The organism is Agitococcus lubricus (assembly GCF_003051055.1).
In the GTDB taxonomy this organism is placed as follows: domain Bacteria; phylum Pseudomonadota; class Gammaproteobacteria; order Pseudomonadales; family Moraxellaceae; genus Agitococcus; species Agitococcus lubricus.
In genome coordinates this window covers 1-57,671 of sequence record NZ_QAON01000016.1, presented here as the reverse complement: position 1 = coordinate 57,671, position 57,671 = coordinate 1, and the positions used below count along the sequence as shown (strand labels likewise).

The 57,671-nt window shown below is 44.3% G+C and carries 51 protein-coding genes, 1 other RNA gene and 2 pseudogenes (1 of these 54 running past the window's edge); 27 read left to right on the top strand and 27 right to left on the bottom strand.

Annotated elements, in window-relative coordinates:
• The 7 genes from C8N29_RS13785 to C8N29_RS13755 all read right to left on the bottom strand — a co-directional run.
• A protein-coding gene (locus tag C8N29_RS13785; protein WP_107866654.1) for an ABC transporter ATP-binding protein crosses the window boundary here: on the bottom strand, positions 1-591 show its 5' portion. The gene continues 201 nt to the left of window position 1, outside the view; 591 of the gene's 792 nt are visible here — the first part of the coding sequence; the start codon lies at positions 589-591; its stop codon lies off the left edge, out of view.
• A gap of 109 nt (positions 592-700) precedes the next feature.
• Positions 701-1,555, bottom strand: a complete 855-nt coding sequence (gene ntrB / locus C8N29_RS13780) for a nitrate ABC transporter permease (protein ID WP_107866653.1) — start codon at positions 1,553-1,555, stop codon at positions 701-703.
• Between the two features lie 11 nt (positions 1,556-1,566).
• Positions 1,567-2,865, bottom strand: a complete 1,299-nt coding sequence (locus C8N29_RS13775) for a CmpA/NrtA family ABC transporter substrate-binding protein (RefSeq protein ID WP_107866652.1) — start codon at positions 2,863-2,865, stop codon at positions 1,567-1,569.
• Between the two features lie 505 nt (positions 2,866-3,370).
• Entirely contained in the window at positions 3,371-3,946 is a 576-nt protein-coding gene (locus C8N29_RS13770; RefSeq protein ID WP_107866651.1) for an ANTAR domain-containing response regulator, read from the bottom strand.
• 153 nt (positions 3,947-4,099) lie between these two features.
• Positions 4,100-5,416 carry a serine/threonine protein kinase gene (locus tag C8N29_RS13765; protein ID WP_107866650.1) on the bottom strand — a complete coding sequence of 439 codons (1,317 nt, stop codon included), beginning with the start codon at positions 5,414-5,416 and terminating at the stop codon, positions 4,100-4,102.
• A 30-nt stretch (positions 5,417-5,446) separates the two neighbouring features.
• Positions 5,447-6,976 (bottom strand): DUF3336 domain-containing protein, encoded by a 1,530-nt coding sequence (locus C8N29_RS13760; RefSeq protein WP_107866649.1) that lies wholly within the window; start codon positions 6,974-6,976, stop codon positions 5,447-5,449.
• 334 nt (positions 6,977-7,310) lie between these two features.
• The gene (locus C8N29_RS13755) at positions 7,311-7,988 is read right to left on the bottom strand and encodes a tetratricopeptide repeat protein (protein WP_107866648.1); all 678 of its coding nucleotides are present in this window, start codon (positions 7,986-7,988) and stop codon (positions 7,311-7,313) included.
• A 68-nt stretch (positions 7,989-8,056) separates the two neighbouring features.
• Between C8N29_RS13755 and C8N29_RS13750 the strand changes: the two genes are divergently transcribed.
• Positions 8,057-8,929 (top strand): ATP-binding protein, encoded by an 873-nt coding sequence (locus tag C8N29_RS13750; RefSeq protein WP_107866647.1) that lies wholly within the window; start codon positions 8,057-8,059, stop codon positions 8,927-8,929.
• A gap of 174 nt (positions 8,930-9,103) precedes the next feature.
• On the opposite strand, the gene cheB is transcribed toward C8N29_RS13750, so the two are convergent.
• From cheB to C8N29_RS17330, 7 genes are all read right to left on the bottom strand, one after another.
• Positions 9,104-10,108, bottom strand: coding sequence for a chemotaxis response regulator protein-glutamate methylesterase (gene cheB / locus C8N29_RS13745; protein WP_107866646.1), 1,005 nt, complete (start codon positions 10,106-10,108; stop codon positions 9,104-9,106).
• Positions 10,105-12,372 carry a hybrid sensor histidine kinase/response regulator gene (locus tag C8N29_RS13740; protein ID WP_107866645.1) on the bottom strand — a complete coding sequence of 756 codons (2,268 nt, stop codon included), beginning with the start codon at positions 12,370-12,372 and terminating at the stop codon, positions 10,105-10,107. Before C8N29_RS13740 ends, cheB begins: the two co-directional genes overlap by 4 nt.
• The gene (locus C8N29_RS13735) at positions 12,369-13,034 is read right to left on the bottom strand and encodes a chemotaxis protein CheW (protein ID WP_107866644.1); all 666 of its coding nucleotides are present in this window, start codon (positions 13,032-13,034) and stop codon (positions 12,369-12,371) included. The genes C8N29_RS13740 and C8N29_RS13735 overlap by 4 nt, the downstream gene beginning before the upstream one ends.
• Complete coding sequence (locus C8N29_RS13730; protein WP_107866643.1) at positions 13,027-14,280, bottom strand: CheR family methyltransferase; 1,254 nt, start codon at positions 14,278-14,280, stop codon at positions 13,027-13,029. The genes C8N29_RS13735 and C8N29_RS13730 overlap by 8 nt, the downstream gene beginning before the upstream one ends.
• Positions 14,277-14,792, bottom strand: coding sequence for a chemotaxis protein CheW (locus C8N29_RS13725; protein WP_107866642.1), 516 nt, complete (start codon positions 14,790-14,792; stop codon positions 14,277-14,279). The genes C8N29_RS13730 and C8N29_RS13725 overlap by 4 nt, the downstream gene beginning before the upstream one ends.
• Positions 14,767-16,386 (bottom strand): methyl-accepting chemotaxis protein, encoded by a 1,620-nt coding sequence (locus C8N29_RS13720; RefSeq protein WP_107866641.1) that lies wholly within the window; start codon positions 16,384-16,386, stop codon positions 14,767-14,769. The genes C8N29_RS13725 and C8N29_RS13720 overlap by 26 nt, the downstream gene beginning before the upstream one ends.
• Before the next feature lie 107 nt (positions 16,387-16,493).
• Positions 16,494-18,002: an ATP-binding response regulator gene (locus tag C8N29_RS17330; protein ID WP_107866640.1), complete on the bottom strand. Its 1,509-nt coding sequence runs from the start codon at positions 18,000-18,002 to the stop codon at positions 16,494-16,496.
• 443 nt (positions 18,003-18,445) lie between these two features.
• On the opposite strand from C8N29_RS17330, the gene C8N29_RS13710 reads away from it, so the two are divergent.
• Entirely contained in the window at positions 18,446-19,897 is a 1,452-nt protein-coding gene (locus tag C8N29_RS13710; RefSeq protein WP_107866639.1) for a flavin-containing monooxygenase, read from the top strand.
• A 74-nt stretch (positions 19,898-19,971) separates the two neighbouring features.
• Here C8N29_RS13710 and C8N29_RS13705 read toward each other — a convergent pair whose 3' ends face one another.
• Both C8N29_RS13705 and C8N29_RS13700 read right to left on the bottom strand, forming a co-directional pair.
• On the bottom strand, positions 19,972-20,877 hold the full coding sequence (locus C8N29_RS13705; protein ID WP_107866638.1) for an alpha/beta fold hydrolase: 906 nt from the start codon (positions 20,875-20,877) through the stop codon (positions 19,972-19,974).
• Positions 20,878-20,958: 81 nt separating this feature from the next.
• Positions 20,959-22,452, bottom strand: coding sequence for an amidase (locus tag C8N29_RS13700; RefSeq protein WP_146164474.1), 1,494 nt, complete (start codon positions 22,450-22,452; stop codon positions 20,959-20,961).
• A 363-nt stretch (positions 22,453-22,815) separates the two neighbouring features.
• Here C8N29_RS13700 and rsxA point away from each other — a divergent pair, with 363 nt between their 5' ends.
• From rsxA to nth, 7 genes and pseudogenes are all read left to right on the top strand, one after another.
• Positions 22,816-23,400: an electron transport complex subunit RsxA gene (rsxA, locus tag C8N29_RS13695; RefSeq protein WP_107866636.1), complete on the top strand. Its 585-nt coding sequence runs from the start codon at positions 22,816-22,818 to the stop codon at positions 23,398-23,400.
• 1 nt (position 23,401) lies between these two features.
• Positions 23,402-23,893, top strand: a pseudogene (rsxB, locus tag C8N29_RS13690) (electron transport complex subunit RsxB); the annotation flags it as partial.
• 89 nt (positions 23,894-23,982) lie between these two features.
• On the top strand, positions 23,983-25,638 hold the full coding sequence (rsxC, locus tag C8N29_RS13685) for an electron transport complex subunit RsxC (RefSeq protein WP_107866634.1): 1,656 nt from the start codon (positions 23,983-23,985) through the stop codon (positions 25,636-25,638).
• 10 nt (positions 25,639-25,648) lie between these two features.
• Positions 25,649-26,665 carry an RnfABCDGE type electron transport complex subunit D gene (locus tag C8N29_RS13680; protein WP_107866633.1) on the top strand — a complete coding sequence of 339 codons (1,017 nt, stop codon included), beginning with the start codon at positions 25,649-25,651 and terminating at the stop codon, positions 26,663-26,665.
• The gene (gene rsxG, locus C8N29_RS13675; RefSeq protein WP_107866632.1) at positions 26,662-27,270 is read left to right on the top strand and encodes an electron transport complex subunit RsxG; all 609 of its coding nucleotides are present in this window, start codon (positions 26,662-26,664) and stop codon (positions 27,268-27,270) included. Before C8N29_RS13680 ends, rsxG begins: the two co-directional genes overlap by 4 nt.
• Positions 27,271-27,337: 67 nt before the next feature.
• The gene (locus C8N29_RS13670) at positions 27,338-28,042 is read left to right on the top strand and encodes an electron transport complex subunit E (RefSeq protein WP_107866631.1); all 705 of its coding nucleotides are present in this window, start codon (positions 27,338-27,340) and stop codon (positions 28,040-28,042) included.
• 86 nt (positions 28,043-28,128) lie between these two features.
• Positions 28,129-28,767: an endonuclease III gene (gene nth / locus C8N29_RS13665; RefSeq protein ID WP_107866630.1), complete on the top strand. Its 639-nt coding sequence runs from the start codon at positions 28,129-28,131 to the stop codon at positions 28,765-28,767.
• A gap of 29 nt (positions 28,768-28,796) precedes the next feature.
• On the opposite strand, the gene C8N29_RS13660 is transcribed toward nth, so the two are convergent.
• The 10 genes from C8N29_RS13660 to C8N29_RS13615 form a co-directional block, all read right to left on the bottom strand.
• Positions 28,797-29,807 (bottom strand): porin, encoded by a 1,011-nt coding sequence (locus tag C8N29_RS13660; protein ID WP_107866629.1) that lies wholly within the window; start codon positions 29,805-29,807, stop codon positions 28,797-28,799.
• A gap of 585 nt (positions 29,808-30,392) precedes the next feature.
• Positions 30,393-31,628: a molybdopterin molybdotransferase MoeA gene (locus tag C8N29_RS13655; protein ID WP_107866628.1), complete on the bottom strand. Its 1,236-nt coding sequence runs from the start codon at positions 31,626-31,628 to the stop codon at positions 30,393-30,395.
• Entirely contained in the window at positions 31,625-32,167 is a 543-nt protein-coding gene (gene moaB / locus C8N29_RS13650; protein WP_107866627.1) for a molybdenum cofactor biosynthesis protein B, read from the bottom strand. Before moaB ends, C8N29_RS13655 begins: the two co-directional genes overlap by 4 nt.
• Before the next feature lie 25 nt (positions 32,168-32,192).
• Entirely contained in the window at positions 32,193-33,179 is a 987-nt protein-coding gene (gene moaA / locus C8N29_RS13645; RefSeq protein ID WP_107866626.1) for a GTP 3',8-cyclase MoaA, read from the bottom strand.
• A complete protein-coding gene (gene mazG, locus C8N29_RS13640) occupies positions 33,166-33,963 on the bottom strand; it encodes a nucleoside triphosphate pyrophosphohydrolase (protein ID WP_239987172.1) in 798 nt (265 codons plus the stop codon). The genes moaA and mazG overlap by 14 nt, the downstream gene beginning before the upstream one ends.
• A gap of 340 nt (positions 33,964-34,303) precedes the next feature.
• Positions 34,304-34,612: a hypothetical protein gene (locus C8N29_RS13635; protein ID WP_107866625.1), complete on the bottom strand. Its 309-nt coding sequence runs from the start codon at positions 34,610-34,612 to the stop codon at positions 34,304-34,306.
• Between the two features lie 187 nt (positions 34,613-34,799).
• Positions 34,800-36,002 (bottom strand): UbiH/UbiF/VisC/COQ6 family ubiquinone biosynthesis hydroxylase, encoded by a 1,203-nt coding sequence (locus tag C8N29_RS13630; RefSeq protein WP_107866624.1) that lies wholly within the window; start codon positions 36,000-36,002, stop codon positions 34,800-34,802.
• Positions 35,999-37,204 (bottom strand): 2-octaprenyl-6-methoxyphenyl hydroxylase, encoded by a 1,206-nt coding sequence (gene ubiH, locus C8N29_RS13625; protein ID WP_107866623.1) that lies wholly within the window; start codon positions 37,202-37,204, stop codon positions 35,999-36,001. Before ubiH ends, C8N29_RS13630 begins: the two co-directional genes overlap by 4 nt.
• A gap of 3 nt (positions 37,205-37,207) precedes the next feature.
• The gene (gene pepP / locus C8N29_RS13620) at positions 37,208-38,527 is read right to left on the bottom strand and encodes a Xaa-Pro aminopeptidase (protein ID WP_107866622.1); all 1,320 of its coding nucleotides are present in this window, start codon (positions 38,525-38,527) and stop codon (positions 37,208-37,210) included.
• 21 nt (positions 38,528-38,548) lie between these two features.
• Positions 38,549-39,127, bottom strand: coding sequence for a UPF0149 family protein (locus tag C8N29_RS13615; protein WP_107866621.1), 579 nt, complete (start codon positions 39,125-39,127; stop codon positions 38,549-38,551).
• A 77-nt stretch (positions 39,128-39,204) separates the two neighbouring features.
• Here C8N29_RS13615 and C8N29_RS17205 point away from each other — a divergent pair, with 77 nt between their 5' ends.
• The 18 genes and pseudogenes from C8N29_RS17205 to panD all read left to right on the top strand — a co-directional run bounded on the left by C8N29_RS17205 (position 39,205) and on the right by panD (position 56,428).
• The gene (locus C8N29_RS17205) at positions 39,205-39,489 is read left to right on the top strand and encodes a hypothetical protein (RefSeq protein ID WP_107866620.1); all 285 of its coding nucleotides are present in this window, start codon (positions 39,205-39,207) and stop codon (positions 39,487-39,489) included.
• A gap of 176 nt (positions 39,490-39,665) precedes the next feature.
• Positions 39,666-39,953, top strand: a complete 288-nt coding sequence (locus tag C8N29_RS13605) for a cell division protein ZapA (RefSeq protein ID WP_107866619.1) — start codon at positions 39,666-39,668, stop codon at positions 39,951-39,953.
• Positions 39,954-40,056: 103 nt separating this feature from the next.
• Positions 40,057-40,253: non-coding RNA, 6S RNA (gene ssrS / locus C8N29_RS13600), on the top strand.
• A 373-nt stretch (positions 40,254-40,626) separates the two neighbouring features.
• Positions 40,627-41,358, top strand: a complete 732-nt coding sequence (locus C8N29_RS13595; protein ID WP_107866618.1) for an SRPBCC family protein — start codon at positions 40,627-40,629, stop codon at positions 41,356-41,358.
• A 232-nt stretch (positions 41,359-41,590) separates the two neighbouring features.
• Positions 41,591-42,895, top strand: coding sequence for a TolC family protein (locus C8N29_RS13590; protein ID WP_107866617.1), 1,305 nt, complete (start codon positions 41,591-41,593; stop codon positions 42,893-42,895).
• On the top strand, positions 42,892-44,127 hold the full coding sequence (locus C8N29_RS13585) for a multicopper oxidase family protein (protein ID WP_107866616.1): 1,236 nt from the start codon (positions 42,892-42,894) through the stop codon (positions 44,125-44,127). The genes C8N29_RS13590 and C8N29_RS13585 overlap by 4 nt, the downstream gene beginning before the upstream one ends.
• Before the next feature lie 228 nt (positions 44,128-44,355).
• A pseudogene (locus C8N29_RS13580) lies at positions 44,356-45,369 on the top strand (adenosine kinase).
• Between the two features lie 177 nt (positions 45,370-45,546).
• Positions 45,547-45,864, top strand: a complete 318-nt coding sequence (locus C8N29_RS13575) for a Rieske (2Fe-2S) protein (RefSeq protein ID WP_107866615.1) — start codon at positions 45,547-45,549, stop codon at positions 45,862-45,864.
• A 123-nt stretch (positions 45,865-45,987) separates the two neighbouring features.
• Complete coding sequence (dksA, locus tag C8N29_RS13570; protein ID WP_107866614.1) at positions 45,988-46,440, top strand: RNA polymerase-binding protein DksA; 453 nt, start codon at positions 45,988-45,990, stop codon at positions 46,438-46,440.
• Between the two features lie 82 nt (positions 46,441-46,522).
• The gene (gene gluQRS / locus C8N29_RS13565) at positions 46,523-47,395 is read left to right on the top strand and encodes a tRNA glutamyl-Q(34) synthetase GluQRS (protein ID WP_107866613.1); all 873 of its coding nucleotides are present in this window, start codon (positions 46,523-46,525) and stop codon (positions 47,393-47,395) included.
• A gap of 10 nt (positions 47,396-47,405) precedes the next feature.
• Entirely contained in the window at positions 47,406-47,582 is a 177-nt protein-coding gene (locus C8N29_RS16775; protein WP_170106996.1) for a hypothetical protein, read from the top strand.
• On the top strand, positions 47,572-50,535 hold the full coding sequence (locus tag C8N29_RS13560) for an ATP-binding protein (protein ID WP_107866612.1): 2,964 nt from the start codon (positions 47,572-47,574) through the stop codon (positions 50,533-50,535). Before C8N29_RS16775 ends, C8N29_RS13560 begins: the two co-directional genes overlap by 11 nt.
• Positions 50,532-51,962 carry a sigma-54-dependent transcriptional regulator gene (locus tag C8N29_RS13555; RefSeq protein WP_107866611.1) on the top strand — a complete coding sequence of 477 codons (1,431 nt, stop codon included), beginning with the start codon at positions 50,532-50,534 and terminating at the stop codon, positions 51,960-51,962. The genes C8N29_RS13560 and C8N29_RS13555 overlap by 4 nt, the downstream gene beginning before the upstream one ends.
• Before the next feature lie 271 nt (positions 51,963-52,233).
• On the top strand, positions 52,234-53,601 hold the full coding sequence (gene pcnB / locus C8N29_RS13550; protein ID WP_107866610.1) for a polynucleotide adenylyltransferase PcnB: 1,368 nt from the start codon (positions 52,234-52,236) through the stop codon (positions 53,599-53,601).
• 3 nt (positions 53,602-53,604) lie between these two features.
• Complete coding sequence (gene folK, locus C8N29_RS13545) at positions 53,605-54,102, top strand: 2-amino-4-hydroxy-6-hydroxymethyldihydropteridine diphosphokinase (protein ID WP_107866609.1); 498 nt, start codon at positions 53,605-53,607, stop codon at positions 54,100-54,102.
• 152 nt (positions 54,103-54,254) lie between these two features.
• A complete protein-coding gene (gene panB, locus C8N29_RS13540) occupies positions 54,255-55,046 on the top strand; it encodes a 3-methyl-2-oxobutanoate hydroxymethyltransferase (protein WP_107866608.1) in 792 nt (263 codons plus the stop codon).
• A 2-nt stretch (positions 55,047-55,048) separates the two neighbouring features.
• Entirely contained in the window at positions 55,049-55,909 is an 861-nt protein-coding gene (panC, locus tag C8N29_RS13535; RefSeq protein WP_107866672.1) for a pantoate--beta-alanine ligase, read from the top strand.
• A gap of 138 nt (positions 55,910-56,047) precedes the next feature.
• Entirely contained in the window at positions 56,048-56,428 is a 381-nt protein-coding gene (gene panD / locus C8N29_RS13530) for an aspartate 1-decarboxylase (protein ID WP_107866607.1), read from the top strand.
• A 276-nt stretch (positions 56,429-56,704) separates the two neighbouring features.
• Here the strand turns inward: panD and C8N29_RS13525 are convergent, their stop codons facing one another.
• The gene (locus C8N29_RS13525; protein ID WP_420836673.1) at positions 56,705-57,556 is read right to left on the bottom strand and encodes an IS3 family transposase; all 852 of its coding nucleotides are present in this window, start codon (positions 57,554-57,556) and stop codon (positions 56,705-56,707) included.
• Positions 57,557-57,671: the final 115 nt, after the last annotated feature.

Here is a 57,671-nt window from a genome sequence, read left to right as displayed (position 1 = left end):
ATGGGTGACCATGACGACGGTTGCTTTAGTATCTGCAACAATTTTTAGTAACTCATCTTGTAGATGTGCACGTGTGAGTGCATCTAAGGCACCAAAGGGTTCATCCATCAACAACACCTGTGGTTTCATCGCTAAGGCGCGGGCAATACCTACCCGTTGTTTCATACCACCCGAAATCTCTTTGGGATATTTGTGCGTTGCATGCGTCAAGCCGACCAGCTTTAAGGCGGCATGGGTACGCTCTTGTAATTGTTTTTTCGTTTCTTTATCGCCAAACACCCGTTCAACGGCTAAATAAACATTATCAAAACAGGTCAACCACGGTAATAATGAATGATTTTGGAAGACAACACCACGGTCAGGGCCAGGTCCTGCAATCTCACGGCCATTACAAAACAAATAACCGTCACTGGGCAAAGTCAGACCTGCAATTAAATTCAACAAGGTTGATTTGCCACATCCAGAATGGCCAATTAACGAGACAAACTCGCCTTCGGCAATGGTCAAATTGATGTCACGCAACGCTTCAAACGTTCCTTTTTTGGTTTCAAAACGCATGGCGACATTTTCAATATTTACATACTTGTTCATCGTACACCTCGAGCTATGCTGTGGGTATGGCTTTTTTAGGCAAGCCGCTCCCAATACCTCCTAAAACAGAGGTATGGGCACAAATTAAGTTACTTGAAACGTGGGTGAATTAAGCGTCGTAAGAGAAGCGTTTGGCGAGTAATAGTAAGGCTTGCTCTAACAGTAAGCCGACAATACCCACCACAAAGATTGCAATCAAAATGTGTTCGACGTTGAGATTGTTCCACTCATCCCACACCCAAAAGCCCAAGCCAACCCCCCCTGTTAACATTTCAGCCGCGACAATTACTAACCAAGCAACACCAATCGAGAGGCGGATACCCGTCAATAAATAAGGCAAACTGGATGGAAACAAGATAGTGGTAAACACTTTCCATTCGGATAAGCGCAACACCCGTGCAACATTCAAATAGTCTTGCGGAACTTGTGACACGCCAGCCGCTGTATTCAAAATAATCGGCCAAATACTGGAGATAAAAATCACCCAAATCGAGGCTGGCTCAGCCGACTTAAATACTAACAAACCAATAGGCAACCATGCCAATGGCGACACAGGTCTGAGTAAAGAAATGATAGGTGCAAACATTTGGTTAATAAATTGCACACGTCCCAAGATAAAACCTAAGGGAATCCCAATCAACGCGGCTAAGCCAAAGCCTAAGCCCACGCGCCCTAAAGAGTTAAGAATGTTCCAACCAATACCTTGGTCGTTAGGTCCATTGTTATAAAAGGGGTCAGAAAATAACGCTACTGCTGATGCCCATGTACTCACAGGGCCTGGTAACTCGGGGCGAAAATGATGCAAAATCGCCCATGCAAAGATAAATAAAGCAATCCCTAACATTGGTGGAAAAGCCCAACGCACAACAGCCGCAGGCTTTACCATGAGGGCAGGCATTTGAAACTTCGCCTCTGCTTTTTTGCTACTGGTGGTCGCACTCACAGTGGTTGTCACTAAACTCATGATGGTACTCCTTAGACTTTAATGGCAAAACTAGCGGCATAAGCTTTAGGATTAGAACCATCCCATACTTTGCCATCAATGAGTTTACTGCTACGCATCGGGCTGCTAGGTACAGGTACACCAATTTGGCTAGCGGCTTCTTTATACATATCAATTTGGTTGATGGACTTAGCCACCGCTAAATAATCCACCTCTTTCTTTAACAAACCCCAACGCTTATGTTGCGTTAAGAACCACATGCCATCAGATAAGTAAGGGAAGGACACTTCACCATTGCGATAAAACTGCATCGGGTTTGTATCTTTCCATTTACGACCAATACCGTTGTCATAATTACCCAAGAAGCGTTGTTCAATCACTTGCTCTGGTGCATTCACATAGGATTTGTCTGCAATTAACTTGGCCACCGCAGGACGATTTTTGATGTCGTCAATATAACGACTGGCTTCTAGTACCGCCATTAACATGGCGCGTGCGGTATTGGGATATTGTGTAATAAAGGCTTTGGTACAACCCAAGACTTTTTCGGGATGATTTGGCCAAATTTCTTGCGTCGTTGCCGTTGTAAAACCAATACCATCACTAATCGCACGCGCTCCCCAAGGTTCACCCACGCAATAACCGTCCATATTACCCACGCGCATATTGGCGACCATTTGTGGCGGTGGCACCACGATGGTTTTGACATCGTTCATAGGGTCAATACCATAAGCAGCTAGCCAATAATATAACCACATCGCATGTGTGCCTGTTGGGAAGGTTTGCGCAAACGTGTATTCGCGTTTATTGGAATCAATCATCCGTTTGAGTGATTTACCATCGACAACCCCCTGCTCTTTTAATTGATTCGAGAGCGTAATGGCTTGACCATTTTGGTTGAGCGTCATCAAAACAGCCATGTCTTTCGCTGTACTACCAATACCTAACTGTACGCCATAAATTAAACCATACAATACATGGGCAGCATCTAACTCGCCATTTAAGAGCTTATCGCGTACGCCTGCCCATGAGGCTTCTTTGCTGGGTGTAATTTTGATGCCGTATTTTTTGTCAAAACCTAATACGGAGGCCACCACAATCGGTGCACAATCCGTTAAGGGAATAAACCCCACTTTCACTTCGGTTTTTTCTGGTTTATCACTACCCGCAGCCCATGCACTGGTGGACAAGCTCATCATTCCGCCTCCCATTAAGCCTGCCCCCGCTGCCACTGCCGATTGTTTCAAAAAATCACGACGACTTTGTTGGACTTGGGGGACAGTATCATTCGTTAAAATTAAGTTTGTTTCTTCGTTTGGTAAATGCACCATGATGAACCTCAATCTCGGTGAACTTACTCAGGATTTTTCCCTGTCTACACTATACAAACACAGTGCCAACAAGCGACAAAAAACCGAATAAGTTCAATTTTGGTAAAAAAAAGGCAAAAAAAAGGCGTCCTTCAGCAATTAAGCATCTGGACGCCATTGTCCCAACCAAGTTTCGGATACCTAATAAGGAGCGGGTTATTAAGTATCGGAAAGCGTATAAGCCAACATTGGCCAAAGGAGCGCTCTCGCTAAATATATTGCAACCCTTGTGCCAACTTCACAAAACATCTCAAAAAAGTATTTTTCACCATTTAAGTGCATGTTTTGCACCAATATCGTGAATGGTGCATATTTTTATGGGGCTGACAGCTATTGGTGCATAATTTATGTTGTCCAAAATGAGGCAGATAGCTTTTTGAGTAGCCTCCATCGTGGTTGCTACCGCAAATAGCGCCATAAAAAAACCGCCTTGTAGGCGGTTTATCTATGTTGTTGACTGATAGGCTTAGGTCAATAAATCATTCATAGATAGTAACTTTTGCGCAACATCAATAATGCGGATATTACGGTCCATCGCCATTTTACGCATCGCATGATAAGCCTCTGCTTCGGTCATATTGCGTAATTGCATCAATAAGCCCTTTGCACGTTCTACGACTTTACGTTCATTTAATTTCGATTCGGCTTGTCTAATTTGTTGCATCAAGGCTTGGTCTTGCTCAAAACGTGCTTGAGCAATATCCAATACTGCACTTAAACGCTGTGGGTCAATATCTTCAACCACATAAGCAGAAACGCCTGCTTTAATCGCCGCTTTAATCGCCGCCGGTTGAGTGTCTTCACTGACCATCACTATCGGTTTAGGCGCATCTTGACTGACCACACAAATTTGCTCCAACACATCTCGGCTTGGTGAGTCGGTATCAATAATCACGACATCTGCCTTGAGGTCGGCTACTTTTTTAGGAATCATCAAAGCTGACGTAACCTCTTCAACGACATCACATCCTGCTTGCATCAATGCTGCCCGCAATCGGCCAACCTGTTTATTGGTATCATTTACTAACAGGACTCTTAACATAGTAGCCCTACTCCCGCTCAATAATGTCAGGCTACAGGCAATTTCTATGCCATCACTATCAATTTAGTCATCAGTCGGCACTATGGCAGGAAATTGGCGAAAAAAAACCCTTTACAAAAAGGGTTTTAACAGGGTTCATGCCAGATGCTCACATTAGGACTTCGGGACTTTTTTTCCTTTGTCTCGCAACATTAAGCGTTTGCCTTCTGGTTCTACTTCGTCATAAACATGTAGATTGACCGTTGCTTGCTCTAACAATAAACCGAAAGGACTGTCATAAGGTTGGTCATCGCTTAGGGCTTCCCAGATACGGCCATGAATCCACGGATGTGCCTGAATAGAAATATCTAAGTCTGTTGCTTTTTTACCGCGTTTATCTAACCAATCTTGCAGCAACTCATGCATTTGCTCACGTTTTTCCTTGAACTCTTCATAGTCATCACAAGAGAAGTCAATTTTATAGCCATACTTCTTAAATAAAAAATTTCCACCTATGGTTTCGCTGGCCTTAAAAAAAGGCTCATACGTACTTTTTTTGGTATGGGTATCTAAAGAAAAACCAGGACTTGGACGACCATAAGCCGATACAGAAGGAATATGCGGCTCTTGAGTCGCTGGTACGGGTGTATCTGCAGAACTCGACGGAACAACAACTGCTTGCTGTGCTGGTGCTTTTAAGAAATTATCTATCGCCACCATGACTTCAACGCCATTTTGAAAGCGATTTTTGACTTCTTTAGCCAGTAAACGGTCTAATAATTGTTGATAACGATGCAAGTGGTCTGGTAAACGCGGGACAGGCTCTTGGCAGTGTTTAATCGCGAGTGCAATGGTATCCGTTGCACTAAATGGTGGTTTACCGACCAGCATTTCATAAAGCATCACACCTAAACTATATAAGTCAGCACGACCATCTACTTTCATGCCTCGTGCTTGTTCGGGACTCATGTATTTCGGTGTACCCACCGTAGAGCCGACTTGCGTTAAATGACTCTCCGCTTGCATATTTCGGGCAATACCAAAGTCCGTTAAAATAGCATCGTCGTTATGCGCTCTAAATAGCACGTTGTCAGGTTTAATGTCTCGGTGCACCACCCCTTTAGAGTGTGCCAAACCTAAGGCATCAGCTAATTGTTTCGTAATGCGTAGTGCATTGTTGGGGGTAATATCTTGACGGTCAATACGCTCACTCAAATCTCCGCCTGTATGGTACTCCATGGCCAAGTAGTGATAATTATTAAACGAACCAACGTCATAAACAGTGACAATATGAGGATGTGATAGTGAGGCCACCATTTTGGCCTCACTATCAAAACGCTCAGGGAATCCAGATTCAGCAGCTAAGTGCGGCGCCATGACTTTAAGAGCCACTTGTCGACCAAAAGACTCTTGAATGGCTAGGTAGACGGTCGCCATACCACCACGACCTAACTCTCTGATAATTGTGTAGCCGGGAATCTGAATACTCATAATGTCAAAAAAATAACCTTATTAAAACGCTCAGTCTAAATTGGCAATTTGGCCAATTTGCGCTGTATGGCGTTTACGCGTTTGTAAATGAATGACGTTTGCACGTCGTTGTTCGTCTAATTGCTGGCGCTGCTGATTGAGTCGGTGCAAACATTGATCTAGGGTTTGACCAATACGCGCATGTGTTTGAATCATCGCAATTTTTGGCCATGTAATGCGTTCACCTTGGATTCTAAACCACATTAACATTTCGTCTGTTGGGTTTTGTAGCATACATGCGTAATGCCGCCAAGTATATTTTGCAACAATTGTCACATCACCATAATAGCGTTGGCCAATGATGCCATACCCATGGTCCATCAGTTGACGTAGAGTCTCAATACTGGTGCGCTCACGCATAAAATCAAACACCCCCATACCCACCATTTGTAACTGTGAGCGGACAATGCGTTTTGGCCATGAACTCAGTTTACCTTTTTGTAAACGTTCTTTGTCCGATTGCATAAAGGGCACGATATGCGGATTAACTTGACTCGCAATAAAATAGTTGACGTTAAATAAACGGGCTAAACGCTGACGTGGCAAGTCACTACGTACAGAGCCATCTACCCAACGCTCGCTTGGCATATAAGGATGATATTCACCGTGATGATTTTTAGTGGTTAACGTCACTGCTGGAAATAAAACAGGGACTGCACACGAGGCCAAAGCGGCACTCCAGACCAATAAATAAGGAGACGTTAGCTCATTCATCAACCGTGCTTTATGTGCTTGTAACGGCGAAACGGTCACATTGATATGACGACCTGTTTTGGCAAACGCCTCTTCAAAGGTATACTCACCAATGTTGTTGCGCACAAAAGACTCGAGTTGACGTTGGTCGGCAAAACCTTGGCCTAATATGCCATCACGTAAACGCTTCCATGTCCATGCATGATGATAAAAACCATCACCATCATACATTTTTACCAACTCTTCGTCGGTATGTGTGCCGAGCATACCTGTCACTAAAGAACCTGCGCTTGACCCAGAAATGACTTTAGGCAGTAAATTTTGTTCATGTAGTGCCTTACATACACCGACATGAAACAACCCTAAGGTTGCCCCACCCGATAACATTAATGCAGGTTGACCATAACTATGGAAGGTATCTTCAAAAAAACGGTGTTTTTGTTCTAAAGACAAGAACTCTAACTCGGTATCACAGAGATAATTGAGTGCGACACAGACCTGTTCAATATAATCTTCAATCAGTCGTTTCGTCCCAACATGAGCATAGGTATAGAGTAAAGGATTACCAATATTACCGATGTCGTGGTACAAGCCCTCACGTAGGGCGCGCATCAATTGGCGATTATCTTTTTGACGAATCAGTTGACGCAATTGCATCAGACGGTCACGAATGAGCTCATGATTATAGTGCTCTGAGGCATTATCTAGCTTCCACAAATCTAAACCGCTAACCGCATCTAGTTCTAAGGCTATTTCTTTCCATTCGGCATAGCTATTTGCTTCATCTAAAGCCTGACGCAACAACGAAACTTTATTGGTTAATAACATGAGCTTACTCCAAGTGCAGTAAGCATGATGAGTGTCATCCTGTGATTAAGCATTACACTAGTACGTTATGAGATAAAACGTATGATGTAGTGTTTTTAGATTGTCCCCTGTAAGAGCGATTCACTCTTATTGCCCCACCATGCTGTTAGATTTGGGATATACGCAAGCACTTTATGAAGTTTTACACTCTTTATTTTTGCGTTTATCCCACTAATACAATACAAACATACAACAAGTCACACTCTATAACATAAAAAAACAGACAATACAGCCATGCTGTCTAACAATTTTTAGTACTTCTCAGCGTGAGTCACTAAGATACGGCTAAACTCCATTAACGGCTAGATTGCCATTGTTTGAGTACCATTTGTGCTTGTAATAACTGAGCATTCGACATTTCTAGCTCTAGTACATCTTTAGCTTGTGCGGCTTCGGGTACTTTATGGGCTGCCAACGAAAAATACAGCCATGCTTTTAATTTGTCTGTACTAATACCTGTATCACCCAAATAAAGTAAACCTAAACGATACTGAGCTGTAGCATTTCCCTGCTGAGCGGCTTTTAGATATAACGTCAGCGCCGTTTTATTGTCATCTAAATCTTCTTGGTGGTGGATGGCTAACGCTAATTGTGCCTCGTCATGACCTTGTGCCGCGGCTTTTTCGTACCACTCAATGGCCTGCTCGGTGTTTTGTGCCACTCCTTCACCTGCATCATACAATTCCGCCAGCTCTAATTGCGCTTGCGCATTGCCTTGCTCAGCGGCTTTTTTGAACCACGGAAAAGCCTCATTAGGTTTATTGAAGCCTTCATCATAGACACGCCCCAATAAGGTCATCGCGTCAATATCCTGTTGCTCTGCCAAAGGGAGCACTAAGGCTAATGCCGAGGCATAATCTCGATTTTCAAAGGCTAACACTGCATCATCATAATTTGCTGCATGAGACACTGTGAGCCAACTACCGATGAGAACTGCTGACGAAAAACGCACCACGGAGGAGAGAATGTTCATAAAGATAAGAGCAAGAAGCTAAGATTTAGGTATTATACTGAAAATGCTTTGTCTTGGATGCACCACTTATGTCTTTACCTGTAGATTTCATCGAACAATTACAACGTTTAGCTCAACAAGTTCAGCAACTCTTACCGACCTGTCCACCTGCACCCGACTGGCAAGAAGGACGGGCATTTCGTTGGCGTACTGCGGGGCAACAACGCTATTTAGAAACAGTACGCGATTTAAGTTCGGTCAAATTAGCTGACCTCCAAGGCATAGACCGACAAAAACAAGAAATCACACGCAATACGGCACAATTTGTGAACGGCTTTGCAGCAAATAATGTCCTATTAACAGGTGCGCGCGGGACAGGCAAATCATCCTTAATTAAAGCCTTATTAAATGAGTTTGCTGATGACGGTTTACGTGTGATTGAGGTAGATAAAGACTTATTGGTCGATTTACCAGATATCGTCAATATCATTGCAAACCGTGCCGAGCGTTTTATTATTTATTGTGACGATTTATCGTTTACCGCCGACGATGCCAGCTATCGCGCACTCAAAACTATTTTAGATGGCAGCTTACATGCAGGCAGCGACAATGTTTTGATTTATGCAACCAGTAATCGCCGTCATTTATTGCCTGAATTCATGAAGGAAAATTTACAAACTTCGGTAGATGAGCATGGCGAATTGCATCCAAGTGAGGCAGTTGAAGATAAAATCTCGCTTTCAGACCGTTTTGGCTTGTGGTTGTCTTTTTATGCCATGAGCCAAGATATCTATTTAGATATCGCTCGTCATTGGTTGAGCACTTACAACATCCCATTTACTGAGGATACGCGCACCGCTGCTCTACAATGGGCATTAGGCCGAGGTAGCCGTTCGGGACGTAGTGCGGCACAATTTGCGAAAGATTGGGCGGGGGCTCATTGTTATCGTCAAGGCTCATAAAGACGTATTAAACTATTTTAAGACAGAGCGACCATGGATTGAGATAAGTAGACATATCACTCAACCTGATATTATGTCTTATCTAAGTCAACTTTTGTCAGCAAAGTAGCTCGCACACCAAACATCCCTAGAGCTGAGTACTGTTATAAGACTTTTCGAAAAGTACAGTACTCATTATCCCCCCACTGCCTTGATTAAACGTGCTGCAATTTTGTCTAAAGCTAATATCTCATGGGCTGCGCCAATAGCGGCGGCAGCCTTAGGCATACCATAAACAGCACTGCTTTGCTCATCTTGAGCAATGGTCAAAAAGCCTTTGTCTTTCATCGTTTTTAAGCCTTTTGCGCCATCCCGCCCCATTCCTGTCAATAACACGCCGACGGCTTGACCTTTCCATGTTTGGGCAACACTCTCAAAAAAAACATCTACCGAAGGACGATAAACTAAATGACTCGGCTCTTGGGTGTAGACTATCCGTCCTGTCGACAATAACTGTGCATGATGATTAGTCCCTGCCAATAAGACGGTGCCAATAATAGGCTCTTCGTTATCTTTGGCTAAGCGAATAGGAAGTTGACATTGTGTGGCTAACCATGTGGCCATACTGCCCGCAAATACCTCATCAACGTGCTGAATCAGTACAATTGCCGCATTAAAAGAGCGTGGTAATGCTTTGAGGATAGTTGCAAGCGCCGCAGGCCCACCTGCAGAAGCGCCAATCGCAATCAACTTTTTACTGGTATTTGCGCTAGTTACGGCTGGTATCCCCGTTTGTGGCCTTTTTTCTACGGCGCCAACCAATAAACCGACGTTATAAATTTTACGAAATAGTGGCTCAAAATCTGCTCGGTTTTGGCTAAAACTGGGGGTGTTTACGGCATCTAAAGCGCCATAGCCCATTGCTTCAAACACACGGCTAAGGTGTTTATCTTTATCACTGGTGACAATAATAATGGCGCAGGGTGCTTGCTGCATGATACGTTTGGTTGCTTCTACACCATCCATGACAGGCATCAATAAATCCATCAGAATGATATCTGGACGGTGTTTGATGGCCATTTCGATGGCCTGTATGCCGTTATTAGCAACCCAAATCACTTCATACAGACTGTCTAAGGCCAAAGCTCGTCGTAAGGCTTCAACGGCCAATGTTTGGTCATTGACGATGGCTACTTTCACGTTCTTGCCTCTCCAATCAGGTCAACAACGGCATCCAACAAGGCTTCGTCATGGAAACTGGCTTTGGCTAAATAGTAATCCGCACCCGCATCAAGGCCACGCATACGGTCTTCTTCTCGGTCTTTATATGACACGACCATCACGGGTAATTGTTGTAAGCGGCTATCACGTCTAATCAATGTGACTAGCTCTATCCCATTCATACGCGGCATATCAATGTCGGTGACGACTAAATCAAAATTCTCTGCACGTAACATGTTCCAACCTTCCATGCCATCAACCGCAACACTGACGTCATAACCACGACTCAACAATAATTTTTTCTCTAATTCGCGCACAGTCAAAGAGTCGTCAACCACTAATACCCGTTTTCGCAATAAGGTTTGTTGCTGCTGAATACCTCTATCAACACGTTGTAAACTTCCACTTTGGATAAGTTTTTCTGTGCTACGTAACATGTCTTCAACATCTAAAATAAGTACGGGTGTCCCATTCTCTAAGACAGCACCCGCTAATACATCTTGAATTTTACCTAAACGGGTATCGAGCGGGAGTACGACCAGCGTTTGTTCGCCTAATAACTTATCTACCGTTATACCGTATAATGTCTCTTGCTGACGGAGTAAGACGATTGACAAATCATCGCGCTCATTTGCCGTATCTGAACGCTGTAACAGCTGACTCGCCGAGATTAAACTTACCGCCAGCGACTGATACCAAATATGCTGACGACCATTAAGCTGTACAATCTCCTGACAAGGGACACTGAGCATACGTTCAATATGACCGAGTGGGAAAGCGTAGACCTCACCACTGATTTCTACCAGTAAACTGCGAATAATAGACAGTGTTAAGGGCATTTCTAAGGTAAAACGTGTGCCTAAACCTGATTGCTGCGTGAGTGATACCGAGCCTCGCAACTCATGCATTTCATGATGTACGGCATCTAAACCTACGCCACGCCCCGATACTTCAGTGACAGTCTGGCGCATACTAAAACTGGGTAAAAATAAAAAAGATAGCAGCTCTGGCTCGGTCAATTGGTGTGCCGTTTGCTGATTGGTTAATTGCCGTTTAACAATCAGCTCTCGCAAGTTGGCTAAATCTATGCCTCGTCCATCATCCTCGACATCGACTCTTAACTTGTCGGCATGATGATAAGCCCGTACAGTAATTCGCCCTTCTATGGGTTTAGCAGCAAGCATACGCTCCTCTGGCGTCTCTAAACCGTGGTCAACCGCATTTCTCAGTAAATGTATTAATGGCGCTTCTAAGCGCTTTAAGACATCTCGGTCAACTTGTGTTGTGTCGCCCTCTACTTCTAAACGGACTTGTTTACCTAAGCTGCGTCCTAAATCTCTGACCATGCGTGACTGACCTAACATCACGTCAGCAAACGGCCGCATTCTACACATTAAGGCTGTATCGTAGAGTTGTTGTGCGCGTCGCGTTGCTTGCCAGTTAAAATCATCCAGACTTTGCATGTGCTTTTGTAGTTGTGTTTGATACTCATTAAACTGTTCTAAGATTTGTTCTAACTGACGTTCAACGTCCATCGTTTGTGCTTGCTCTTTAAGCACTTCCAACGCACTGACAAGTTTTTTTGTCGTTTGACGTTGTTGTCGACGTAAACGCTCAAATGCGTCAACAACGGGCTTCACGCGTTTTAATTCAACTAAGGATTTACTCGATAAATCTAATAGCTGATTTAAGTGTTCTGCCGTTACCCGTAGCACACGTTCGCCCATATCGGCGCTACGATTCTCGGATATGTTGATTATGGGTTCTGGCGCTAATAGAGGGGTTGTTGCTTCAAGTAGTAGGCTACTCGCTATGTCATCAATATTCGTTTCTACTAATGCGGGTTCTAAGCGTGGTGTCTCTGCAGGTGTTTGTAAGAGTTGTTCTAAACGCAAAATAAGGGGGTCGATTTTGCTCCATACCTGAGGGTCTGTAATATGGAGCAAGATATCAGAACCAGCCAATAGAGCATCTATATGTTCGGCTGTGAGTAATAATTTGCCTTCTTGCGCGGCGACTAAACAATCTTCCATCACATGGGCAATTTTGACGCCTTCGTCTAAACCAATAATGCGCGCTGCACCTTTTAAGGAATGGGCAGCACGCATACAGGCTTCCAACTCAGCCGCAGAGGTTGGTTGACGCTCTAGTATCAATAAATCTTTATTTAAGACGGCTGTTTGTGCTTCGGCTTCTTGACGGAACAAGTCCATCATCATGTCGTCTCGCATTATATCGCTCATGAGAGACTCCGTTTAATGGCATTCACCAACCAGACATTATCTATCACGCTAATACTTTGCCCTTGCCATTGCAAGACGACTTTACTAAAACTGTGCTGCGTTTGTGAGTGTAATAGATGTCGAGGAACCGTCTGAATGCCTTTGATTTCGTCAACAGGAAAAATGACCTTCTTGTCTGCACTCTCGCCTAAAATTAGCATTCTCGGCGTACTATTGGCCGTGGCAGAAACATGAGCCTCTGGAACACCTAATACACGATGCAGGGACAAACAGGCAACCAATGCACCTCGGACATTACTCACGCCCAGAATTAAGTCAGAACGCCGATGTGGTAAGGAGTGGATAATTTGTACTGGCGCAACCTCTATCAGTAAAGGCAATGTTAAACCTAGCCATTGTTCGCCTAATCTAAAAAATAAAACAGACTCTGTACTGTACGTTTGCGAAAGACTGGTGACGCTCACATCCTGTTGATTGTCATCCCATTGTAGCGGATAAAAATCCAAAATACGTTTGGCAGCATCTGCATAAATTTGACAATGATGGCAATGTACATGGTGTGCGAGTTGTGCACAGCTACGGTCGCCTCGAATGCCAATACGATTCCAACAATCGTCTAATTGATAATCCATATCGGCAACCAAAGGAATGCTGTTAGCCATGCTTAGTCACTCCTTTGGTCATACGCTGTTGCAGACGTTGCGCCCCCGCAACATCACCCCGTGCAGCCAATAGCATGGATAAATGGGCAAGTGTTTCGGTATGTTGTGGCTCTAAATACAAGGCTTTACGATAAAAATCGATAGCTTGCGTTTGTAAACCTTGCGTATCGTGTAATAAGCCTAACCAATAAAAAATATCGGCGGAGGGACTCTGTTGTTTAAGCTGTTGTTGACACAGTTGGATAGCCTCTACGAGGCGACCTGCATTTGCTAAATGACCAATATTATCTAGCACTTGTTGTGTACTCATGGGTGCAGATAAGGGCACAGTCGTTTGAGTCGGCTTCTTAGGTACAAGGCTAGGTTCAGATTTAACCGATGCGCGCATGGGGGGTTGTACCATTCGTGGTTTTGCTACTGCGGCGCGTTTAGGCTCTACTAGCGTTTTTTTAGACGTAACGGCTTGTTGAAAAGCAAATGATAAAGGAATACCTAAAGCCTGTAGGCCTTGACGACTGACCAAGTTGGCTTCGGCAGGCCCTACAAATAAATAGCCCTCTTTGTGCAATAACCGTATCAGATTCGTCAATACCATTTCTTGGGTGGGCACATCAAAATAGATAAGTACATTACGACAAAATACAAAGTCATAGGCAGGTTCAAGCAGTAAAATCTGGGGATTTAATAAGTTGACCAGACGAAATTTGACTTGCTGCTTGACATTAATATTCAACTGGTAGCTATCTTTCAGCTCGGTAAAATAGCGTTGACGCTGAATGGCACTGGCAGCCCGAAAGGAATTTTTGCCATAAATAGCGGTTTCTGCTTTCGTTAATAACGGTGCACTAATATCAATGGCATCAATATGAAATTGCTCTGCTGTCATCCCCACATCAAATAAAGCCATGGCAATCGAATAAGGCTCTTCACCTGTTGCACATGGGGCACTCAAAAAACGTAAGGGCTGGTGTGTCATGTTATAGCGCTTTAATGCCAAGTCTGCCATGGCGCTAAACGATTCTGGGTAACGAAAAAAGGAGGTTTCGGGCACAACGACCGCTTCAATCAAGGCTTGTTGTTCTACCGAAGACTGTTGCAGGAGTAGCCAATAGTCATGTTCTTGATTCAGGCTGTTGGCCTGTAAGCGTTGACGAAGCACACGCTCTATGGCGGAGTCGCCAATAGAACTGGCATCTAAGCCCATACGTTGTTTCAAAAATAGACTGACTTGTTGAAGAACCGTCATGCCTGCTCTCCAGTTTGTAAAAACAGACGGGCATGAACTTCTTCTGGCAGTAAATGTGGAATGGTAATACGTTGAATCAAGCCCTGCGTATGTGCCAAGACAGGGCCTAAATAGGCAGACTCGGGATGATGGACACCATAGTCATGAAAATCTTGCGCTAAACAACGTAAGGTATCTGTCGCCTGCTCCAAGATGAGACCCAGTAAATAAACTGGCGCAAAAATATCTTCTGTCGCTTGATATTGCACAATGACAATCCGCGTACTGGTTTTATCACGTGCGCTGGGTAAGCCTGTGCGCGCTGCCAAATCCAACACAGGCACCATTTGTTGTCTATAGTTGAGCAAACCCGCTATCCATTCGGGGACAGCCAATAATTGTTTGAGTGGTCTCAGATGTGTGACTTCAACAATTTCATTGGCACTCAAGGCGTAACGGTCTGTCCCTATGTTGAACAATAAGTACAGCTGTGTTTTTTGTTCGGGTTTAGATCGTGAATCGAGTAACGCCATTACGCAGCCCATTAGCAATATGGTTTAATTCTTCTATAGATAAGCTGGTTTGTCTTAATGAATCCACGGTTTGCGCACTGGCCTCGCTTAACTGACTTAAGGCTAAATTGATTTGCTCTGCGCCTGTAGCCTGTGCATGCATGCCTTCATTCACCATTTGCACCCGTGGTGCAAGGGCTTGTACCTGCTGAATAATTTGACTCAACTGCTCGCTAATTTGTTGAACCTCTGCAATACCACTGCGCACATCCTCAGAGAACTTATCCATTCCCATCACACCTGCGGATACAGCGGATTGAATTTCGCGTACCATTTGTTCAATATCGTAAGTCGCAATCGCTGTTTGGTCAGCTAAACGTCTGACTTCGGTTGCCACTACGGCAAAACCACGGCCATATTCGCCTGCTTTTTCTGCTTCTATGGCAGCATTTAAGGATAATAAATTGGTTTGGTCAGCGACTTTAACGATAGTAATCACGACTTGATTAATATTACTGGCTTTTTCATTGAGTACAGCGAGTTTCGTATTAACTACTTCAGCCGCCCGAATCACATGCTCCATCGTATCTTCCATACGAGTTAAACCGAGCTGGCCTGCACCTGCCAAGGTCGCTGCCTGTTCTGCGGCATCAGAGACTTCTCCCATCGTACGGACTAAATCGCGTGAAGTCGCTGCAATTTCACGTGAGGTAGCACCAATTTCTGAGGTCGTCGCGGCTGTTTCGGTGGCGGTTGTTTGTTGTTCTTGCGCTGTTGCTGCAATTTCAGTGACCGACGTCGTGACTTGTACGGCTGAGCGTTGCGCTTGTGCTACCAAATCCGTCAGTGCGGCACTGGTACTGTTAAAGCCTTCGGCAATTAAACGGAACTCATCTTGGTTGGTAAATACCAATCGGGTTGTCAAATCCCCTTCTTTAAGAATACGCAAGGCCGTCACAATTTTATTGACGGGTAACATAATCGCTTTTAACAACAACGTTCCCATAACCATCGCTAAAACAATCGCAACCACCACGGCACTCACTAAACCAATTTTTGCGTGTCGTACTGCGGAGGTAATAGACGACGTTGCATGCTCTGCCTCAACACGGTTATTTTCGACGAGCTGCAATAAATTTGCTCGACTACGGTCCCATGTTTCATACACTTGTGGCAGCATTTGTCGTGCTTCAACGTATTGTTTATGCTGTGCTGCATCCAATAAGGCATGAAGGCTTTGTTTATAGATATCAAAAGATTGCTTGTAGTCTGCAAACTGCTCTTTGTCTTTCATACGAGCAATCTGTGCTTCGTACAAACGGGTATTGTCATTTAACAATTTCAGACTTTCATATACCTTTTGATGGTAGTCAATGGGGACTTCATTGTTATCAACCGCAATAATCATATTTTGGGTAAATACAAAACTATCGACTAAATGCTGACGCATCAGTACGCTGAGCTGTAAACCCGGTAAGGCATCGGTATTTACCCGACTAGAATCTTGTTCGACACCTTCCAAGCGTATAAATGCAAATATGACCGTGATGGTCAAGACGGCTATCACCAACCCAAAACTTGCCATAATGCGCTGGCGTAAATTAAATTTTTTCACAACATCATCCCATATTGAAAAGTGTTAGCTATTATGGCCATCTGATAATTACGGCGTTTTATCTGTTGAATTTTTCTAAAAAAATACTGTTTAAGCTGCAACTGCCATCATCTATTGACACGAGGCAAATCAAAATAAAATTCTGTCCCCTGCTCGGACGAGTGAAAATTTATTTGCCCACCTAAATATTCGACAATACTACGCGCAATATTAAGACCTAAACCCGTCCCTGCTTTGGCCGTATTTGCTTGCGCAAATCGATTAAACACGTGCTCTCTAAAAGACTCTGGAATACCGACACCATAATCTCTGACGCTAAATCGCACCATCTGCTGATGATGCGTTGCTTTTAGCTCGACAACTGCATGGGCATGACTGTATTTGATGGCATTCGAAATTAAATTGGCAAATACTTGTTGTAAGCGAACTTCGTCGGCCTGTACACGCAAGCCTTGGCTAGGTTGTATAATTTGTAGTTGGACGTTATAGCGCAAGGCATAACCTTCATTGGCACTAATCGCGGTTTCCATGGCTAAATCGGCATCTACCTCAGAAAGAGTAAAGTCCATCCCACCCATAGCCATTTTTTCCATATCTAGGATATCGTTAATCAAACGTCCAATATGGTCACTATTGCGATGAGCAACTTCTAGCATACGTTGGGTTTTATCGTTTAGCTCACCAAACTTGCCACTTAAAATCATCGCTAATGAGCCGCGAATCGACGTCAATGGCGTACGCAGCTCATGACTCATCGTCGCAAAAAATTCATTTTTTGCTTTATCTACGGCTTTACGTTCGGTGATGTCACGTATCACTAAACTCAACTCTATGCCCTGCGTGGTAGGGAGTCGCGTAATTAAATACTCCACAGGAAGTGTGGGCATGGCGGGGTTTAATAGTAAATTGGCTTCAATATAGGTACTTTGCTTTTGCTGTATCGCTTCTTGTAGTTGTGTGGCAAAGTCGTCACGCGCTTGCGCCTCTAACAGCTCGCTAAAGATGATACTATCCAAGGCGACTCCCGACGGACTTAATAAGACTTGAGCCGCTTTGTTGTATTGGACAATACGCCCCATCGCATCTAACTTCAGAATACCTGTCGGGACAGTATCTAGTAACAATTGGAGTTCTTGATGTGTGTGTAAAAGCTGAGATTGGCTCACCTGTAGGGCTTGGGTGGCTTCATCCCGTTGACGTAATGCTATATAAGAGCGTGAGTGATATTTGATACGCGCAATTAACTCTAAAGCATCAGGCAATTTCACCAAATAGTCATTAGCCCCCATTGCAAAAGCTGCACTTTTTATTTTGGGCTCTTCTTTGGTTGATAAGACAATAATCGGAATGGCTTCTGTTGCTTCATCAGCCCGATATGCACGTACTAAGGTTAAACCATCGGTTTGCGGCATGACCAAATCTTGCAATATCACGGTAGGCTGTACTTGTTTTGCCACTTGTAGGGCTTGGGTTGCATCACTACAAAAATGAAAACTAAAGCTCGGTTCTGTTGCTAAAATACGACGTATCGCTTCGCCAATAATCGCTTGGTCATCAACCAACAACACCTTAGCAGCTACAACATCAGGGTTAATACTAATTTGAATATCCTGCATGTATCACTCCAAAGGCCAACAACAAATGCGTGATGATGATTAAACATATTTTTTGCGTAGCAATAACATTCGTGTTATGTAAATTAGGCTATCGGCTGTGAGTATATCCAAGCGCGTATCAATTGCAATCCTGTTTCAACTCAACGGCTTATCTGAGGGATAAGGGATTAAACGGCACAAAACAGAGAGGCTCAAATTTGATGTTGCAATTAAGTACCCAACACTTATTAACTATACACGTAGATATCTATAGAAAAAACATCCATTTACTGTGTCATTTGGGCAAATACTTTTTTGCCAAACATTCATTACAATCATCCAATTAGTTATCCTAGTCGTATTCATCTTTATCTAGATATCCTATGGTGATATCTTTCCTAGGGTCTCTTTTTCTACTAGTCTTAGAGACGGTCATAAAAAGATAACAATAGTGGAGCAAATCAATGTCGAAATCCCATTTTGATGTATTAATTTTAGGGGCAGGCTTGTCGGGTATTGGCGCAGCTTGTCATTTAACGCGTAAATTTAAAAATAAAAGTTATGCTATTTTAGAACGTCGTCAGGCAATTGGCGGTACATGGGATTTGTTTAAGTATCCTGGTATTCGCTCTGATTCTGATATGTCAACCTTTGGTTATAGTTTTCGTCCTTGGCGGGAACCCAAAGTATTAGCCGATGGTCCTTCTATTAAACGCTATGTGATGGATACGGCTGAGCGATATGGCGTTACTCCACACATCCGTTTTAGCCGCAAAGTGGTCTCTGCCGCATGGTCAACTGACAAAGGCCACTGGACAGTGACCGCACACAATGAAACTACGGGGCAAGATGAAATTTTTACGGCTCGTTATCTCATCGCCGCCACCGGTTACTACAGTTACGATGCAGGCTTTACGCCTGAGTTTAAAGGACGCGACCAATTCAAAGGAACCATTGTGCATCCACAACATTGGCCTGAGTCTTTAGACTATCAAGGTAAAAAAGTGGTGGTGATTGGTAGTGGCGCGACCGCCATTACACTGGTACCGTCGATGGCCGCAGGCGGTGCACAGGTCACGATGTTACAACGCTCCCCTACTTATGTCATGACCGTGCCTGCGGTTGACCCTGTATGGTCAAAACTAGCGCGTTTCTTACCTATAAAAGCCATTTATACCGCCACCCGTGTGCGTAATATTGGCTTACAACGCGCTTTGTACACCGCATCCCGCGAAAAACCTGCTGTCGTGCGTCGCTTACTGCGTAGTTTGACCAAGCATCAATTAGGCGACAAAGTCGATATTAAACACTTTAGCCCACGTTATAATCCATGGGATGAGCGTTTATGCGTCGTCCCTGATGGCGATTTATTCAAAACCTTACGTCATGGTAAAGCGGATATTGTCACAGACAATATCAAAACCTTCGACGAAACAGGTATTCAATTAGAGTCTGGACGCCATTTAGATGCTGATATTATTGTGACCGCGACGGGTCTAAATTTACAACTCTTTGGCGGCGCTAAAATGAGCGTAGATGGTAAGGCTATCGATATCAAAGAGCACATGGCTTACAAAGGCATGATGATGAATGATATTCCTAATATGTTAGCTATTTTTGGTTATACCAATGCCTCATGGACACTTAAAGCAGACATTGTCTGTGAGCACTTTTGCCGCATTATTGCGCATATGGATAAACATGGTTTGAAAACTGTCACTCCAAGAGCGCAAAACGTACAACGTACCGACGATACCGTCATGGGTAGTTTAGCCTCTGGCTATGTACGTCGTGGTGCAGATAATTTACCACGTCAAGGCGATAAAGCACCGTGGATGGTACTGAATGACTATTTACGCGATGCCACAGCCTTAAAATTTGGCAACTTACTAAACCCTGCCTTAGAGTTTAAATAAACAACGACTGGCCTTTATGCGGCACGCATAAAGGCCTTGTTTTAGAGCCATTTAGGATTATTTAAATCCAATATTTACGCTGCCTTTATCATATTACTAGCAAACAAGTCAGCGAGTCTTGGCGCTAAGGCATTTGGTATATCATGCCCCATGCCATCAATCAGTTCAAAACGCGCCCCTTTAATACTTTTAGCCACCGCTTTACCGCAAGCAGGCCGCAATAACTTATCTTCTTTACCATGTACGACCAGCGTTGGCACACGAATATATTTAGCTAATGGCCGTAGATTGCCCGTACCCATGACCGCTAAAAAGTGACGTTTTACCCCCGCAGGATGAAAACTTCTATCCATTAAGCCGCCTGCAAAATGACGAATTTCATCAGGCGTCATACGGTAAGCAGGACTACCAATCGCCGTAAATAATTTGACACTATGGTCAAGTAACATATCGCGTGGCGCGTGCGCACCCGGCCCTTTAATTAAGGGAAAAAACGCATTCGGATGTGGTGGCGGTAATAAAGGCTGATTATTACTCGAAAATAATATCCCCAAACTAATAACGCGTTCGGGATATTTGGCGGCAATAATTTGACCAATCATGCCCCCCATGGATGCACCAATAATATGCGCCCGTTCAATCCCTAAACTTGACATCAGCCCCACGGTATCGGCTGCCATATCATATAAGTTATAGGGTGCAGGATTAGCTAAGCCCATTTGGAAGCGCGCCATAGCCAACCAAAAATTTTGTTTTTCACTACGCTTTTTAATTTTACTGGATAAGCCAATATCACGATTATCAAAGCGGATGACTTGGTATCCTTGTCTGACTAAGGCTTGGCAAAATGATTCTGGCCATAATAGCATTTGCGCACCTAAGCCCATAATCAAAAATACAGCTGGTGCTTGTGGGTCACCCCAACGGTCATAGGCTAATTCAATTTCACCAACAGTCGCCTTGCCTTCTTGCATACTCATACGTAGTTACCTATTTCAAATTCATGGGTTATTTAGCACTTTTTTAACACATGTGCCACGATGATGACTTAAACCTCGATGTTATATCATGATTTTAGTTTTACGCTTTGGCTGACGTGCTAGATTCATGGGCAAATCCGCTAACCATTGTTGCCATGGTGGCACCCACCCGCCAACTGCTTTTTCTAAACTGAGCGCACAAGCTAATGATAAATGGTCATTATGCTGATTGCTGACCACTTGAATACCCGTGGGTATACCACTGGCATTTAAGCCCATCGGTACAGCAGTGGACGGCAGCTCCATGGCATTCACAATCGCACAATCTACAAAGTCAAATGGTTTTAAGAGGGGGTGTCCATGTCTGGGGGCGACTTTAGGAAAGGTTGGCATAATCAATACGCCATCGTCTGCTAATAATTCGTTGAGCTGTTGTTTGAGTTGTAAACCTAATTTGACGTAATGTTTTCGCTGTCCTACTGCCAAGTTTGGAAACTGTTCTAGTAAGGTGAGCATTAATAACGGCAGCGTATGTGGTGACTGTTTGCCTTGGATTGCCATTTGCATCAACGCTTTGACGGGATGTTTAATGTGGTATTCACCAAACAACATGGCGGTAAACGAGTGTTCAGGTGTCGATGAATCTGCCAACAGGCTTGACCAAATCATAAAAGCATCATCTAACAACGGTAAATCGACCGTGAGATGACGTGCCCCTTGTGCAACCAATGCATCTACAGCCTGTTGCTGTGCATTTAAAATATCGGGGCTGACTTTTGGCCCCCGCTCTGGACTGACTGTGATGACCCGCAATTGACTGATATCCACCTGTGCCACCGATTTTAGGCGATAACTCTGGCTACCCGCTAAAATACGCACTAAAGGTTCTAAATCTTCCGCACGTCTACACAAGGGGCCAGCCGATAAATAATTTAAGGTTTGGCCATGTGCACTCGGAAAATGTCCCTCGTTATTAATTAACAACGGAGAGGCTTTGTGGCCAAAAACACCATTAAAAAAAGCGGGCATACGAATAGAGCCTGCTACATCTGAGCCTAAGCCAAAAGGACTGCCCCCTGCGCCCACAATAGCGCCCTCACCGCCTGATGAACCGCCTGTAATCCGTGTACGGTCATAGGCATTTTTTGTTCTGCCATAAACGCGGTTATACGTTTCATACCACATGGCTAATTCGGGGGTATTGGTCACACCAAGCGGAATGGCACCCGCTCGACGTAAAGCATTCACCGCATAGGCATCAGATTGACCAAAGACATCTTTACGCGAGACCATACCCACCGCTTGCGGCATACCTTCAAACTCAAAGGTATCTTTAATAGTACAAGGGACACCTAATAATGGTGGTAACTCATTAAAGTTGGTTGCTTTTGCAATGAGATTATCAGCCGCATCTGCTTCACGTAGCGCCTGTTCAAAACGATGGCAAATGACCGCATTTAAGCGTGGATTCACACACTTGATTTGGGCAATATGTGCTTCTACAACCATTCTTGAACTTATTTTTTTAGCTTTGATATCGGCCGCTAAAGCAATAGCAGATTGTTTTAATAACATAGGATTTTTGCCTTTCACAGTTGATGCTAGTTTAACGAGCCATCCCCTCAATAACGCCCCTATCTACTGTGTGTTGGAGGTATGGCTTCTCGCTGTTTTAGGTACTATCGTTCAATTTTTGGCATGAATCTAGGTCTTATTGCGCCAAAATACTTGTCATTTTTCATTAAAAGTGGGCTATTCTCGACAAAATAGCGTCACCCCTTACGCATTTGTTCTCAAATTCGCGTTAAAATAGAGCTCGGCTTAGATGACCACATCGTTTGTATTATTAACAATATCGTTGTTGTATGCATAATCCATGCAAATTCCGTGAGCCATCTCCGTTGTACTGATGTAATCTCTTTTTACGATATCGAGACCATGACTGATTATTTACTGCTGTTAATTAGTACGATTTTGGTCAATAATTTTGTCTTAGTTCAATTTTTGGGGTTGTGTCCTTTTATGGGGACATCTAAAAAATTGAGCACCGCCGCAGGTTTAGCACTGGCCACCACTTTTGTGCTAACTTTGTCTTCTGCCCTAGCGTATTTGAGCTACGCCTTTATCTTAAAGCCTCTACATCTAGACTATCTCAACACCTTAACTTTTATCTTAGTGATTGCGGTAACAGTACAATTTACCGAAATGGTACTGCATAAGACGAGCCCTGCTTTGTATCGCATCTTAGGTATTTATTTACCCCTCATTACTACTAACTGTATTGTATTGGGTGTCGCCTTATTAAATATTCGTGGGCAAGATGCCAGTTTTATCAAGGCCTTATTGACAGGTTTAGGGGCTGGTTTAGGCTTTGCACTGGTATTAGTATTGTTTGCAGCCATGCGTGAGCGCATTAATGTTGCTGACGTCCCCAAACCTTTTAGAGGGAATGCTATTGCCATGATAACGGCGGCATTGATGTCTTTATCGTTTATGGGCTTTACAGGCCTCGTGAAATTTTAACATGTTGACGATTTTAGGCGCGGTGGTAGTGATTGGACTGGTTGCACTGTTAGCAGGTGCCATTTTAGGCTTTGCTGCCGATAAGTTTAAAGTCGAAGCCGACCCCATCGTAGAACAATTAGATGCGTTGCTACCACAAACACAGTGTGGGCAATGTGGGCATCCAGGCTGTCGTCCTTATGCCGAAGCTATCGCACAAGGGGAAGCCATCAATCATTGTGTGCCTGGCGGCCAAGAAACCATCAACAAAATTGCTGCCTTGATGGGTGTAGAGCCATTGCCTTTAGACAGTGAATACGGTGTCGAAAACCCTATTAAAAAGGTCGCCTATATTCGTGAAGACGCATGTATTGGGTGTACTAAATGTATTCAGGCCTGTCCTGTTGATGCCATTATTGGTGCCGCCAAACATACGCATACGGTGATTGTGAGTGAATGTACGGGCTGCGATTTATGTGTAGACCCTTGTCCTGTTGATTGTATTGACATGATTCCTATGCCTGTCACACGCGAAACATGGCATTGGCCCTTACCGCAACCTGCGTCTACAGCACATAAAATTCCTATCATGCAGGTCGACGAATGACTCAGTTCACGTATGCGCAATGGCCATTAATCGGCGGTATCCATCCGCCTGAACACAAACAAGCCTCGACACAGTGCCCCATTCAGCACATTCCTTTACCCGCACAATTAATTGTACCCATGCTGCAACATCAGGGGGAAGAAGCTAAACCGATTGTTGATATTGGCGAGCATGTCTTAAAAGGACAAAAAATTGGCGAAACACGCGCGTTTGTTGCGGCACCTGTACATGCCCCAACCTCAGGTATCATTACCGCTATTGGTCAGTATCCCGTTGACCATCCCTCACAACTCCATGCCTTGTGTGTAGTGATTGAACCTGATGGTCACGATGAATGGTGTACACACACAGGTTTAGATGATTATTTTTCTGCCAACGCTCGCACCTTACTTGCGCTGATTCGTGAGGCGGGTATTGCGGGTATGGGAGGCGCTGGCTTTCCAACAGAAGCGAAACTGAGTATCCATCATGCCATAGATATTGTCGTCGTGAATGGCATGGAGTGCGAACCTTATATCAGCTCTGACGATATGTTAATGCGTGAGCGTGCCGCCGAGATTATCGAAGGGGCACGCATTATTCGGCATATCTTACAAGCCAAACATATTATTGTTGGGATAGAGGACAATAAGCCCGAAGCACTCATGGCAATGATGACTGCCAGTCGAGTCGATACTTGTATTTCTGTATTAGCCACTCCCACCCGTTATCCCTCAGGTGCCGCACGACAAACCGTGTACTTGTTGACTGGCAGAGAAACACCTGCCCAAGGACGCACCACCGATGTTGGTGTATTTTGCCTGAATGTGGCTACCGCCGTTGCCGTGTATCGAGCGGTCGCCTTAGGTGAACCTTCGATTTCACGTATCACAACGGTCACAGGTTTAGGTGTGCATAAACCCGCTAACTATGAAGTGTTATTTGGTACACCGATTGCGCATCTCCTAGCACAGGCAGATTACCAGCCCGCACGTAGTACACGTCTCATTATAGGTGGGCCCATGATGGGTTATACCCTGCCTCATCCCCATATTCCTGTGATTAAAACCACCAATTGCGTCATTGCAGCCACTGCACAAGACTTTCCACCTACCGAGCCTGAAATGCCGTGTATTCGCTGTGGGGATTGTGTGCCCGTCTGCCCTGTCAATTTATTGCCACAACAACTGTATTGGTTTAGCAAAAGTGAGCAGTTTGAACAAGCACAACAACATCACTTAGCGGATTGTATTGAATGCGGTGCCTGTGCTTATGTTTGTCCCAGTAACATTCCACTGGTGCAATATTATCGCTATGCCAAAGGAGTGATTGCCGACCAACAGCAAGAAGCGCTCAAATCAGAACGCGCCAAACTACGTTTTGAGCGGCGTAAACAGCGTATCACACAAGAAGAGGCCGAAAAAGAAGCGCGCCGTAAGGCAAAAGCCGAGGCTGCCGCAACGCCCTTAACAACGACAAACCACCAAGCACCAAGCGATGGTAAATCGCTGATGATTGCCGCCGCACTTGCCCGTAGTAATCTAAAAAAAGCGCAAAAGAAACTCACTGTAGCACAAGCCAATCAAGAAAGCACCGAGGTGCTTGAGGCTGAAATTGCTCAGTTAGCACAAGAAGTCAAACGGATTGAAGCCGAGCTACAACCGCCACCTTAGAGAGAAGATTATGGCATTACTTTCCGTAAGTTCACCCCATCAGCGCAGTGGGCAACAGACACCTAAACTGATGAGGCAAGTGATTTACGCTACCTTACCAGCCCTGCTCGCGTTAAGTGTATGTTTTGGTCTGGGTTATCTTCTCAATAGTCTTTGGTGTATGTTGCTTGCCATCGTATTTGAAGCAGTTTGCCTAAAACTACGCGGCAAAGCCGTACTTTTCTTCCTAAAAGACGGTTCTGCTGCCGTGACAGGTTTATTATTAGGCCTATCTCTTAGTCCACTGGCACCGTGGTGGCTGCCTGTGATTGGGCTATTTTTTGCGATTGTGATTGCCAAGCATCTTTATGGTGGTCTAGGGCAAAATCCCTTCAACCCCGCTATGGTTGCCTATGCATTATTGTTGGTTTCTTTTCCTGTAGAAATGACACGTTGGCCACAACAGTTGATAGACCTGTCATCATGGTGGTCTTTTTTTACGGGTAATCCACTACAAATTGACCAACTCACAGGAGCAACCGTCTTAGACACCTTGCGCCAACAAAGCCAATATCAAGGCATTACGCAGCCTTCGTTTTTAGCTGATGGTCACTTATCGGCATCATCGGCCTTAGTCAACCTCAGTTTTGGTTTGGGTGGTTTGTATTTATTACGTCAAAAAGTCATTCAATACGCTATTCCCGTCAGCATGTTAGCCAGTTTAAGTCTTATGTCTTTGCTTTTTTACTGCGTAGATAGTCAGCACTTTGCATCACCCATCCTGCATTTGCTCAGTGGTGCGACCATGATGGCTGCTTTTTTTATTGCTACCGACCCCGTCAGCGCAGCAACCACGCCATTAGGTCGTCTGATATACGGTGCAGGCATTGGTCTACTCATTTATATTGTTCGCACATGGGGTGGCTACCCAGATGCTGTCGCTTTTGCCGTATTATTAATGAATTTAGCCGCTCCTATGCTTGACCACCTCTGTCAACCTCGCACCTTTGGTCATCAACCGATTAAATGGACAAAGAAACAACCATGAATGCCAGTATTCGTCAGAATGCACGTGTTTTAGCGGTATTTGCTCTACTCTGCACTGGATTGATTGCAGGCGTCTATGCGCTCAGTAAAAACAAGATTGCGGCTAGTCAACAAATACAACTCATGGATTCCTTAAACACACTGATTCCTGCATCAAACTACGATAACGATTTACTTCACGATACACGCCTTATTGATAACCAAACCTTACTGCATTTAGAAAAACCCAGTCTGGTGTATCGGGCGCGTAAAAATGGCCAACCTATAGGGGTTATTTTTCCTGTCGTTAGCCCTGATGGGTATAGTGGTAAAATTCATCTCTTAGTTGCAGTCGCTAACAATGGCCAATTATTAGGGGTAAAGGTTTTAAGCCATAAAGAAACACCAGGCTTAGGTGATGCCATAGAAAGCGAAAAATCGGACTGGATAACGCAGTTCACATCAAAATCGTTAGCCAATCCTGTCGCCGCACACTGGGCAGTCAAAAAAGATGGCGGCCAATTTGACCAGTTTACGGGTGCAACCATTACCCCACGAGCGGTTGTAGCAGCGGTTAAAAATGCCTTGCTTTATTATCAGTTGCACCAGCAAACTTTATTTGACTAGCTACGATAACCCTATTTTATCAAACAGCGATGGCTGATTACATTGCCAATTCACAGAGAATAGCCCCATGACGTCCATTTATAAAACCATTGCCATTGATGGTCTCTGGCGCAACAACACGGCAACGGTACAACTCTTAGGCTTATGCCCCCTATTAGCGTGTTCTGGCTCTGTAGTCAACGGATTAAGCCTCGGCCTAGCCACCACGTTGGCTCTAGTCACCTCCAATGCGGCGGTCTCTGCGGTGCGTCATTGGGTACCAAACACACTGCGTATTCCCATTTTTGTGATGATTATTGCTGCGTTTGTCTCGTGTATAGAATTACTTATCCATGCCTTTAGTTATTCACTCTATCAGGCTTTGGGTATTTTTATTCCATTAATTGTCACCAACTGCGCCCTGCTGGGACGCGCAGAAGCCTTTGCCTCAAAAAATAACACCCTTGCCGCCGCATTTGATGGTTTGATGGTTGGACTTGGGTTTACACTGGTCTTAGTCTTACTGGGTGCAATGCGCGAAGGCTTAGGCTACGGCACACTGTTTGCCAATATGCATTTGTTATTTGGGGAATATGCCCGTACTTGGACACTACGTTTAGCAGACTATAAGCCGTTCTTATTTTTTGTCTTACCACCAGGTGCATTTTTATGTCTTGGTTTGGTGATTGCCGCAAAAAACAGTATAGATGAGCAACTAAAGCGCAAAAAGCAGCACACTAAACACGGGCAGACAGGCAGTAAACGGGTCAGAACAACAGGACATATTAGTTAAACACCACAAACACAAAACTTTAACTTTGTTTCGTATAACGTCACCGAGATTGACTCCGCTTTGATTAGAGGGATTGGTATTACATCATGCTCAAAAAACATGACATTGTTGAATTGTTCACCCGTTTACAACATCACAATCCTCACCCTACGACAGAACTAGTCTATCAAACGCCTTTTGAATTATTGATTGCGGTTATTTTGTCTGCCCAAGCCACCGATGTCAGTGTGAATAAAGCCACTGCCCAGTTATATCCCATTGCCAATACCCCCGAAGCCATTCTCGCCTTAGGGGTTGATGGCTTAAAAAATTATATTAAAACCATTGGCCTTTATAATGCTAAGGCTGAAAACATCATCAAAACGTGTCAACGTCTGATTAGCGACCATCAAAGCCAAGTGCCGTCCACGCGTGCCGAATTAGAAGCACTCGCAGGCGTAGGACGAAAAACAGCCAATGTCGTGTTAAATACCGCCTTTGGTCAGCCCACGATTGCTGTGGACACACACATTTTTAGAGTGGCTAATCGTTTAGGTTTAGCAAAATCCGACTCGGTAGAGGGCGTAGAACAGCAATTACTGAAAAAAGTTCCTAAACAATTTACGTTAGATGCGCATCATTGGTTAATTCTGCATGGTCGTTACGTATGTACAGCGCGTAGTCCTAAATGTAGCCAGTGTTTAGTCGCGGATTTATGCCAATACAAAAACAAAACGCCCCAATGATGGGGCGTTTAGTCTAGCAAGCGCAGTGCTTAGAAGCGGGTTTCGATACCTGCACCTACTAAGAAGCCTTTACGGTCTTTCGCACCATCTACGTAACTATATTTATCGTCTTTTACTATCGAAGCCGCATTACCGTATACTTTGGTGCTTTGGGTAAAGCTATAATCAATACCGCCACCAATTAAGATGGTATTAGTTTGCTGATTCAGACCACTACCAACATCGAATTTGTCTTTGTTAGACTGCAAATACTGACCGCGTACTGTCCACTTATCTAAATCATAAGTAAAACTACCGACCACAGACTCTTCGGTCTCACTGGGACCAAATGAATTTTCAGCCGTTTGATACATACCCGATAAGGTCAAGTCACCCATTTTAAAACGAGCATTCAAACGAACAGCGTCCATATCCTCAATTTCTTTGTCAAGGGCAGCGCCTAAATACAAAGAATCATCTTCATAACTAAAGGCAGCGGAATAACCATCGGCTAAATGGTTTTCCTCAGGGCCTACTGTCGCGGTAAGTTGTTTTTCACCTGGTACTAAGGATACGTTTGCACCAAATACATCTAAGAATTTAGGGGAAACATAGTTCAAGGAGTTACCTAAACGTTTTTGACCATAGATAAAGTTGCCCATATCTAATTCACTGTGGTCATTAAATACATCGACAGAGTCTTCTGCATTTTTAAGAGGGGAATCAATATAACCTAAACGTACAGTACCCCATTGAAAGTGCTTTAAGCCAATATAACGCTCACGGGCATCTAACTCAGAAGCTGCCTTCACATCACCCTGCACTTCCCACTCGGCTTTGTAAACAACGGTAAATTCATCGCTTAATTTTTCGTTACCTTTTACACCAACACGTGACGCATTGCTATTTAATGCCCAACCACCGTCTGTTTTAGTGCCATCATCAACATCCATATAATCTACAGATAAGTTCAGACGACCATAAACAGTTGGTGCAGCTTGTGCAACTAATGGCAGAACTAAGGCCGCGCCTACTGCTAAAGCTAATACATTACGTTTCATTTGGCTTTCCCCTTTCGGTTAGTAATCACTGTGCGCGTGTCAGTTTGGACTTGAGTGTGCTTTGTTTTAGTGCACACTTTTTACATTCGCACAGACTATGACATAATTTGTAACATTTTTCATGGGACTGTCAATGTTATTTTGCAAATATCACCAGATATTTCTGCTTGACTTTTACAAAAAATAAACAAAAAGCGCTATCTCACTCCAAATCGGTCACAGTTAATTTTTTATGGCACTGAGACTGACTTTAGTTTAACCGCGCTTATCCCTTCAATTCAGCTTCGTTTACATCAGGGTCTATTAACCCTTTAGGACTGAGACAGGCATGACTTAGGTCATCTATATCAATCTTTATTAGCCCAACAAAGTGACTTATTTGCTTGCGCAGATACGTCGTTGTTGTCAATCACACGGCACGATATAGCTATTGAAACGAGAGTAGAATGTTGCTTTTTTTATCCTTCAGTAAACCTAAAAAATGCCCGCTATCTTGTTATCTGTAGCAAACGCATGACATTAGTTATGTAATTCACTCAATTTATCAGCAAACGCCAACCTTGTAACAAATTATTCACACGCTCGTCAAGCAAGCAACAAGCTACTAAACGACAAAAAGGCTAATAAATCCCCCTGACTGACAATTTGTCCCGCAGGAATGACCGCAAAACCATCCGCCCATACGGCAGATGATAATACGCCGCTACTTTGATTATCGTGTTTAATCAAACGTAAACCGTCCGAACCATGTACTACTTTTACCCGCAGATATTCGGTTCTGGTTTGCGCCTTTTTAATAGCAAAGTCACTGGCAATCAGGGCGAATTGTGGGGTTAGCCCGTCACGTTGACCTTGATAATTGATGAGAAAAATACGTGCCAGTATCGCAAAGGTAACAAAAACAGATTGTGGGTTACCTGGCAGCCCCAAAAATGGGGTTTCATGGACATAACCAAAGGCCAAGGGTTTACCTGGTTTAATGGCAATTTTCCATAACTCTAAACGTCCACATTGGTTGACAGCGGCTTTGACATGGTCTTCTTCGCCCACAGATACACCACCTGTTGTCATGATGACATCGGCTTGTTGTGTGGCTTGTTGTAGTGCATCTAAGGTAGCCTCTAAATTATCAGGAATAACACCGCCATCTATCAGGTCTATATCTAGTTTTTTGAGTAAGCTGGCTAATAAAGCACGATTACTGTTATAAATTTGACCACTAGCGAGTGGCTGACTTGGCTCAACCAATTCATTGCCCGTACAAAAAAACATCACCTTTAGACGACGATATACGTTCACCTTAGCGTGACCAATCGTCGCTAATAAGCCAATTGCTGCTGGCGATAGGCGTGTGCCTTGGCTTAAAATACGGGTTCCCTGTCGAATATCCTGACCTTGAGGGCGGATATTATCGTATGCGTCTGGCTGGATGACAAAACTGACTGTTCCATCCGCCGCAACCACGGCATCTTCCTGCATAATGACTGCATTTGCCCCTTCAGGAATGACTGCGCCTGTAAAAATACGCGCGACAGTTCCGTCTAATAATGGCTGCGGCGCTACACCCGCAGTAATTCGCTGGCTAACCACATAGGGTTGTTGCGTGCAGAATTTGTCACAGCACACTGCATAACCATCCATCGCCGAATTTGCTTGGGGTGGCACATCCAAGGTTGCTATCACATCTTCCGCTAAAATCCTATCTAGCGCCTCATAAATACTAATCGTTTCTACAGGCAATAGTTGATGGCGACCTGCTTGCTCCAATCGCGTTTGTGCTTGAGCAATGGGCATCAAGCCATGACTAGGGCAGCTACTCATTGCTCTCTACTCTCACACTGAGGTAGCGTTTTTAGGTGGGGCACAAAATTACAAGGACGATGCTGATTATCTAGCTGTTGAGACAAAATATTAATCCATGCTGTTTTACAGGCATTTGTCGAGCCTGGTACACAAAAAATGACGGTATGGTTGGCAAAACCCGCCAACGCACGCGACTGTAAGGTGCTTGTACCAATTTCGGCGACTGAAAATTGACGAAATAACTCGCCAAAGCCTTCGATGTGCTTATCAAACAACACATGAACCGCTTCGGGGGTACTATCCCGACCCGAAAACCCTGTTCCGCCCGTAATGATGATGCTTTGTACCTGCGGACTGGCTATCCAAGCAGAAACGACTGCTCTAATTTGATAAATATCATCTTTCACAATGTGACGCGCTGCCAGTTGATGACCCGCCCCTGTTAAGGCGTCAATCAAATACTGTCCTGAGGTATCTGTTTCTAAAGTGCGCGTATCCGATACCGTTAATATGGCAATGTTTAATGGGATAAACGGTTTTTCGATTTTACTGGACATATTTCTTATCCTAGGGAGTGTATAATTAACCACCTGTCATATTCATAAAACGAACAATTTGTGGCTCATTGGCTAAATCAAAATAATGACGTTCGGGTTTATGGGCTAAAGCGGCATGAATCGCCTCAATGACGGCTTTATCATCGTCTGGCGAGGCTCTTAACACCGCTTTTAAGTCGATTGAATGCTCGTTGCCCAAACATAACAATAGGCGTCCTTCTACGGTGACACGCACCCGATTACAATCGCCACAAAAATTATGACTATGTGGCGAGATAAAGCCAATACGACTGAGACTATCCGACATCGCATAATAGCGCGCGGGTCCACCTGTACTGTCTGTCACGGCATGCAAGGGATAAACCGTACTGATTTGCGCTCTGAGTTCATCACTACTCATATACGTTTGTTGGCGTGTATGGTCGTCAATCTGTCCTAGGGGCATTTCTTCAATAAAGGCAATGTCTAGCTGCTGTTGACGTACAAAATTGACTAAATCCAGTACCTCATCTTCGTTATAACCACGCATTATCACCGTATTTAGTTTGATACGCTTAAACCCTGCATCTTGTGCGGCTTGTATGCCTGCTAACACGTCTGCTAAGTCGCCTGTGCGCGTAATGTCCTTAAATCGTTTAGTTTGTAGGCTGTCTAGGCTGATATTGATACGACTTAAACCTGCCGCTTTTAAGGGCGCTGCCAGTTGACTAAGACGAGACCCGTTTGTGGTGAGTGTTAACTCTTTCAGCCCCTCTAATTGCGCCAATTCCGTCACTAACCAGACTATATTTTGTCTAATTAAGGGTTCACCGCCTGTGAGTCGAATTTTTGTCACGCCCAAAGCCACCAGTATTCGACCAATACGGTAGATTTCTTCCAAACTCAGTACTTGTGCTCGTGGCAAAAACTGCATGTCTTCACTCATGCAATAGACACAACGAAAATCACAACGGTCAGTCACCGATAAACGGACATAGGTGATTTCGCGGCCAAAACCATCAATGAGTGCCATAATCAGACTCTGCTTGTTTTGCTAACTGCCAAAGCTGTTCCATTTCTATAAGGTTCGTTTGACTAAAGGTTTTATCCTGCTGTTGCAAGTGGTCTTCTATAAAATTAAAACGGCGGGTAAATTTACTGTTTGCGAGTTTTAGGCATTGTTCTGCATCTACACGGAGATGCCGCGCTAGATTCACCACACAAAATAATAAGTCCCCAAGCTCCTCAGCAATCGTCGCTGGACTATGGGCAATGGCATCCTCTACTTCGTCTAATTCTTCACGCAATTTAGCGATTACTGCGTTGGGGTCATGCCAATCAAAGCCCACCTTAGACGCTTGTTTTTGTAGCTTTTCGGCACGGGTCAATGCAGGCTGCCCTGTGGCCACATGCTCCAATAAATAACGACGCGCTTTATGTGTACTTGGCTCTTGCGCTTTAATCAGCGCCCATTGTGCACTGACTTGTTCTGGCGATAAATCTTGTTGTTCATTAAAGACATGCGGATGCCGACGAACCATTTTTTCACTAATGGCTTGCACCACATCGGCAAAGCTAAATAATCCTTGCTCTGAGGCAATTTGTGACTGAAAGACAACTTGCAACAATAAATCGCCCAACTCATCTGCTAACAGATGATATTTTTGCTCGGCTATTACCTCGGCAACTTCGTGAGCCTCCTCAATGGCATAAGGTGCTAACGAGGCAAACGTTTGCGCTTTATCCCAATTACAGCCATTGCTACCACGCAACTGCGCCATAATCTTTAATAAATCTTCTAAGGTATAGTGTGCCACTGATTACAGTCCTCCATACGGTATACGCAAGCATAAGCATACGCTGTTATGCGTCATCTAGGATGAAAAATGATGGCTGATGAGTCAACTGCGCGCTGTTTCAGCGTTTGGACATAACCGCCCTCTGTGATAAGCGTGGTCAGCACACAAAAACATACGCGAGTAAAAACCACTTGAATATTGCTTCAACGCAAGCAAAGACAGATTTTTTGGCCAATAGGATGTAAGTCACCTAGCTTAGGCTTGATAAACGTGTTTTGTTGATAACAACATCCTGAGATATTTTGTACATGAGCAGACAGCAGCTTGTATGACCACTCACACAAGCGCTGTTGTTGATTTAGATAGGTTTAGAACCATAACTGCTGGTAGGACGTTTAGGTGGGTCTGCACTTTCATCGGGTGGAATTTCACGGATTCGTCCACCTGAAGCTAAAAAGCGTTCCATGTCTTCCTCTAACTGCCGACGCGCTGCTTCTTTGCTAGAAACGGTTAAGGTTTCTGCATCGGTCAAATCAATGTCCTTTTCTTTAGGGGCAGGTTCACCACTTTCGGCGTCTAGGACGATATCCTCATCGCCACCCTCAGGCTCATCATCTACAGGGTCTGCGGTTTCATCAAATTCATCATCGAAGTCATTCGTCGACATGTTACGCTCCTCATGTTTAGGTCAGTGCAGACGAGTAGACTTGCTTTGGCACGTTGTCATTGCGCTTTTGCCGTTCATTTTCTCGACCGCACAGGGGATGGATAAATTTTTACGCGTTTTCGCAAAAATTTCTAGCCGTTTTATGAGAGCTTTATCGTGATAAAACGCTCACTTGTCTTGATAATAATCAAATTGCAAGCGCTGGTAGGTCGCCACTCAAGCCCATTGCGTGTTGTTCAAATAATTGCTTAAGCCATTGTTGCTGATTAACAAAACTCACACCTTCGTTTCTCGCCATAATCAGCGCGGGTAATTTAGCCGCATATAAACGTTCTAAACCCGTCATGCTATGCATCATCATGGCATTATGGCCACGACGACGGCGGCTATAACGACTCAACACTTGTGGATGTGCCAGTGGCAAACCCCGTGCTAAAGCGCGTCCTATTTCTTCAGCTAATACGGCAGCATCTAAAAAGCCCAAATTAACCCCCTGACCTGCTAAGGGATGAATGGTGTGTGCTGCATCGCCAATCAACACCACGCCTTGACCATAATAACGCTCTGCGTGTCTAGCCACTAAAGGAAACGCATGACGGCGGTCTACACTCAGCACATCGCCTAATTGATAGGCAAAGGCTCTGGCCAGTTGCTGTTTGAACTCGTCATCAGATAGACTCAATAATTGTTTAGCCTCTTCATTTGTAGCCGACCAAACGATAGAACAGTAATCTGGTGCTGACAGCGGTAAAAAAGCCAAAGGCCCCGTTGGCAAAAAAATCTGGCGCGCACAAGCCTCATGTGGCTTTTCTGTTTGCACTGTACATACAAGCGCTTGCTGATGGTAATCCCATGTTGCCACGCCAATATTGGCTGCTTGGCGTACTGAGGAAAAAGCACCATCTGCACCCACCACCAACGGAGCGTCCAATACTTCCCCACTGGCCAATATTAAACGCCAACCCTGAGCGAGCGGTATAAACTCGACCACGCTGTCTGGCGCAAAATAGTGTAATGCACTTTGTTGTTGAGCAACCGTTGTCAGACTCCATTGTAATAACGGATTTTCTATTAAATGACCTAAATGGGTCTGGCCTAAATCTTTAGCAGCAAAATGAAGTTCGGCACGGCCTTCTTGCTCACGAACATACATGGTAGTAAACGGGGCAATACGATGACTGGCGACTATTGGCCATGCTCCCACATGCATCAATATACGTTGGCTTGCCAGCGTTAAGGCGGACACACGCGGTTCATAAGGCGCATCATGGACGGGTTCTAAAGGCGGACTTTGGTCAATCAAGGCAATGTTAAGTGCGTATGGCTTTAAGGCGGCGGCTAACAAACTACCCACCATTCCTGCGCCAACAATGATAAGATCTACCTTCATACGCTTAAACCCATGGCATAGTTCGCGACCGTTTGTTTGGCATTCGGCATTACATCAAAGGCTAACAATCCTAAATTACGTGCTAAGCGTAAGCCCATGTGTTGATTTGAAAAACCACGTACTACGCCATCACAAAAACGAATCACACGTTGTTGGTCGATTAAACGCGCTTGCTCATAGGCTTTGAGATGCACAAAATCACCAATATCTGCTTGTGCTTCTTGTTGTTTGACTAAACTATCACGGAGTACCAAACAATCACGCAAACATAAGTTAAAGCCCTGCCCCGCTACAGGATGTAAGGTGTGAGCCGCATTGCCTAATATCACGACCCTAGGCAAGGCTTGTTGCGCCGCCAATACTTGGACTAAGGGATAGGCAAAACGTTTGCCTGTTTTAACAAACTTACCCGCACGATTGCCAAAGGTATGTTGCAACTGGTGCAGGAATTCCTCGTCTGTGCAGTTGATTAAGGTTGTTTCTTGTCCCGTTGGTACTGTCCACACCATAGAACGACGATTATCGGGTAGTGGCAATAAGGCCAAAGGACCTTGTGCCGTAAAGCGTTCAAACGCGGTTTGCTGGTGTGGCAGATGGGTTTGTACGGTAGTGACTAAAGCCGTTTGTTGATAATGATGACGGGTTGCCATGACGCCTAATAGCTGACGGCAAAGGGAGTCTGCACCATCTGCGGCAACCACTAAAGGCGCACTGAGTTGTTGGGATTGGTTTTGATAATTAAAACTGACGGTGGCATGGCTTGCTGTGGTGTTTAGACCTGTCACCGTCGCCCCATCTAACAGACGAATACGGCTATTTTTTTTGACGGCCGCTAACAAAACCAACCCTAGCCATGCATTTTCAATGACTTGGCCAAAGCTCTCTACTTTTTCCTCTTGAGCATGTAAACGCGAGATACCAAAACCACCCTGCTCCGAAATATGAATATGATGAATCGGCGTCGCATACTGCTGCAATGCTTGCCATATCCCCAATGCTTCATACGTGGCTACGGTACGGCGAGACAAGGCGGTATTACGCGCATCAAAACTCGGACGATACGGTAATGGTTCATGGATGTTTAGGGGAGGTAAGGGAACGGCCTCTAATAGAGTAATGTCAAAGGGATGTTGTGCTAACAGGAGTGCCAAGGTTAATCCTACCATGCCACCGCCCACAATAATGACCTGTGTATGCTGCACTGTTTAACCTCGCATCAATTGCTCAATATCAGCAACCGCTTTGGGGGCTGCCGACGTCAGGACTTCATGACCATTTTTAGTCACCAAGACATCATCTTCAATACGCACACCTATACCACGCCACTTGGCAGCGACTTTTTGGTTGTCAGGCGCAATGTACAAACCCGGCTCTACGGTGAGCACCATGCCTGCTTCTAGCTGTCGCCATTCTTCAGCCACTTTATAATCGCCAACATCGTGTACATCCATACCTAACCAATGACCTGTTCGGTGCATATAAAATTCACGATACAGCCCTTGCTCGATGTTGTCACTTAAACTGCCTTGTAATAATCCCAGCTCTAACAAACCTTGGGTCAATATTTCAACGGCAACACTGTGTGGTTTGTCCCAATGGTTATCTGGATGCACCGCATCAATGGCCGCTAATTGTGCTGCCAACACAATCTCGTAAATCGCTTTTTGCTCAGCAGAAAAGCGTCCACTGACAGGGAATGTGCGGGTAATGTCAGCCGCATAATGGTCAAGTTCTGCACCTGCATCAATGAGCACTAAGTCGCCATGCTGCATTTGTCTCCGATTATCAATGTAATGCAAAATACAGGCATTAGCCCCTGAGCCAACAATGGTGTTATAGGCAGGCGCAACACAGCCGTTACGCATAAATTCATGGATAATTTCTGCTTCTAATTCATACTCATACAGACCATGCTTTGCTTTTTGCATGGCACGAATATGGGCGTTTGCACTGATTGTTGCCGCTTTACGCATCACGTGCAGCTCATCGGCGCTTTTGTATAAACGTAGTTCGTGTAATAAATGATTAAGCATGACAAATTCAGCAGGCGCTTTTGCACCTTGCCTCGCTTTGGCACGTAAGTTATTTACCCATGTCATGACGCGGGCATCGAAATCTGCTTGCGCACCTAAATTGACATATAAACGCTTTTTACCTTCAATCAAACTCGGGATAATTTCGTCCAGCTTACTGAAAGGATAGGCATCATCTGCCCCATATAATTCTATAGCCCCTTCTAAGCCTGCACGATAGCCGTCCCAAATCTCGCGTTCACGGTCACGCTCACGGCAAAATAAAATAAACTCGCCTTGTGGCCGATTAGGAATAATGCACAACACCGCCTCAGGCTCTGCAAAACCCGATAAATAATAAAAATCACTGTCTTGTCGATAACGATAATCGGCATCACGATTACGAATATGCTGAGGCGCTGCAGGTAAAATGGCAATCGAGTCTGCCCCCATCCACTGCATTAAGGCATTACGACGTAAGGCATATTGTTGTTTTGGAATTAAAGATTGCATAAGTGGTCTCACGTCGTCATTTTAGTGGAGCTGTTCATGTTGCATACGATGTTCTTCTGTTGGCGACATTTCCTCAAATAAATGTATCACTGCCAAGCGAACAAATTCAAACAACTCCATATAAGCGGCTTCATCTTCTTCCGTCTCTCCCATATCGCCACCCACATGAGCAATATTGACTAAGTCTTGTAAGGTTTCTTGAATATCTTCCGACTGCAAACGACCATCATCACCACGTACAGCCAAACCAAACCCAGCCAACACCCCTTGACACCAATCTGCTAACGCGCTCACACGTTCTGTCAATATTTCATCATCAGACGGCAATAAAGGTACAAAAATCAGCTCAGATGCCCCTAAACTCTCTAGCGTTGCTAATTGCATTTGCCATAAACTAGCAATGAGCTTTTCATCAAAGGCTTGATCCGCTTCGGTATGCGCTTCTAAGATTTTGATGAGTTGCTGTCGATTAAGGCGCACACCACCTGCCAACAAGCCTGAGACAAAGCCATGAATTTCACTGGCACTTGAGGTCAATTGCAAATCTTGTAACAATTGTTTGAGGTCTTGCAAGCTGGGAGTTGTGGCAACGGGGTGCATAATAAAAATCTCTGATTGACCTAGGTTAATAATAAAATCTATATTAGCCGCCAAAATCTTGTAGTGCGACCATTAACATGCTGGAACAAGACATCCGAGCGCTCAATGCGCGAATTGATAGCCTTATACAAAAAACTCAAGCCTTGAGTGCCGAAAACAATACGCTCAAGCTCGCAGCGAGTGAGGCGCAAACCTTGCGCGCAAAAGTAGAAACTTTGGCGCAAGAAAACCAACACTTACGCAGCAAAGAAGCGGCCTTAGTCGCGGAGCGTGACGAATTATCTCGTAAAAATGATTTAGCACGTGCGCGTGTTGAGGCCATTATTTTACGCTTAAAAGCGCTAGAGACGCCTGAGTCTTGAGGACATTTTAAGATAGTACACTAATTTTTACATGGCTTAACACTTTCTATGGATGGTTTTTGCTCAGTAATAAGACACTATCTAAATGAATCTATTTTTTATGACCAAAAACACCGATAAACCGTCTTTAGCCAAACGGTCACTGTGCTTGTTTATCCGTGTATTGGAGTTGAACCATGTCAATTGAAACCGTAGAAATTACCATTTTAGACAAAGTGTACCGTATTCAATCCCCTGCGAATGAACAAGAAACTCTTAAAAAAGCCGCCGTGTACTTGGATGAAAAAATGCGAGAGATTCGTAATGCTAGTCGGAGCCTAGAAAGTGACCGTGTTGCCGTACTCGCCGCGTTAAATATCTGTCACGAACTATTTGAACGCAACCAACAAGCTGATACCGCACAAAAAATTGGTCAAGCACTGCAAATTTTGACGACTAAAATTGATAAAGCCTTAGCAAACTGAGGCTTTATAGGCTGCTACTGAGACATTTCCTAAACAAGTGATGATTCTCTAAGCGCTTAGCACAAAAAAGATTGCATATAGTATTGAGTTGGATATACTAAAGTCATCTCTAGGATGTACGCCAATCTGTCACGTCCCCTGAGCCGATATTTTCTTTTACGGAAATGACGCTTTGTCGCGGTGAGCATGTCTGCTAAGTCGCAAGACCTCTGGTTCAGAAAGCCTAATGTTTCAAGCTCGTTTCCACCTTGAACCTCTGGGTTCAAGGGTCTCGATGGATAGCGGCATTCTGGAGTAACTTAAACCTCTTTATAGTTATAGTTTTATAATAGTTCTTCCATACCCTACCTTTAGTTAGTAGCTGATAATACGTCCTAAAAATCATCTATGCCAGTTAATGGTATCAGATATCAATCAATCACATTCAAAACTTTGCAGAAAAGTTATTAGACTAGAGTCCTAGATAGAACCTATATTGCGCTGATTCTAGACAAAAAATCATTTCTGAATTAACTGCCTTCTGTCTAAAGTATGTATTATTAATAATGATTGTCTCATTCTCTGAGTCACGAAAATACAAATAAAATACTAAAAATACCCCTAATCATGCTAGTAATCCATTTTCAGTTCGACTAGATATTCTTATAGTATCGTCACTCTAGGAGAGACATTTATGCCGTATATCTCAAAACAAAAAAAGGCTGTCATTTTGGGTATTTGCTTGACATTAAGCGCGACTGCATGGGCGGCGCGTGATGATGATGATGACAGTACCGAATATTTGCCTTATAACACCAAAAACCCCCAAGAATGGTCACTCGTTAAAAATGACGAACGCCACAAAATTAAAACCTATTCTAAACAGGAAGATAACTACCGTTATCGCTCTTTCAAAACCCACACCATTTTTGATGCCCCCTTAGAAGCTGTTGCTCGCTGTGAGTTTGATGTCAATAATATGACGGCTTGGTATATGAACGCGATTGAAAGTAAGATGTTACAACGCGTCTCAGATACCGAGTACTACTATTATTTTAGATTAAAAACCCCCTTTGGTGTACCGCAACGGGATGCCGTTGTCCGTGCGACCGTCACCCCCTATTCAGAACGCACAGGCGCTTTGATTGTTAATTATACGGCTGCACCAGATTATATCCCCATCAAACCAGGTGTCATCAGAATGCCCTCTTATGAGATGGTGTTACGCATGAAACCCTTAACACCCAAATCGGTCGAGCTGATTATGGAGGGTTATGCTGACCCAGGCGGCTCAGGTTCAATGCCTAAGTGGTTAATCAACTATGCGCAACGACGTATGCCGTATGCAAACACTTTAGGTAGACACCGCATGATTGATAAATGTGCGCAAAGTAATAGTCCGATTGAGTTCAAATACAAGGAATAACACGCGCTAAACACATTGACGCAAGACATGAGTATGTATCGGGGACTATCATCCTAAAAGCCTATGATAGTCCTTTTTTATTTTAGCAATAGGTATCTATTTCGTTGATGTTAAGACTGAGGTAGCAATGACTTTGTCATATTTTACGCCTTATTAAGTTGGCTAGATGCACTGGCCTCAACACCTAAATCATCATGTATATCCAATTTAATTCTTTTACTTTAGGTTTTTTATGCGTGCTTGGCTTCTTGTTATCTGCTCAACGCTGACTGCTTGTCAATCAACATCAATGCCACCAGCGGCTTTTATGCCAAACCCCATCACGACCCCTCAAAACAGCAAAGCCATCACCACGTTATTGGCACAACCCTTAACTGTTGATAATGCGGTGACTATTGCGCTGAGTCAAAGCCCAACGGTACACGCCATTATTGCGGAGTTACATCAACAATATGATGAGGCAAATCAAGAGGCTAATTGGCTACCACTACAACTCCGTATTGAGCGACTTCTGAGTCCGCATCAGGGAGTATTAACGACTAATGTCGAATTGGCGGTCAGTCGCTTGTTATGGTCAAGTTATTATAAGAAAATTCGCAACAGCCAACAGCAGCAAGCCTTAGCGAAAGCACACGTAGACCTCCTTCAGTTTGCCCAACAAGTACGCAAAACCTTCTATCAGGTGCAAACAAGTCAAGCACAACAGCTTGCTCTAGGTCAAATTGCCGATGCTGCGCATGCAGCTGCAGAGTTAGCCCAACGCCAATTTCAAATAGGGAATATTGCCGTCAGAGAACGTGACCATGCGTTATTAGGCGAACATGAAGCCCAATTGGCATTGGCTGAAAATCAGCGTCAACAGGCTTTGTTCCGTACCGAACTCAACCAGCTATTAGGTCTTGCCCCCGAACAGGATACATGGCAAGTGAGCGAAGAATTAGCCGTATTACCTGCGCAGTTACCTTATTTACCCCAAGTGGAACAATTAGCATTGAGCCGTCATCCTGCGATTTTATTAGCAGAAATGAAATTAAGCCACGAAGATACACAGCAACAATTACGCAAAAAACAACGTTGGGCTAATGCCGTCAGTTTAGGTGGTAGCGTAGCGCAAAATAGTCCAGAGACTGAACGAAGTATGAGCCTAGGATTAGAGATCCCACTGACTTATACCCTTAGCCAAGCAGAACAATACCGCGCCCAAGCTGCACTGGCACAAGAAAAATTAAACGTCAAATGGCAAAGTAAACTCGCTTATCAGCAATGGCAATCTTATTGGCAAGATGCACGTACATGGCAGCAAAAGATAACGCCACTCTATACCAATATTCGCATAGAAACAGGTTTACGTTATAACGGCATGTTAGAAAATCTAGAAGATTTAATTACTGCTAGCCAAAAAGAACAACAAGCCAAACATGCCTATTTAGAGGCCTTGAATCGTTTTATGTTGGCACAAGCTGTACTTGAACAATGGCTAAATATGCCTATCCAGCAAGCCGTGATTGCCAATAATGCGTTGGAGCAGCAACCATGAATCGTCGTCAACTCTTTACCCTCAGTGCTCTCAGTACATTGGTTAGCAGTGTCAACGCCTCGGTGAAACATGTCCAAAAAACCATCACTCGCTCACCCTTTCAGCCCGTCAAGACCTTAGGGGTACCGACAGCAGCGTGGCAATTCAAGGCAGGTGCTAAAGAGTTTCATTTAATTGCAGAACCTGTTGTGCGTCAGTTTGCTAACAACTTTTATGTCAATGCGTGGGGTTATAACGGGTCTACGCCTGGCCCAACGATTGAAGTCATTGAAGGCGATAGAGTACGCATTTTAGTGACGAATAAACTACCCGAAAAAACGAGTGTGCATTGGCATGGGTTAATTCTCCCCAATGGTATGGACGGTGTCGGTGGCCTGACACAAACACATATTCCTGTAGGTGAAACCTATGTCTATGAGTTTATCGCCAAAGACTCAGGTACTTTTATGTACCATTCGCACTCTGACGAAATGTTTCAAATGGCAATGGGTGCCATGGGCATGTTTATCGTGCATCCTAAACATCCACACTTTAGACCAGTTGACCATGACTTTGCTTTTATGCTGATGAGTTGGGATATTGATGCAGGGACTTATACGCCTAAACCCCACACCATGACTGACTTTAACACATGGTCAATGAACTCCTTAGTTTTTCCGGCCATTCCACATATGGTTGTTAAACAAGGCGACCGCGTGCGTATTCGCTTAGCCAATTTAAGTATGACTAATCATCCTATTCATTTACATGGCCATCGCTTTAAGGTCAGTGCCACTGATGGTGGTTGGATACCAGAAGCCTTACAATATGCTGATGTCACGACAGACGTACCTGTGGGAGCAATACGGGTCATTGAGTTTATTGCAGACAACCTAGGGGACTGGGCATTTCACTGCCATAAATCCCACCACACGATGGGGCCAATGGGACACAGTTTACGTAATATGTTGGGGGTCAAGCATGATGATATTGCCGCAAAAGTTCAAAAGCTGATGCCCGAACAACACGTCATGGCAATGGGTGAAAACGGCATGGGCGATATGGGAGAGATGGTCATGTCGCTACCCGAAAACACCCTACCTATGATGACAGGACAAGGGCCATTTGGGTCTATAGAAATGGGTGGCATGTTTACTGTACTCAAAGTACGCCAAGAGTTGCCCGCTCAGGGAGAGGATGTTGGCTGGTATACACATCCTAAGGGGACGGTTGCTGCCCCCTATCGACCTTAAATGGCGTGTTTAATCCACAAGTCATTGAAAAAGTATTGACTGCATACCAAGACCTGCTATAACAACGCATCTTTTTTGACAGATACAGGCACGACGCGTTTTTTCCTAAGTCGCTCTTTTTCAATAAAGAGACATACTGAAGATACGGTGGTTAAGTTAATGACGTCAGTCCACAGATAGTCAATACGACCCTACGCGGAATTGCCTCTCCGTTTGTCAGCCGTTTTTATGAGTAGAAGCCTTATGTCTGTTGATTTATATGCCATTGGTAATGCCTTAGTCGATAGTGAATATGTGGTAGACGATGCCTTTTTACAACATCATGCGATTCAAAAAGGCCAAATGACACTGATTGATGCCACACAACAACACACCCTACTCAGCGCCCTTCATCAACGCTTTGAATGTGCGAAACGCGCCTCTGGCGGCTCAGCCGCTAATAGTGTCATTGCTTTTGCAGCGCTAGGTGGCTCAGCGTTTTATGCTTGCAAAGTAGCCGCTGATGCCAATGGCGACTTTTATTTACACGACCTCAATGCTGCAGGGGTCAAAGCGCCACGTCATGCCCAAGTGGCTGACGGCATCACGGGCACTTGTGTGGTCATGGTCACGCCTGACTCTGAGCGTACCATGCATACGTTCTTAGGTATCACAGCCGAACTCAGTCCACAAGAACTGGACTTAGACGCTCTCACCAAAGCACGCTTCTTATATATTGAAGGCTACTTGGCTACCTCAGCCTCGGCTCGTCACGCGGTCTCTGCGGCACGTGCATTAGCTAAAGCACAAAATATTTGTACCGCACTCACCTTTTCTGACCCTGCGATGGTGCAATATGCACGTGATGGCCTAAGCGAAATGCTCGCTGACGGGGTTGATATTTTGTTTTGCAATGAAACTGAAGCCACTTTATAGGCTAATACCGAATCCTTAACAGAGGCGATTAGCCAATTACATCAACTCAGTCCACTTGTCGTCGTGACACGCGGTAGTGCAGGTGCATTGATTAGCGAACAAGGCAAAAGTACTGTCATCGCGCCCTATCCTGTCACCGCCGTTGACTCTAATGGAGCTGGCGATGCGTTTGCAGGCGCATTTTTATACGGTTTAAGTCAGGGCTGGCCGTTAACAGCATGTGGCCGTTTAGCAGCAAAAATTTCTGCTCAAGTTGTCAGTCAATTTGGCCCTCGTTTGGCACAAACGCAGTACACACAAATTTTAGCTGAGTTAGATTTACCTTAAGCTCACCACAGAAAATTTGCCAAAAAACGGGGATTGAGAGTAGACTGTCAAAAAGAAATAAGCATGCGTCCTTCCGCTAACCGCCTATCTTGGACGCATGACTGGCTGCACAGGCACCTCAGTGTCTCTGGCGCTTCGCGTCAGCGATTGTGTATGTTTTGATAATGATAAATAAATATGCTTAGACTCTGCACCTTAGCCGATATTCCAGACCAAGATGCCAAAGGCTTTCGTACGCCACTTGGTGAAGTGATTGTGGTGCGTCGGGGTGTTGAAGTCTATTGTTATTTGAACAGTTGTCCCCATATTGGCATTGGTTTGAATTTTCAACCCGATGTATTTATGGATTTAAGCCAACGCTATTTATTATGTGCTAATCACGGTGCCTTATTTCGAATCGAAGATGGATATTGTGTCCGTGGCCCTTGCTCTGGCCAGTCACTGAAAAAAATGACCTTGAGTGTTGAAAATGGGATTATTTGGTTAAATACGTGACAATAGCCCCGCTGTCTAGCTAAAAAACGCGTATTTTTTAGACTTTAACGAGACTATTTACGATATTTGGCCTAAGTCCTGCATACTGTAGAATTTTGATTTAGCCCTGAAGGAGCTGACAACATGGCAACCGCAACAGCCAAACCACTAAATAAAGAAAGCACCCTCATTTATGGCTTTGCGCCTTATCAAGCTAAAGCGGGTGAAGAATATATGAATAGTGCGCAGCTCACGCACTTTCGTAATATCCTTGAAGCTTGGAAACGCGAACTGATGGAAGAGGTAGACCGTACCGTACATCATATGCAAGATGAATCGGCTAACCTACCAGACCCTAATGACCGTGCCACCCAAGAAGAAGAGTTTTCTATCGAATTACGCGCCCGTGACCGTGAGCGTAAATTAATTCGTAAAATTGATTCCACGCTCAAATCCATTGAAGAAGGCGACTACGGTTACTGCGAAGAATGCGGTGTCGAAATTGGTATTCGTCGTTTAGAAGCACGTCCCACCGCCACCTTATGTATAGACTGTAAAACCCTAGCAGAAATTAAAGAAAAACAAACAGGCGGCTAAATCGCCTCTCGCCTAGGGCTTACTTAGACCTATATCATCAAAGGGGGGTGCTCCCCCCTTTCGTTTTTTCCTGCTTATCACCATGATGTCATCTTATATTGGTCGTTTTGCGCCCTCACCTACAGGTGCTCTACATCACGGCTCTTTATTAGCAGCGCTCGCCAGTTGGTGCGCAGCACGTTCGGTTAATGGCCGTTGGTTGGTGCGTATTGAAGATATAGACACCCCCCGTTGTCAGCCCCATTTTGCGGCGAATATCCTTGACACATTAGGCCAATATGGTTTGTCTTGGGACGGTGATGTGATTTATCAAAGCCAACGTCATCACCATTACCGAGAAGCCTTGCAATACTTACAACAACAAGGGGATATTTTTTGGTGTGATTGTAGTCGTAGTGACTTAAATAAAACGGGATATAGCATTTATCAAGGCAAATGCCGTACTTTCTTAACACAACGGCCACACAGTGCTGCCCGCTTGCGTGTACCCGATAATAGCCTGATACAATTTAATGATGCTGTTTTTGGGACACAACAAGACGATATTAGCCAAACAGTGGGCGACTTTGTGCTTTTTAGACGTGATGGTTTATTTGCATATCAACTAGCCGTTGTCGTTGATGATGCACTACAAGGCATCACAGAGGTGGTGCGTGGTGCGGACTTATTAGACAATACGACCCGACAAATCTATTTACAGCGGCGCTTAAAATTAGCATCTGTGGCGTATTGTCATGTCCCCTTAGTCACCAATATTTTAGGTGAAAAACTATCCAAACAAACGGGCGCACAAGCATTAAGCACTAAACACCCCTCGGCAATGTTATATCTATGTTTGCAACAACTCGGACAACACCCTCCTATAGAGCTACAATACGACACTAAAGAGACTATACTGTCATGGGCGGCTCGGCATTGGTCGGCTGCCAACATTCCTAAACGCCTCACTGTATGAGGAACACATTATGTATATTGACCGCCTCGTATTAATTTTTATTGCAGGTGCTTATTTATTATCCCCTGCCATTATTGAATGGTGGAGTTTAGGTGGTACTGCATGGGGTAGACCTTTTGTTATTTGGTTTATTTTAATCGTTTTAAGTTTTTGGATTGGCAGAAGTCGAGATATTCATGATCTTTAATCCAATTGAGTTATTAACATTAGGTATTGGTTATTTATTTTTATTATTTGCCATTGCACACCTCAGCGAGTCTGGTTTAATTCATACTAAATGGATTCGTAATCCCACTATTTATGTCTTATCGCTCGGTGTATATATCAGTGCATGGGGCATCTATGGTGTTGTCGGTTTTGCGTATGAGACTGGCTATAATTTTTTAGCTTTTTATTTAGGTGTTTCAGGTGCTTTTTTATTAGCACCCGTTTTATTAAGTCCTATTTTACGATTAACTAAAAATCATCAACTCAGTTCGCTCGCCGATTTATTTGCGTTTCGTTATCGAAGTCAATTTGTCGGTTCGCTGACAACCATTATGATGTTATTGGCTTTGTTGCCGCTGTTGGCACTGCAAATACGTGCGGTGGCAGATACAGCCAATTTATTAACTCACGAAACCAATCAACACAGTATTGCCATTATTTTTTGTTTAGCTATTACCCTCTTTACCCTACTTTTTGGTGCCAAACCCTTAACACCGCAATATAAACATGATGGTTTAGTTGTCAGTATTGCGATTGAATCTATTGTCAAATTAGTGATGATGTTATGTGTCGCAGGCTATGCGTTATTTTTTGTGTTTGATGGCAATAGTGGGCTAGATTATTGGCTGGCTCATCATAAAGACGCTTTAGAATTATTATATGTTCCCCTCAAAGAAAATGGGATTTGGCATAGTTTAATTTTAGCTTTTTTATTTTCTGCTGTTGTGATGCCCTTTATGTATCACATGGTATTTACCGAGAATTTTCAGCCACGTGCTTTATTAACCGCCAGTTGGGGATTACCGAGCTATTTATTTATTATGGCCTTATGTATCCCCATTATTTTATGGGCAGGCATTAAATTAGAACTCACTTCCCATCCTGAATACTTTACGATTGGCGTGGCCTTAGCCAGTGAAACTAAATGGCTGCCCTTATTAGTATTTATTGGTGGGATTTCAGCCGCCAGTGGCACTATTGTCGTCACGTCTTTAGCCTTATCATCTATGGTGCTCAACCATTTAGTCTTACCCTTGTCACAACCCTCGCCCGATTATAATTTATACCGTTGGTTAATTTGGGTCAGACGCGCTTTAATTGTGTTGATTATGATTATGGCTTATGCGTTTTATCGTTTGTTTACGCATGAACATACGATGACCGATATGGCTATTCTTACTTTTGTTGGGACATTACAATTTGCGCCGGGTTTAGTCAGTGTTTTATTTTGGCCACGCGCAACCCGTGCTGGCTTTTTATCGGGCTTATTGGTGGGTTTATGTATTTGGTTTGGCGTATTGGTTGTGCCTTATGTGCTCAATTTACCCAACCTATTCACACAATTATTAGCACTCAATTTAACCTTATTTGAAGACCCCATTTATTGGCACCATATTGGTTTGGGCAGCACCTTAGCAAATGCTTTTGTCATGTTTGTGGTGTCTTTAATGACCAAACAAACGCCTTCGGAACAAATGGCAGCCGATAGTTGTGCGGTCGATAATCTGCGTCGTCCCTATCGTTGGTCATTAAAAGCCAAATCTGTTGATGATTTTATTGAGTCTCTCAGTGATGTATTGGGTCATCTGACAGCAGAACGCGAAGTCGAACAAGCCTTACATGATTTAGGCATGAATCACGACGAAACCCGCCCCTATGCCCTCAGACGTCTACGCGACCAAATAGAATCTAACTTATCAGGTTTGTTGGGGCCTTCGGTTGCCCATGAGATTTTAGATACGCATTTATCGTATCAAATTCGTCCCGAAAGTCCTGCCAGTGAAGATATTCATTATGTCGAGTCTAGACTAGAAGAATATCGCCACCGCATGTCGGGTTTAGCGGGTGAGCTGGATGCACTGCGTCGTTTTCACCGTCAAACCTTATACGACTTACCGATTGGTGTCTGTTCTTTAGGCCGTGACCTTGAAGTATTAAGCTGGAATCGTGCCTTAATGGAAATGACAGGCATCAGTGATGATGAGGTTATCGGCTCTCGGCTCACTGACCTTGCCGAGCCGTGGCAAACCTTGTTAAACGACTTTTTACATAGCCCCGATGTGCAGCTCTATAACCAACAAATTTTTAGCCAAGGTCAAAGTCGTTGGGTCAATTTACACCGTGCTTTTATCGGTGAACAAGAAAAAGCTATCGATATGGGCAGCAGTCAAGTAATTGTTTTAGAAGATGTGACTGAGCTTGAGCGCTTAGAGTCGCAATTAGCACATAACGAACGCTTAGCAGCCTTAGGTCGTTTGGCGGCAGGGGTCGCCCATGAAATTGGCAATCCTATCACAGGCATTGCTTGCCTTGCTCAAAATCTCAAAGCCGAATATCAAGACCCCGAAATTGTAGAAGCCAGCAGTTTGATTCTTACCCAAACACAACGTATTACCAATATTGTCCGCTCTTTAGTGGGTTTTGCGCGTACAGATAGTTATATCAATTATCAGGCCGTGAATTTGCGTAATATCATCAACGAGGCAATTAATCTCTTACAGCTTTCAGGCAGTAAGGACTATCATTTTGATAATTTTTGTGCAGAAGATATTTATGTACGTGGCAATACACAGCGTTTAATGCAAGTCTTTGTTAATCTACTCAGTAACGCCCGTGATGCCAGCCAAACCGATAGCCATATTATTGTAGAAGCACACAGTAACGGCAATTTCGTGCATATTGACGTCGAGGATTTTGGCACAGGGCTACCCGAAGGGACGATTCGTGATAATTTATTTGAACCCTTTGTCACGACCAAAGAAACAGGCAAAGGCACAGGCTTAGGCTTGGCCTTAGTACACGGGATTATTGGCGAGCATGGCGGTAAAATTCAGTTAATGGACAAAGCCGACTATGACCAAGGCCGAGGCGTGATTGTCCAAATTACCCTTCCCGCATGGAACGAGGATAGCTCAGAGGAAAGTATAGCGTGAAAAACATTCTGATTGTTGAAGATGAAGCCCTCATTCGTAGTAGCCTCAAACGACTACTGGAGCGGCATCAATACAAAGTCAGTGAAGCGGGTTCAGTACACGAAGCGACAGCGAATTTTAGGCTTGACGAATTTGACCTCGTGATTACCGATGTACGCTTACCTGGTGAGCAAGGTACAAGTTTAATTGAATTAGCCAAACCCACACCCGTACTGATTATGACCAGCTTCGGCACGATGAAATCGGCGGTTGATGCCATGAAACAAGGCGCGGTTGACTATATTTCTAAACCCTTCGACCACGATGAAATGTTACTCAGTATTGCCCGTATTTTACGCGAACAACAACTGAGTAAAGAAAATGACGCACTCAAAAGCCAACAAAAACAGGCCAACATTGCAGGAATTATTGGCAGTTGTGCCGCCATGCAAGAGCTATTCAAACGTATTAGCCGTGTGGCTCCGATGTCGTCAACCGTGTTAGTCCGTGGTGAATCGGGCACAGGCAAAGAATTAGTTGCCAGAGCCTTACATGAAGAAAGCCCACGTCGTGAGCGAGCGTTGATTTCGGTCAACTGTGCGGCAATTCCTGAGTCATTAATCGAAGCAGAACTATTTGGTTATGAAAAAGGCGCGTTTACTGGTGCCAATACACAACGTAAAGGCTTAGTCGAAGCCGCAGATGGTGGCACACTATTTTTGGACGAAATTGGCGAACTGCCCCTCGAAGCACAAGCACGCTTGCTACGGCTATTACAAGAAAAAGAAGTCCGTCGTTTGGGCGCAACACAAACACGCTCTGTGGATGTGCGTCTGGTGGCAGCGACCCATCGAAACCTCAAACAACTGGCGGCTGAAGGTCGGTTTAGGGAAGATTTGTATTATCGCTTAAATGTTATTGAACTCAAATTACCTCCCTTACGCGAGCGAGGCCATGACATCATTGAAATTGCCGACAAACTCCTCGAAAAAACCTGCCAACGCTTGCATGTACCTGCCCTGAGCTTTGACCAAGACTCAGTCAATGCCATGTTAGCCTACAGTTGGCCTGGTAATGTCCGTGAGCTAGAAAATGCGATTGAGCGTGCCGTTATTCTGGCAGAAACGTCGCTGATTACGCCCGACTTATTGGCCATCGAATTAGACTTTTCTGCCTTAGTCAAAGAAACGCCCGTCTTTGACCCCAATGCGACCATCCCTTTTTATCGTGATGAAATACCAACATTACAAGAATCGGTTGAAGAGCCGACCTTAGGCAAAGGAGCGGCTGATGTCGACTTTCAGCAATTTGTGTTGACCTATCAAGACCAACTCTCAGAAACGGAGTTAGCCAAACGCTTAGGTATCAGTCGTAAGTCCTTATGGGAGCGTCGACAACGTTTGGGGATTCCCCGCCGCCGCAGTAATGCCAGTGATAATGAGGCTTAATACTGCGCCTTCACCATACGATAAAGACAGAGACGATGCACCGCTAGTTTCTGTCTCACAAAAATCACGTTTGCAAGCACAATCAAAAGCTCACGCATGTTCAAGCTGCATGAAGTCCTGTATGATTGGGGTCATTCTTAGGAAGGACGTGATTAACGCTTATTTGTTTACACTTTAACCCAGTTATTGGTTTTATCGTCACAAAATGCGCGAATGTCGGTGACCTGCGTCAGTCCTGTTCTGTAACCCTTCATCAGATTTGTTCCCCTTCATGCCAGTATCGAGTTCATTACGCACTTATCAAGCAGCCCACTACGGTATACATCCCAACCAACTCAGTGAAGGTGCTCTTGCCACGATTCACAGCTTAGTCAGCGCAGGTTTTCAAGCCTTTGTGGTCGGTGGTGGAGTCAGAGATTTATTACTGGGTTTACATCCTAAAGATTTTGATATTGCAACCAATGCCACCCCCGAACAAATCAAACGTATTTTTGGTCGTCATTGCCAAATTATTGGTCGTCGTTTTCAGTTAGCCCATGTCTATCACGGTCGTCACTTATTAGAGGTCGCCACATTTCGTGCGCCTCATCAAGAGCAATCTTCACACAGTCAAACCTCCGCACATGGCATGATTGTGCGCGATAACGTCTGGGGAACCATCGAGCAAGATGCGAGTCGTCGAGATTTTAGTGCCAATGCCTTATATTACCAGCCACAAACGGGCTTAATTTGGGACTTTGCCAATGGCATGAGCGATATTGAGCAAAAAACCTTGCGTATGATTGGCGATGCACCCACACGTTATCGTGAAGATCCTGTACGCATGTTACGCGCTGCGCGTTTTGCCGCCAAACTCGGCTTTAGCATTGATGATGCGAGTTTAGCCCCCATCCCGAGTTTAGCTTATTTGCTCAAAGCAATTTCGCCACACCGACTTTATGATGAAAGCCATAAGCTATTTTGTTGTGGCCATTTACAACAGCTTCTACCCCTACTGCAAAACTTAGGGCTATTACAGCATTTATTCCCTTTTATTGATGAAGGCTGGGTGCATAGCACGCTCATACAAATTGCTGCCAAAAATACCGATGACCGTCTACAACAAGGCAAATCGGTCAATCCTGCCTTTTTTTATGCCATTTTGTTATGGCAATGGCAACAACAACTGACGCAACTCGAACTGGCTAAAGGTGAAGACCTCTTCCCCGCACTGCAAAATGCTGGTATTAAAGTATTAAATCTACAAGCTCAACATACGGCCATTCCGCGTTTTGTCGGCCAAACCATCCGCGAAATCTGGGACTTACAGCCCCGTCTAGCACAACCTAAGGCACGTATTGTGCCTAAGCTCATCAGTCAACCAAGATTTAGAGCAGGCTTTGATTTTTTATGGCTACGCGAGCAGGCAGGTGATGATAGCACGCTAGGCATGGGCAGCTGGTGGGAGCATTACCAGCAAGTGAGTGTGGATGAACAAGAACATCTGCTTAAATTATTAGACCGCCGTAAAGCCAAAGCCGTTGCGCAAGAAAAAGCCACTAAAAAGTCTCATAGTAAAAAAGGCAAAGCCAAAAAGACCAGTCCCAAACAAGATATAGCAACTGATGCTGTACTTAATCCAGATATCTCTAAAAGCTAAGTTATGTCTACTGAAATTTATTTGGGCTTAGGAGCCAATTTAGGTCAGCCGCTCGCGCAATTACAATTTGCAGTACAGGCACTACAAGCCCTGAGTCATTGCAAACTACTTGCCGTATCCCGTTTATATGGCAGTAAACCTGTCGGCCCTGCTAATCAACCCGATTACTTAAATGCCGCCGTTCGTATGCAAACCCAATGGGATGCTGAAACTTTATTGGATAATTTGCAAGACATTGAACAGGCAGCAGGCCGTGTACGTTTAGAGCGTTGGGGCGCACGAACCCTCGATATCGATATCTTATTATATGGCAATCAGGAAATTCACAGCCCACGCCTCACCATTCCTCATGTTGAATTGTGTCAGCGTCATTTTGTCGTTTTACCCTTATTAGACCTTTGTCCTGAACTCACTTTGCCAAATGGCATAAAAGTCGCTAGCCTAGCGACCGCGCAGTTTAATGACGATATTCATCTGCAAGCGCACAAGCCATGGTGGTAATCTTAATTACTACCAAAAACAGTGGCTTTAAGATGACTGTCATAAGACATTAAACTACACAAGGTTGCAGATATACTCACGCCTGTTGGTGATGCCTTAATTAAGGCAGGTATTGTTGCACTACTGTCCCCCACTCACTGTTGAGGTGAATTATGCCCGTCTCGTTAACTACCCTCCGCGCCATGAAACAGCGTGGCGAAAAGTTTGCCATGATTACCTGTTATGACACTATTTTTGCCCAAACCATGAATGCCGCAGGAGTGGAATGTCTGTTAGTTGGTGACTCTTTAGGAATGGTTTTACAAGGCCACGACTCTACTCTCCCCGTGACGATGCAAGATATGATTTACCATACCCAGTGTGTTGCGCGCGGTAACAGCAATGCCTTTTTATTGGCTGATATGCCGTTTATGTCTTATGGTACGCCCAACGATGCCTTAGAAAATGCTGCCGCATTGATGCGGGTGGGTGCACATGCTGTCAAACTCGAAGGTGGCGCATGGTTGGCAGATACCGTCAGTCAAATGGCGCGTTGTGGCATTCCCTGTTGTGTACATATGGGCTTAACCCCGCAATCGGTTCATGTATTTGGGGGTTATAAAGTACAAGGCAAAACGCCCGATGCTGCCGCAAAACTCATTGAAGACGCTAAAATCGTTGAACAGGCGGGGGCTGCACTGATTTTATTAGAATGTGTACCCACTGCGGTAGCCGCACAAGTCACAGCCAGCGTGTCTATTCCTGTGATTGGGATTGGTGCAGGCAAAGACTGCGATGGTCAAGTTTTGGTGGTGCATGACATGTTAGGCCTACATCAAGGGAAACCAGCCCGTTTTGTCAAAAACTTTTTAGTAGGCCAAACCAGCATTCAAGACGCGTTTGTGGCTTATGTACAAGCGGTCAAAACACAAAGCTATCCTGCCCCTGAACATGGATTTAATTGATGATGTTAACCGTTCATACTATTAGCGAGTTAAGAGCTGCCATTCGCCATGCGAAACAACAAGGTAAACGTATTGGTTTTGTCCCCACGATGGGCAACCTTCACACAGGCCATATTCATTTAGTCACGACTGCCAAAGAGCAAAGCGACGTCGTTGTGTGCAGTATTTTTGTTAACCCTACACAATTTGGTGCTAACGAAGATTTTGGCAGCTATCCGCGCACACTCGCCGCAGATAGCTTGCTGCTTGAGGCGGCGGCCTGTGACATTTTATTTGCGCCGTCTGCGCAAGAAATGTATCAAAATGGCACTAGCCAACAAACCAGCGTCACTGTGGCAGGGCTAAGCGAACAATTATGTGGTGAATTTAGACCTACTCACTTTGCAGGTGTTGCCACTGTAGTCAGCAAACTATTTAACCTTGTACAACCCGATGTCGCTTTTTTTGGGGAAAAAGACTTTCAACAGTTAGCAGTTATTCGTCGTTTAACACAAGAGTTATGTTTTCCAATTGAGATTGTGGGTGTCCCCACACAACGCGCTGACGATGGTTTAGCACTGAGTTCACGTAATGGCTATTTATCACCCGAAGAACGCGCACAAGCACCGGCCATTTATCAAACACTACAACAATTACGTACAGCTATTTTGAATGGTGCACGCGAATATACTATGCTGTGTGAGGCAACTGTTTTACACTTGCAAAAAATGGGCTTTGCTCCTGACTATGTTGCCATTTGTCGCGCAGACAATTTACAAGCTGCCAGCGCAACCGATGACGATTTAGTGATTTTAGTCGCTGCTAAATTGGGCAAAACCCGCTTAATAGACAACCTAAGTGTTAATTTGAACGAAAAAACTTAGTGTACGCTCGTACAATAAGCGTTTTTTTAACAAGATAGGTTGAATGCTACGGCAGATTGCGGCAAAATGGCGCGCCCATTTTGCCTCGCAAAATGTTAGTTCCTCGCCCAGCGATACCCCCCAACGGAGGCAACCGCCATGCAATGCACCATGCTCAAAGCCAAACTTCACCGCGCTTGTGTTACACACGCTGAACTAGACTATGAAGGCTCTTGTGCCATTGACGGTAACTTGCTCGATTTATCGGGCATTTTAGAGTATGAACAAATTCAAATTTATAACGTCACCAATGGCGAACGTTTTACCACGTATGCTATCCGTGCCGAAGCGGGTTCACAAATGATTTCGGTAAATGGCGCGGCCGCACACAAAGCCCAACCAGGTGACCGTGTGATTATTTGTGCCTATGCCGACTACAGTGCGGCAGAGTTAATTAACTTTAAGCCCCGTTTAATTTATTGTAATGCTGATAATACCGTTAGCCACAGTGCGAACGCTATTCCTGTGCAAGTCGCTTAATACACGACTCACAGCCTCAGCATGAAACTAAAAAGCCTGTCAGATTGACAGGTTTTTTTATAAATTTTATAGGGATTGTTGGATAAATAATGACGTCTCCCCCCAGATTAAGAGCATGACATCGATGATATTTTCAATAAACAGTCATGAAAATATACTAAGTGATGCTTATTTTTTACACATTAAATTATGTTCAATAACCCATAATTTGATAACCGTATCATACACTTCTTCACAGCGAGAATATCTGAGGTTTTTTTGAACCTAGCTAAAAGATTAGACAGTTGTACCCTCTAAAAGTAGATGCTTTTGCATAAAAGCATTTGGACTGAACCAGCCATTAGCTGAATGTCGTCTGACCCGATTGTAGTAAGTTTCAATATACTCAAACAAGGCAGAATTCGCCTCTTTTCGTGTTTTAAAGACACTGTCATGGACAATATGGGCTTTCAAGGTATGAAAAAAGCTTTCAGCAACCGCATTATCCCAACAATTGCCTTTTCGAGACATACTTTGAATGGCACGATGTTGACGTAATGCTCCCTTAAACTCATGACTAGCATATTGGCTTCCCCGATCAGAATGCACCATAAATCCTTGAGGATAGCCTTGTTTCGCCATCGCATAATTCAACGCATCACACACTAAATGCCGATTAATACGCTCACTGGTTTGCCATGCCACCACGCCCCGATGAAATAAATCTATCATCACACATAAATACAACCAACCCTCTTGGGTGAGAATGTAAGTAATATCCGTCACAAACACTTGATTGGGTTTAGACACGCTAAATTGTCGATTGAGTAAATTGGGGACTACCGCAAAAGCATGTTGACTATCCTTTGTGGCTTTATAACGGCGAGCCGCTTTACTCTGTAAACCCATGACACGCAATCGTCTGCCCACAGTACGCTCACTCAAGTCATACCCTAATTCACGCATATCGTGTACCAATGAAGGCGCACCCACCCGTGCTTCATGCCTCTGCCAATATAAGCGCGATAAGTCTTGATATTCTTGCTGTTTAGCTGAAACAGGTCGTTGCTTCCACGCATAATAACCTGAACGACTTACCCCTAAAAGATGACAATAGCTGCTCAAGGACTTCTTCTCTGTGCTATGCATAGATTGTATGGTAATCCTCCGGTAATCCTCCCATTTTTAACCGCAGTTAAAAGTAGAGGTTAGGCTATTAGAGCCAGCTTTTGTTTTGGTGGTATTCCACCATTTGCTTTGTTCG

Coding starts and splice junctions, on each gene's coding strand:
- C8N29_RS16775 (WP_170106996.1), top strand. CDS start 47,406: ATGTATATTGACCGCCTCGTATTAATTTTTATTGCAGGTGCTTATTTA.
- moaB (WP_107866627.1), bottom strand. CDS start 32,167: ATGTCCAGTAAAATCGAAAAACCGTTTATCCCATTAAACATTGCCATA.
- C8N29_RS13750 (WP_107866647.1), top strand. CDS start 8,057: ATGTCTTTACCTGTAGATTTCATCGAACAATTACAACGTTTAGCTCAA.
- C8N29_RS13560 (WP_107866612.1), top strand. CDS start 47,572: ATGATCTTTAATCCAATTGAGTTATTAACATTAGGTATTGGTTATTTA.
- C8N29_RS13755 (WP_107866648.1), bottom strand. CDS start 7,988: ATGAACATTCTCTCCTCCGTGGTGCGTTTTTCGTCAGCAGTTCTCATC.
- C8N29_RS13725 (WP_107866642.1), bottom strand. CDS start 14,792: ATGGCGTTACTCGATTCACGATCTAAACCCGAACAAAAAACACAGCTG.
- C8N29_RS13585 (WP_107866616.1), top strand. CDS start 42,892: ATGAATCGTCGTCAACTCTTTACCCTCAGTGCTCTCAGTACATTGGTT.
- C8N29_RS17330 (WP_107866640.1), bottom strand. CDS start 18,002: ATGCAGGATATTCAAATTAGTATTAACCCTGATGTTGTAGCTGCTAAG.
- C8N29_RS13655 (WP_107866628.1), bottom strand. CDS start 31,628: ATGAGTAGCTGCCCTAGTCATGGCTTGATGCCCATTGCTCAAGCACAA.
- dksA (WP_107866614.1), top strand. CDS start 45,988: ATGGCAACCGCAACAGCCAAACCACTAAATAAAGAAAGCACCCTCATT.
- C8N29_RS13730 (WP_107866643.1), bottom strand. CDS start 14,280: ATGACGGTTCTTCAACAAGTCAGTCTATTTTTGAAACAACGTATGGGC.
- panB (WP_107866608.1), top strand. CDS start 54,255: ATGCCCGTCTCGTTAACTACCCTCCGCGCCATGAAACAGCGTGGCGAA.
- ntrB (WP_107866653.1), bottom strand. CDS start 1,555: ATGAGTTTAGTGACAACCACTGTGAGTGCGACCACCAGTAGCAAAAAA.
- C8N29_RS13700 (WP_146164474.1), bottom strand. CDS start 22,452: ATGTTATTAAAACAATCTGCTATTGCTTTAGCGGCCGATATCAAAGCT.
- panC (WP_107866672.1), top strand. CDS start 55,049: ATGTTAACCGTTCATACTATTAGCGAGTTAAGAGCTGCCATTCGCCAT.
- pcnB (WP_107866610.1), top strand. CDS start 52,234: ATGCCAGTATCGAGTTCATTACGCACTTATCAAGCAGCCCACTACGGT.
- C8N29_RS13740 (WP_107866645.1), bottom strand. CDS start 12,372: ATGAGCGATATAATGCGAGACGACATGATGATGGACTTGTTCCGTCAA.
- C8N29_RS13710 (WP_107866639.1), top strand. CDS start 18,446: ATGTCGAAATCCCATTTTGATGTATTAATTTTAGGGGCAGGCTTGTCG.
- C8N29_RS13630 (WP_107866624.1), bottom strand. CDS start 36,002: ATGAAGGTAGATCTTATCATTGTTGGCGCAGGAATGGTGGGTAGTTTG.
- C8N29_RS13680 (WP_107866633.1), top strand. CDS start 25,649: ATGGCATTACTTTCCGTAAGTTCACCCCATCAGCGCAGTGGGCAACAG.
- C8N29_RS13575 (WP_107866615.1), top strand. CDS start 45,547: ATGCTTAGACTCTGCACCTTAGCCGATATTCCAGACCAAGATGCCAAA.
- C8N29_RS13735 (WP_107866644.1), bottom strand. CDS start 13,034: ATGGCTAACAGCATTCCTTTGGTTGCCGATATGGATTATCAATTAGAC.
- C8N29_RS13635 (WP_107866625.1), bottom strand. CDS start 34,612: ATGTCGACGAATGACTTCGATGATGAATTTGATGAAACCGCAGACCCT.
- moaA (WP_107866626.1), bottom strand. CDS start 33,179: ATGGCACTCATTGATGGTTTTGGCCGCGAAATCACCTATGTCCGTTTA.
- C8N29_RS13605 (WP_107866619.1), top strand. CDS start 39,666: ATGTCAATTGAAACCGTAGAAATTACCATTTTAGACAAAGTGTACCGT.
- C8N29_RS13705 (WP_107866638.1), bottom strand. CDS start 20,877: ATGAGTATGCAAGAAGGCAAGGCGACTGTTGGTGAAATTGAATTAGCC.
- C8N29_RS13595 (WP_107866618.1), top strand. CDS start 40,627: ATGCCGTATATCTCAAAACAAAAAAAGGCTGTCATTTTGGGTATTTGC.
- C8N29_RS13770 (WP_107866651.1), bottom strand. CDS start 3,946: ATGTTAAGAGTCCTGTTAGTAAATGATACCAATAAACAGGTTGGCCGA.
- C8N29_RS13765 (WP_107866650.1), bottom strand. CDS start 5,416: ATGAGTATTCAGATTCCCGGCTACACAATTATCAGAGAGTTAGGTCGT.
- C8N29_RS13760 (WP_107866649.1), bottom strand. CDS start 6,976: ATGTTATTAACCAATAAAGTTTCGTTGTTGCGTCAGGCTTTAGATGAA.
- rsxG (WP_107866632.1), top strand. CDS start 26,662: ATGAATGCCAGTATTCGTCAGAATGCACGTGTTTTAGCGGTATTTGCT.
- gluQRS (WP_107866613.1), top strand. CDS start 46,523: ATGATGTCATCTTATATTGGTCGTTTTGCGCCCTCACCTACAGGTGCT.
- C8N29_RS13670 (WP_107866631.1), top strand. CDS start 27,338: ATGACGTCCATTTATAAAACCATTGCCATTGATGGTCTCTGGCGCAAC.
- rsxC (WP_107866634.1), top strand. CDS start 23,983: ATGACTCAGTTCACGTATGCGCAATGGCCATTAATCGGCGGTATCCAT.
- nth (WP_107866630.1), top strand. CDS start 28,129: ATGCTCAAAAAACATGACATTGTTGAATTGTTCACCCGTTTACAACAT.
- C8N29_RS13775 (WP_107866652.1), bottom strand. CDS start 2,865: ATGGTGCATTTACCAAACGAAGAAACAAACTTAATTTTAACGAATGAT.
- rsxA (WP_107866636.1), top strand. CDS start 22,816: ATGACTGATTATTTACTGCTGTTAATTAGTACGATTTTGGTCAATAAT.
- C8N29_RS13615 (WP_107866621.1), bottom strand. CDS start 39,127: ATGCACCCCGTTGCCACAACTCCCAGCTTGCAAGACCTCAAACAATTG.
- pepP (WP_107866622.1), bottom strand. CDS start 38,527: ATGCAATCTTTAATTCCAAAACAACAATATGCCTTACGTCGTAATGCC.
- folK (WP_107866609.1), top strand. CDS start 53,605: ATGTCTACTGAAATTTATTTGGGCTTAGGAGCCAATTTAGGTCAGCCG.
- C8N29_RS13660 (WP_107866629.1), bottom strand. CDS start 29,807: ATGAAACGTAATGTATTAGCTTTAGCAGTAGGCGCGGCCTTAGTTCTG.
- C8N29_RS17205 (WP_107866620.1), top strand. CDS start 39,205: ATGCTGGAACAAGACATCCGAGCGCTCAATGCGCGAATTGATAGCCTT.
- C8N29_RS13590 (WP_107866617.1), top strand. CDS start 41,591: ATGCGTGCTTGGCTTCTTGTTATCTGCTCAACGCTGACTGCTTGTCAA.
- C8N29_RS13525 (WP_420836673.1), bottom strand. CDS start 57,556: ATGCATAGCACAGAGAAGAAGTCCTTGAGCAGCTATTGTCATCTTTTA.
- panD (WP_107866607.1), top strand. CDS start 56,048: ATGCAATGCACCATGCTCAAAGCCAAACTTCACCGCGCTTGTGTTACA.